Here is a 46530-nt window from a genome sequence, read left to right as displayed (position 1 = left end):
CGGCGTAGACCCGCTGGATCGTCGAGATCACCACCGACGAGGAATCCAGCATCCCGGCGCTGGTCAGCGCGTTGACATTGTAGATCTCGGTGAGCCGCCGACCATCGTCGGGGGTCGCGTAGTTCTGGAACTCCGCGAGCGTCTGCGAGCCCAGGTTGTTGCGGTCGACCAGGAACAGGATGCGGCGGAACCCGCCGTGCTTCAGCAGGCGGTAGCAGGTGGTGACGGCCGTGTAGGTCTTGCCGGCGCCGGTGGCCATCTGCACCAAGGACCGGCTGTACCTCTGCTCGGCCAGCGACCGCTCGATGCCCTCGATGGCGGTGATCTGCGCCGGTCGGAGCCCCTCGGTGATCAGTGCCGGCATGGACCGGACCTTCGCCCGCCACGTGGCCGCGGCCGGGTCGGTCTCGGCGTCGCGAATGGTCCGGGCCAGCGTCTCGGGCCGCGGGAACGTGAAGATCCGGCGGGCCCGCGGCACGGGGTCGTAGCCGTTGGTGACGTGCACCTCGGACCCCGACGCCTCGAACACGAACGGCAGCCGGTCGTCGAGGGTGAGCGCCTTGAGCCGCACGTCGGGCGCCAGGCCGGTGGCGTAGCGCGCCGACTGCCACTCCACCCCGGACAGCGTCGTGCCCTCGGGCTTGGCCTCGATGACGCCGACGGCGCGCCTGTCGACGTAAAGGACGTAGTCGGCTCGCCCGTGCCCGCTGGCCATGATGACCTCGCGGACGGCGACACCGGGCAGCGTGAGATTGGCCCGTCCCTTGTCCTGCACCGCCCAACCGGCCGCAGTCAGCTGCCGGTCGATGAGCACGCGCGCACGCTGCTCAGCCGTGAGTTGGCTGTTATCCCCGATGTCCGTCATGCCGCCCGAGACGATAGGTCCTTCGCCGTCCCGTAACCAGCCGGCACACCCTGTGTCACCGGCCGAGGAGCCGAGCCAGCCCGTCCAGGACCTCCGCGTGCGGTTCGGGGACGTCGATGTCCAGGAGCACCCGTCCGGGCTCCTCGCGCACGACGAACCCGAAGAAGGAGCAGCACTCCGACTCCCGGCGGGTCAGGTGGCGCACCTCGTCGGCCAGCCCGGGTGCCGGTTCCAGTTCAGCGGTCAGCCGCGTCGGCGAGTGCCGAACGCTGCTGCGCGTGACATCGGCCAGGCCCTGGAACTCCGCGATGCGCACAGGTCGCTCCACGGTGGGCAGCGTGCACGCGTCCGGTACCCAGGCCTCGGTCACGCTCCCAGCGTGCTCTCAGTCCTCGACCTGGTCCAGGAACCGGCGCATAGTCTCCAGGAAGATCTCCGGCTGCTCGGAGTGCACCCAGTGGCCCGCGTTCTTGATTCGCACCAGCCGCGTCAGCGGGAACAGCTCGTCCATGCGCGGGCGGTCCTCGTTCAGCACGTAGTGCGAGTTGGCCCCGGCCACCCACAGCACCGGACCGTCGTAGGTGGCACCGGGCGGCGGCTCCGGGAACCCGCGCAGCTCGCCGAGGTCACGGGCCAGCAGGTCGAGGTTGAGCCGCCAGCGCCAGGTCCCGTCCTCGCCCACGCCCTCGCGCACCAGGCTCTGCAGCAGGAACCCGCGGACCATCCGGCTCGGCACGGCCGCCTTGAGCGCGGCGTCGGCGTCCGCACGGGTCTTCAGCGACTCCAGGTCCACCGCGCGCATGGCCGCGATGAACTCCTCGAACGGGGAGGCCTCCTCGTCGTCGTCGTCCGTCCGGCCGCCCTGCAGGGGGTACTCGACCGGGGCGATGTCGACGACGACGAGCGCGCGCAGCAGCTCCGGCCGGCGCAGGGCCAGCTGCATCGCCACCTTGCCGCCCATCGAGTGCCCGACCAGGGTCGCCGGCTCGCCGAAGGACTCCAGCTCCTCGGCCACCAGCTCCGCCATGTCCAGGTAGTCGACGCGCTCGGTCCACGGCGAGTGGCCGTGGTTGGGCAGGTCGAGCAGCGTCACGCGGTGCCCGTCGGCCAGCCCCTTGGCGACCGTCGTCCAGTTCTTGCCCTGGCCGAACAGGCCGTGCACGAAGACGACGCGCGGCCCGGTCTCGCCCACGGTCCGTGCGGACAGGCGCTCGTCGGCGGTCGCCTCGTCCGTCGCCTCGTCGGTCATCCGGCGATTCCATCAGACGTCCTGTCCCTGCCGCCGCTTACCGTGCCGGGGAACGAGGGGGAGTACCGACGCATGCCACCACGCCGGCGGAGCACGAAGACCACCAGCCGCAGCACGACCGCCACCCGGACCCGCAGGGCCGCTCCACGGAAGCCCGCGGCGAAGAAGGCCGCACCCGAGCTGCCCACGGCCGGGCCGGGGGAGCGCGTCTGGGTGCTCGCCGTGCCGTTCCGCGCCCCGGCGCCGGGCGCCGTCTGGCACCCGGGCCTGCAGGCGCACGTCTTCGTCGGCCGTGCCCTGCCACCGGAGCTGGTCCCGTACGACCCGCCGCCGTACAGCCTGGAGCGGTTCCTCGAGGACGAGCTGAACGAGACGCCGCGGCCGCTGCCGGTCACCCCGGCGATGGTGCCCCGGGCGCCGCAGGAGGCCGGCGCCGAGGTGGTGGCCGCGCACGCCGCCGCCGGCGGCCGGGTGTTCCTGCTCGGTGACGACCCGGGCGTGGGCAAGACCGGGACGGCGATCCTGGCGGTGCACGAGATCGCCGCCCAGCGCCCCGTACGCACGGTGCTGGTCATCGCCGACCGGCCGGCCGCGATCACCATCCCGCACTGGGCCCGCTCGATCGCCGGCTTCGGCGACGGCGGGCTGCGCTGGTGCGTGACCACGTGGGACCGGCTGGGCAAGGTGAGCAAGCTGCGCTTCGACGTCGTCGTCGCCGACGAGGCGCACATGGTCCGGCACACGACCACCCAGCGCTGGAAGCACTGGAAGGCCGTCTCGGGCGCCGCCCGGGTCAAGGACACCCCCTACGTGCTGGCCGCGACGGCGACCCCGGCGCACACGCCCCTGGAGCTGCCCTACCTGGCGCCGGAGTTCGCCGCCCGCCACGGCGAGTCGATCAAGGAGTGGGCCGACCTGCCCAAGGCGCTGGAGCGGCACAGGTTCCACGTGGAACGTGGGCGCTACGGCTGGCAGTGGACCGAGGACGCCGACGCCCGCCGCGCCGACCTCGCCCGGCTGCAGTCCTGGCTGGCCGACGCCGATCCCCGGGCCACCCTGCACCGCCCGGCGCCCTGGGGGCCGGTGTCGGTGACCGGCACGCCGGTGCTGCTCACCCCGGCCGAGCGGGCGTCGTACGAGGCCGAGTGGTCGGAGTTCCGGGCCGAGATGCAGCTGGCCCGGCGGGGCCGGCAGACCGCCCGCGGTCGCGCGGCGCTGCTCCGGTTCCGGCAGAAAGCCGGCCTCATCCGGGTGCAGGCCACCGTCGACTGGATCAAGGCGCAGGTCGAGGCGGAGCGGCAGGTGGCCGTGTCGGTCGAGTTCGTGGAGACGGCGGCCGACCCGATCCGCGAGGCACTGCTCGACGCCGGCATCCCGGTGGCCGGCATCTACGGGCGCGACCGGTTCGACGTGGAGGCCGAGCGGCTGCGGTTCCAGCGCGGCGACGCCATGGTCTGCGTCTTCACCGTCACCGCCTCGATCAGCCTGCACGCCGGGGAGCTGCTGCCCGGCGGTTCCACGGCCTCGGAGACGCCGCGGGTGGGGCTGTTCCACCAGCCGCGCTTCTCCGGCATCCAGGCCCGCCAGGTCACCGGCCGCACCCACCGCGACGGCAAGACCTCGCCGTGGCGGATCGCCTTCGCCGCGGACACCGTGGAGGAGCAGGTGGCCAAGGTGATGGTGGAGCGGCTGGCGGTCAGCGGCTCCACCGCCGGCGCGGACACCGCCTCGCTGCAGGAGATCGCCGAACTGCTCGACGCCGACTGGCTGCCCGCCGCGGCGCTCACGGAGGAGTGAGGGTCACTCCCGGGTCCGGCCGTCGACGGACTCCCGGAGCAGGTCGGCGTGGCCGTTGTGCCGCGCGTACTCCTCGATCATGTGGACCAGCACCCAGCGCAGCGTCGGCCGGGTGTCGTCGTCCCACGGCGGCACGGTGCAGCGGGTGTCGAGGCCGCCGTCGGCCAGCGCCTCGGCGACCAGCTCCCGGGAGCGCTCGACCGCGCCCTCCCAGCGGGCCCTGAGCTCCGCGGGGGAGTCGTCGGCCGCCGAGTGCCAGGCCCAGTCGGGGTCGGCGTCCCGGTCGACGGGCTCCCAGACCTTCCCCGGGCTCCGGCCGCGCAGCCGCAGGGCGAACCAGAGTCCCTCGACGAGCGTCAGGTGCTCGAGCAGCAGCCCGCCCAGCGTCATCGTCGAGGCGCGCCCACCGTGGCACGGAGGCCGTCGGCGTCCGGGCCGCGCGTCTTCCACTCCAGCGTGGCGCGGTGGTGGTCCAGGAAGCCGAGCAGCGTGGCCACCCGGCGCCCTCCACCGGCGGATGGGGCCGGCCCCTCCTCGTCGAGCTCCGTCACGCTGCGGAACGCAACGGTGCCGCTCCCGGTCCACCAGCCATCGGCGTCCCTCTCAGAGAGCGTCCACCCGGGCGAGGAGCTGCTCCGCTCGCGCCATGCGGCCGGAGGACCAGCGCACCGGGACGACGACGAAGCCGGCGAGCGCGGCCGCGAGCAGCCCCACGAGCGGGTCACCGAGCACGACGGCTGCGGCAGCCACGAGCACCGCGAGCAGCAGTCCGATCCCCGGGACGACCCAGCGGTCCTGGGCCGCCGCGTCGATCTCCCCCTGCAGGCGGACCCGCCACGCCGCGGGCTCTCCGTCGGGAGGCAGCTCGCCGGTGGCCAGCGCACGGCGCACGATCGCCCGTGCGGCGGCCTCCTCCTCCGGCACGAACCACCCGGCCCGCTGTGCGGCGAAGACGAGCACCATGGCGACCGCCCACCCCCCGGCCCGCAGGAGCGCGACCGGCCAGCTCCACCCCTCGTTCCACTGGACGAGAGCGTGCAGGGCCTCCTGCCCGGCGCCGACGTAGGCCGCCCCCACCGGGACGATGGCGCCCACCCGGCGCCAGGACGGCCACCGGGGCTCGCCGTCCACAGGGCTCAGGCGCCGGAGCCGTTGCGGGAGACGCTGTCGCCGTCGGCGCTGATCGGGATGCTGGTCCCGGCGTCGGCCGCGGCGGAGCCGCTGAGCCGGCGCAGCAGCGCGCCGACGTCGATGCCGGTCAGGTCACCCGACAGCTGCAGCCCCTGCGCGACGTTGGCCGCCACCGACCTGCCCAGCGAGCCGGCGCCGTCGGTCGAGATGACCGTCATCTTGTCCACGCTCGACAGCGGCGCCGCCGCGGCGCCGACGACGTCGGGCAGCACCTTGACCAGCATCTCCAGGATCGCGGCCTCGCCGTACTTGGCGAAGGCGTCCGAGCGGGCATCGAGGGCCTCGGCCTCGGCCTGACCGCGGGCGAGGATCGCCGCGGCCTCCGCCGCGCCCTCGCGCTCGACGGCGTCGGCGATGGCCTGGCGGCGCAGCTTCTCGGCCTCACCGCGCTTGGCGCCCTCGATCGCCTCCGCCTCGGCCAGCGCCGAGCGGCGGGCCCGCTCGCCCTCACCGGAGAGCCGGGCCTGCTCGGCGGCGGCCTGGGCTGCGGCGATCGTGGCCTGGCGCTGGGCCTCCGCAGTGAGGATCGCGGAGTTCTTGCGGCCCTCGGCCTCCTGCTCCACCTTGTACCGCTCGGCGTCGGCGGGACGGCGCACCTCGGTGTCCAGCTGACGCTCGGTGAGCGCCGCGGTCCGCTCGGCGACCTTTTCCTGCTCCATGAGGATCGCCTGGTCCTGCGCGGCCTGCGCCAGCGGTCCGGCGGCCGCTGCACGCGCCTTGGCGGCGTCGGTCTCGGCGGTGATCTCGGCCTGCTTGAGCGCCAGCTGCCGCTGGGAGATCGCGATCGCCTCGTCGGCCAGCAGCTGCTCCTGCTGCGCGGCCTGCCGGGCGCGCGCCTCGGCGATGCTGGCCTCCTTGAGCACCCGCGCGGCCTCGGGGCGGCCGAGGTCGGCCAGGTAGGAGCCCTCCGCCTGGATGTCCTGCAGCTGGAAGGTGTCCAGCACCAGGCCCTGCCCGGTCAGCGAGGACTCGGCCTCCTCGGCGACGGCGGAGGCGAACGCGGCCCGGTCGCGGATGATCTCCTCGATCGTCAGCCGGCCGACGATCGAGCGCAGGGCGCCGGCGAGCACCTCGGAGGTGAAGGTGTCGATGCCCTCCTGCTGGTTGAGGAAGCGCTGGGCGGCGGCGCGGATGGAGTCCTCGGTGCCACCCACCTTGACGATCGCCACGCCCTCGAGGTCGCACTTCACGCCCTGCTTGGAGACCGCGCCGCGGATGCCGACCGGGATCCGGCGGCTGGACAGGTCCATCGTGTGCAGCTTCTGCACGACCGGCAGCACGAAGACGCTCGCGCCCATGACCACCTTCTGGCCGGACGAGTCGCGGGAGACGACGCCGGCCTCGCTGGTGACCTGGCGGCCCTGCCGGCCGGTGACGAGGAACGCCTGGTTGGGGCCGGCGACCTTGATGCGGCTCAGGACGAGCAGGATCAGCAGGAGGACCAGGACGGCGATGCCGCCGATGGCGTAGAGCAGCGTCACGGGGATTCGCCTCCGGGCAGGGGATGGGTGCTGTCGGGCGCGGTCGAGACGACCTCGACCGCGGTGTCGCTGAGCGCCTCGACGACGTAGACCGGCGTCCCGGTGAGCAGCGGCGCGTCGCTGCGGGCGGAGAACTTCAGCTGCTGGCCGGCGACCGTCAGGCGCACCTCGCCGTAGCCGGGGCTCGGCACCGTCGAGACGACGACGCCCTGCGCACCCACCAGGTGGTGGCGGGTCAGCGTCGGCTGGGTCGGCATGTCCTTGAGCGCCCGGGACAGCCGGACCGCGCCCCAGGCCAGCGGAACGGCGACGGCGACGCCCACGGCCAGCGCGAGCAGGGCCCGGACGACGTCGGGGAGAGTCTCGGGCAGCAGGCTGGTGGCCGCGGCACCGCCGAACCCGATGCCGCCGAGCAGCGCCGCGATGGCCGGCACCGAGAACGGCCCGTCGGTGTCGACGTCGCCGATCCCGAGGTCACCGAGCTCGCCGACGAACAGCGACAGCAGGAGCACGACCACGCCGAGGCCACCGAGCACGAGGAACACCGAAGCCATGCCCTTGCGCCCTCCTCGTCGACCGGGAGATCCAGCCTCGCAGTTGCGGGACGACGCGGGCAAGGAAGTCCCTCCGCCGGGTGGACGCGGACAATGGAGGGGTGAGGGACCGGTCGTGAGGGGAGCCGCGAGCATCCTGCACCTGGACCTCGACGCCTTCTTCGCCGCGGTCGAGCAGCGGGACAAGCCGTCGCTGCGCGGCCGGCCGGTCGTCGTCGGCGGGGTGGGCGGCCGGGGCGTCGTCGCCACCGCCTCCTACGAGGCCCGCGCCTACGGCGCCCGGTCGGCCATGTCGACAGCGGAGGCACGGCGACGCTGCCCCGCCGGGACGGCGTTCCTCGGCGGCCGGTTCGCCGCCTACCGGCGCACCTCCGACGTCGTCATGGGCCTGCTGCGCGAGCTGTCGCCGCTGGTGGAACCGGTCTCCATCGACGAGGCCTACGTCGACCTCGCCGCCGGCGGGGAGCACGACCTCTCCGTCGACGGCGTGACGGCGCTGGCCCAGGAGCTCAAGGAGCGCATCGAGGCGGCGACCGGGGGAGTGACCGGCTCGGTGGGCATCGGCACGTCGAAGCTGATGGCGAAGATCGGCTCGGACCTGCAGAAGCCCGACGGCCTGGTGGTCGTCGCCCCGGGGCAGGAGCTCGAGGTGCTGCACCCGCTGCCGGTGACCCGGCTGGGCGGCGTCGGACCCGCGACGGCCGAACGGCTGCACCAGGTGGGCGTGAAGACTGTGGGGGACCTGGCCGCGCGCTCGCTGCCGGACCTGGTCGCGCTGGCCGGGCGCGCCCACGGCGCCGGGCTGCACGCGCTGGCCCGCGCGGACGACGAGCGCGCCGTGGTGCCCGACCGCGAGGTGAAGTCGGTGTCGCACGAGGAGACCTTCGAGCGGGACCTCACCGACGTCGGCGTGCTGGCCCGGGAGATCGACTCCATGGCGGCGCGGGTGGGGGAGCGGCTGCGGAAGTCGGCCTTCTCCGGGCGCACCGTGACGCTGAAGCTGCGCCGCTACGACTTCACCACGCTCACCCGCTCCCAGACGCTCCCCCAGCCGACCGACGACCCGCGGCTGATCGCCTCCACCGCCCGTCGGCTGCTGACCGAGGCGGGCACCGCCGGGGGGCTGCGGCTGCTCGGCGTCGGCGTCTCGGGGCTGTCGGTCTACGCCCAGGGCGACCTGTTCGCCGACTCCGACGAGCCGCAGGAGGCAGCCGTGGCCGCGCCGGACGCCGCGGCGACCGAGGCGGAGCCCGACCTGCCCGCCGACAAGCGCTGGTGGCCGGGGCAGGACGTGCGGCACGACGAGCTCGGCGCCGGCTGGGTCTGGGGGCGCGGCCTGGGCCGGGTGACCGTGCGCTTCGAGGGTCCGCTCACGCCCCCGGGACCGGTCCGCACGCTCACCGCCGACGACCCCGCCCTCCAGCCGGCCGAGCCGCCGGACTGGAGGCCGCCCGGGTGACGCGCTCCCCGGGGCACCGGCCCACCCCGTGTAGAACGGCGTCATGACCGAACCCAGCATGTGGACGCGCCTGACGGAGGAGAACCCGGAGCACTCGGCCGCCTACATCCAGCGCTTCCGGGACCTCGCCGAGGCCGGGCACGACCTCGTGGGCGAGGCCCGGCTGGTCGACGCGATGCTCCCGCGGCGCGCGCGGGTCCTCGACGCGGGTTCGGGCACCGGGCGGATCGGCGGGTTCCTCGCCGCGGCCGGGCACCAGGTGGTCGGCGTCGACGGCGACCCGGTGCTGGTGGCCGAGGCGCGGGAGCAGCACCCGGCCGCCCGGTGGCTGGTCGGCGACCTCGCCGAGCTGGACCTCCCGGCAGCGGGGGAGGCCGAACCGTTCGACGCGATCGTCTGCGCCGGCAACGTGGTGACCTTCCTGGCCGAGTCGACACGGGTCGAGGTGCTCCGCCGGATGCGGGCGCACGTGTCCCGCGAGGGGCGGGTGGCGATCGGCTTCGGAGCGGGCCGCGGCTACGAGTTCGACCAGTTCCTCGCCGACGCCCGGACCGCCGGCTGGGAACCGGACCTGCTGCTGTCCACCTGGGACCTGCGGCCGTTCAGTCCGGACTCCGATTTCCTCGTCGCGCTCCTGCGCCCGGCCTGACCTCCCGGGGTCAGAGGCGGGCGTTGGCCCAGAGCAGCGAGAGCGCCTCCACAGTTCGGTGGCCCCGCCACTCCAGGGTGGCCGCCGGTGAGTAACTGACGAAATCCACCGGCCACCCCCCGTCGTCCTGCTGGGCGTCCGCGAGCCGGTCGAGCTCCGCGTCGACCACCCCCGGTGCGAAGAGCGACCGCCCCGGCCCCCCGGGCAGCGGTGCGAAGTCCAGCGGGCGCATGTACTCGTCCGGGGCCCCGCCGGCCACGTGCAGCAGGCCGTCGGCGGGGACCAGGTCGCGCAGCCGCTCCACCCGCGCGACCGCATCGGGCCAGGTGGCCGCCGCCGCGTCGAGGAAGCGCACCGCGAACGCCAGCTCCATCGCGTGCGCCCCCGCGGCGAGCCGGTCGATCGCCGCCAGGCAGCAGTCGGTGGCCCGGGCCAGCCACGGGTGCTCGCCCACGCCGGGGACGACGGCCGCCACCCGGTAGGCCGTCGCGGCCACCACCGCGGTGATCTGCAGCGAGGAGCGGTCGGTGTCCGCCGATGCCCAGAACGGCGCGCACGCCGCCGGGTCGGGCACGGGCAACGCGAACGGCAGCCCGCCGTCGGGCAGCGTCACGGCGGCCAGCCAGTCGCACAGCTGCCGCGCCCGGTCCGCGGCCGCCGCCCCGGTCTCGGCGAACACCTCGAGCGCGTGCAGCGCCCCGCCGGGCTGGCTGGTCGTCGACCGGAGGTCGGGCTCCAGTCCCCAGCCGTAGCCACCGTCGGGATTCCGGTAGCCGTCGACCGCGGCGAGCACCGGCTCCGCCCCGCTCCCACCGAACAGCAGCTCGAACCGGCGGCGGTCCAGCACCCGGGCGGAACCGGCCAGGAAGTCCGCGGCCGCGGCCATGTCGACGCTCACGGCGTCACTGTGCCGCAGGGGTCCGACGCGGTCAGCCCCTGTCGTCGCCGGCCGGGCCCGGGGGCGGCGCCACCCCCAGGGCCACGGTCAGCTCCAGGACGGTGGCCGGGTCCTCCAGGCGGGCGCCGTAGAGCTGCCGCAGCTGCGTCATCCGGTACCGGACCGTCTGCGGGTGCACGAACAGCTCCGCGGCGATCCGGTCGCGCCGGCCGTGGTGCAGCAGCCAGGAGCGCAGCGTCTCGGTGAGCTTCTCCCGGGCGCTGTCGCCGACGTCGGCCAAAGGCGCGAGCACGCGGGCCCGCAGGTCGGCCAGCGCGTCCTCGTCGGCCCGCAGGACCAAGTCGGCCAGCCGGGCGTCGGTGTCCAGCGACGCCCGCTCCCCCGGCCGCATGCCCAGCCGGAGCGCGCGCAGCACGCGCCCGTAGGAGGTGTGCGCCTCCGCCCACGGCCGGTCCGGCCCCACGATCGCCTCGCGGCCCTCCAGCGAGCGCAGCAGGGCCGGACGCGCGGCGCCCTCGGCGTCCGGGACCAGCAGGACGGTGAGGTCGGGCATCCCCTCGACGTCGGGCACGTCCTCGGGCGACCGGAGCGTGCGGGCGTCCAGCGAGACCATCGCCCCCTGCGCCCGGGCCTCCGGGAGGACGACGACGGTCAGGGTCCGCGGCGGCACCCACTCCGCGCGCTGCGCGGCCTCGACCAGCTCGGCGTGCGGGCTCCCGGCCAGCAGGCCCTGCGCGAGCCGCTCCAGCATCCGTTCCCGCGCGCGGCCGCTGGAGGCCAGCTCGTCGGCGTGACCGGCGACGCTGGCCGCCGACAACCGGTCGATGTAGGCGAACACCAGCTCGGCGAAGCGGGCTGTCGACTCCGGCCCGAGACCGGCGGCCACGGCGGTGGCGCTCATGTCCCGCCAGGACACCCGCGCACCCACCCGGTAGGCGGCCAGCAGCGCGTCCATCGACCGCCCGCTGCGGGCCTCGCCCCGGCCCAGGGCGTAGGCGGCCTCGACCACCGGGCCGCCCGGGGTGCCGGCGTCCGCCGTCCCCCCCGCGGCCGCCAGCTGCAGGAACCCGCGCAGCGTGAGCTCGACGGCGCCGGAGATCTTGCGGCCCATCGGGCCCTGGAAGGCGTCGGCGTAGCCCGGGACGGCGACGATGATCGCCTCGACGGCCCGCTCGGCCACCCTGGGCAGTTCCGCGCGCATGGCGTCAGCGACCGCCTCCGGAAAGCTACGCGCCTCCGACGTCATTCCGCCTCCTTGTTCGCAGGGAACAGAAGCTACCCCCGGATTCACATCCTCGGCACAGGTATTTGATGCGTGGAGTGGGAAAGCATGAGTACATGACAGCGACCGCTCCGCGCCCCACCGCGGCCCGAACGCCGGCGCGGCCCGCGCTGCGCGACCGGGTGCTCAAGTTCGCCGAGCTGGTGACGACCCCGCTGCTGCCCGTCGACTACCTCGACCTGTTCGACCCGCTCCGCTCCGGAGCGGCGCTGCGCGGCCGCATCGAGGCCGTGCACAAGGAGACGCGCGACGCGGCGAGCATCGTGATCCGCCCCGGCCGGGACTGGCTGCCGCACGTCCCGGGCCAGTACGTCCGCATCGGCATCGACATCGACGGCGTCCGCCAGTGGCGCGCCTACTCGATCACCTCGGTGCTCGACCGCGCCGACGGCTGCTTCACCATCACGGTGAAGGCCATCCCGGACGGCAAGGTCAGCAACCACCTGGTGCACCGCGTGCAGCCGGGCACGATCATCCAGCTCGACCAGGCGACCGGGGAGTTCTGCCTGCCCGAGGAGACCCCCGCCAAGTCGCTCTTCGTGACCGCCGGCTCCGGGATCACGCCGGTCATGGGCATCCTGCGCAACCACGCCCACCAGCTCACCGACACGGTGCTCGTGCACTCGGCGCCCACCGCGGACGACGTCGTCTTCGGCGCCGAGCTGCGGCAGATGGCCGCCGAGGGCCGGATGCACCTGGTCGAGCAGCACACCGACACCGCGGGGCTGCTCGACGCCCGCTCCATCGCCGAGCTGGTCCCGGACCTGCACGAGCGCGCCACCTGGGCCTGCGGCCCGGTCGGCATGCTCGAGGCGCTGGAGGAGCACTGGGCGTCCGTCGGCATCGCCGACCGGCTCTACACCGAGCGCTTCCGCCCCCGCGTCCTGGCCGGCGCCGGCGAGGGCGGCGCGGTCACGTTCGAGAAGAACGGCACGACCATCGAGGTCGAGGGCACCACGCCGATCCTCGACGCCGCCGAGGAGGCCGGCGTGCTCATGCCGAGCGGGTGCCGCATGGGCATCTGCTACGGCTGCGTCCTGCCCCTGCGCGAGGGCGCCGTCCGCGACCTGCGCAACGGCGAGATCACCTCCGCCGACGACGTCGGGGACGGCGTCCTCGTCCAGACCTGCATCAGCGCGCCCGCCGGCGCCTGCTCCATCGACCACTGACCGTCCGAGCCCGAGGAGTCGCACCGTGACCGTCATCCAGAAGAAGCCCGAGAACCCGATCGCCCACCTGTCCGCCGAGGACATCGAGCTCATCGGCAAGGAGCTCGACACCATCCGCCAGGAGATCCGCGACAGCCTGGGCGAGGACGACGCCAAGTACATCCGGACCGTCATCGACGTCCAGCGCAAGCTCGAGCTCGGCAGCCGCGCCGTGCTGCTGTTCTCCAAGTTCCCGCCGGCCTGGCTGCTCGGCACCGCCGGCCTCTCGGTCGCCAAGATCCTCGAGAACATGGAGATCGGGCACAACATCCTGCACGGCCAGTGGGACTGGATGCGCGACCCGAAGATCCACTCCACGACGTGGGAGTGGGACATGGCCAGCCCGGCCGAGCAGTGGAAGCACTCGCACAACGAGCTGCACCACACGTACACGAACGTGATCGGCAAGGACAACGACCTCGGCTACGGCATCATGCGCGTCGACGAGGACCAGAAGTGGCACCCGATGTACCTGGCGCAGCCGCTGTGGAACTTCATCAACGCCTGCTTCTTCGAGTACGGCATCGCCGCCTACGACCTCGAGCTGGGCAAGAACCTGGCCACCAAGAGGCGCCGCAACGACCCCAAGTTCCGCGCCGCCACCAAGCAGGTCCTGAAGAAGATCCGCAACCAGGCCGCCAAGGACTACGTCGTCCACCCGCTGCTGTCGGGCCCGTCGTTCGTGCCGACCCTGGCCGCCAACTTCACCGCCAACGTGGTGCGCAACCTGTGGTCGCACTCGGTCATCATGTGCGGCCACTTCCCCGAGGGCGTCGAGACCTTCGAGAAGACGTCGATCGACGGCGAGAGCCGCGGTGAGTGGTACGTCCGGCAGATGCTCGGCTCGGCCAACATCTCCGGCAGCAAGGCCATGCACCTCATGACCGGGAACCTGTCGCACCAGGTGGAGCACCACCTGTTCCCCGACATCCCCAGCAACCGGTACGCCGAGATCGCCCCGCGGGTGAAGGACATCTTCGACCGCTACGGCCTGACCTACCACTCCGCCCCGCTGTACAAGCAGGTCGCGAGCGCCTGGCACAAGGTCATCCGGCTGTCGCTGCCCAACGGCTGGCTGGCCGAGACCACGCCGAAGAGCGCCCCGGCGCAGGTCGCCAAGCTCTACAAGATGACCGTCGGGGGGCCCAAGGTCCGCCGCGCCCTGCAGGCGAAGGCCGCCGCCTGATCCACCGCTGAACGCAGAGGGGCCCGGAACCACACAGGTTCCGGGCCCCTCGTGCTTTCGGGTGGGTCAGTACACCCGGCCGTTGCGCACCCGGAGGGTCCCGCCCTGGAAGCGCTGGGAGAACGACCCGTCGGACAGCACCGAGGTGCCCATCACCGGATAACCCAGGTACCCGTTCTCCCAGCCCCGGGCCGCCCAGGCGTCGCGGACGGCCCTGAGGACCACGGAGGCCGGCGTCCCACGCCATCCGGTCACCGGGCCGGCCGCGTAGACGGATCCGCCCTCGAAGTGCTGTCCGCAGCCGCCGCTGCGCAGACCGCAGAAGGTGTCGCTGGTCGGCAGGCCGAGCGCGCCGTGCTCCCAGCCCTGCTGGGCCCATGCTGTCTTGATCGAACCGAGGACGGTGAAGGTGCCCGTCCGCGTCCGGTAGATCGAACCCCAGTCGAAGTGCTGCCCGCACGCGCCGTCGCGCAGGCCGCAGAAGGTGTCCGACGTCGGGTTCCCGATGCTTCCGCGCTCCCAGCCCTGCGCCCCCCACCGGTCGCGGATGGAGCCGAGGACGAGGAACGTGCCGGCCCGGGTCTGGTACACGGACCCGCCCTGGAAGTGCTGCCCGCGGCCCCCGTTCCAGTCCGCCGTGGCGAACGGCTCGGACGTCGGAAAGCCGAGCGCACCGTTCTCCCAACCCTGACCGGCCCAGCGGCCGACGACCTCGGGCGCGAGGACCCTCGCCCCCGACGACGGCGCCCAGTAGACCGAACCGCCCTGGAAGTGCTGCCCGCAGCCGCCGTCGCGCAGGCCGCAGAAGGTGGACGTCGTGGGGTAGCCGAGCGCCCCGTTCTCCCAGCCCTGCCCCGCCCACCGGTCCTTGACAGGCCCGCTCACGGTCCGGGAGCCGGTGGACGGGCTCCAGTAGACGGAGCCCCGCTGGAAGTGCTGCCCGCAGCCGCCGCCGGGCAGGCCGCAGAAGGTGTCCGTCGTGGGGTAGCCGACCACCCCGCGCTCCCAGCCCTCCGCCGCCCAGCCCGTCCGGATGTCCGGGTCGACGCGCACCGCTGCGGTCGTCGCCGACCGGTAGATGGACCCGTGCTGGAAGTGCTGCCCGCAGCCGCCGCCGGGCAGGCCGCAGAAGGTGTCCGACGTCGGCTCCCCGATGCCCCCGGGGACGGGGACCGCACCGAAGCCGCCGCCGAAGCTCTGCCACGCGTCGAAGACGTCGAGGTCGGTGAATGCGTATGCCGCGGACGGGACAGAGGCCGACCAGGACACGATGCCGTGCTCGAAGTCCTGCCAGCAGGCGGACAGGCCGCTGCAGGTCTTGGACCCCATGGCGGCCCCCAGCACCCCGCTCGGTCCGCCGAGTGCGGCGTACTTCGCCTCGATGCGGTCCCCGTCGACGCCCGGCAGGGCCGCTGCCACCGACGCCGGTCCCTCCGCGAGCGCCTGGTCGGGAGCGAGCAGCGCTCCCGCAAGCGCGAGGCCGGCCACCGCGCCGGCCAGCAGGCGCCGAGCGCCCCACACCTGTGTCGTCATGCTCCGCGCTCCCCGCTCCCGTCCCGCGCGTCAGCACGCGGTCGCCGCAACGTACGGACGCCGCTCAGCGCAGTGGGGCGCGACACTCCGGAGTCGACTGGCCACCGGACCGATGAGTTCGGTCAGCTGTTCGTGCGGGTCGACATCGGGATGACCCCTCATTCGTTTCCCGTGAAACAGCAAGAACGCACGAGGGCCCGGAACCGTCTCGGTTCCGGGCCCTCGCCGTTCGCTGCCCCCTACGGGCGCAGCGCCGGCTGCGGGTAGTTCAGCGGGAGGAGCAGCGCCGGGTCACTGATCGGCACCTCCCAGACGTTGCCGGCTCCGTCCGGGTCGATGGTCTCCCCGCCCTTGAGGAACGTCGCGATCTGCGCCTGCCCCGCGGCGGCCGCCGCCGGCGGCCCGGTCAGCAGGAAGCTGTGCGGGTTGTTGGCCGCGTTCCCCGTCCGGTCGTTGCGGTACACGCTCGTGCGCGACCACAGGTTCCCGGCATCGACCAGCGTGTACGACGTCGGGTTCGGCACGGTCTGGTCCCCGAACGCGACCTGGACCAGCACCCGCTCCGGGTCGATCAGCGGCGCGAACGTCTCGGGGCTCCCCGGCCGGCTCAGCCAGGTCGACCGCGCCAGGTAGTCCTGGATCTCGACGGCACCCTCGACCGTGGCCGTCACGGGACCCTCGCCCCGCAGCGGCATCTGCTCCTGGAAGTCCTGAGCAGTCCCGCCCGAACCGTTGTGCAAGCCGGCCGCCGTCAGGGAAGCCGCCGTCAGCCCCCGGAACGACGTCGAGAGCCGCGCGATCTCGGTGACCGGCCCACCCGGCACGTTGAGCACCGAGCGGGTGACCTCGGGGTCGACACCGGTCAGCATGGTTCCGTAGATGCCGCCGAAGCTCTGCCCGAAGTAGGTCACGTCCTTGCCGGACAGATCGACCGACCCGTTCTTGTCGACGTCGGTGCCGCCCAGCGACCGCATCAGCGTCATGATGTCGGCGCTCGTCTGCCGCAGAGCGTCGCGAGACGACTGCGCGCTCGCGGCGCCGGTGGCCGAGGAGCCCTCGGTGCTGTCGATCCGGGCATTGCCGTCCTGGTCGACACCACGCCCGTAGAAGGGCAAGTCGGTCACCTTGGGGCCCTGGACGACGCGGATCGCACCGTCGGGCCCGAAACCGTGGCCCACCACGTTGGTGCCGATCGTGGCGATACCGCGCTGCATGTTCGTGCTGGCTGCGGTGATGACGTTGGTGGCGTTGCCCGTGAAGCCGTGCCCGAACACGGCAACCGGCCAGCCACCCGCGGGTGCCGGCCCCGGAGGCAGGACCGCGACGAAGGGCAGCCGGACGGAGCCCGGCGCCTTCGGTCCTGCGTCGCGGGTGGGCGTCTGCTGGATGGTCACGTCGGGTCGGAGCCAGTTCGGGGCCAGGTAGGTCCCGAAGACGTAGGTCCCCTGGTTCGTGGTGAACCCTGCATTCCTTGCTGCCGTGTCCGGGGCCTCGGGCGTCACATCGGCGACCAGCTGGACGAGGGTGCCCGCGGTCGGGAAGACGCCGTCGATCATCAGGCCGGGAGCGGTGATCCCGGCGTCCTTGAACGCCTGCCCGCTGTCGATCTGCTTGCGCAGGTCCAGGAGACCGTCGGTGGCGCTCATGGTGGTGAAGGTGTCCTGCAGCGACTTGTTCGCCGGGCCACCCTGGACGCGCAGCTTGTAGGTCGTGCCCGGCGCCAGCTGCTTCGCCGGGTGGGCGTAGAGCGTGGTCGTCGCCGGGTCCCAGACCATGCGGTCGACCCCGGTGCGCCAGCCCCCGTGGGCTTCCTGCAGCGTGATCCGCGCGGCCGCCTCGGCCGGGTCGACCGGGCCGCTGAACCGGATGGCGATGCGCGGGTCGAGGTCGAAGCCGTCGAGCTGGTTCAGCTGCTGCGTGAGGCCGCAGCTGATAGGGGCACCACAGCCTTCGAGGGGCAGGTTCACCCGGCGGCCGGTCAGCTGCCCCTTGTCGGCGACGGTGAGGCTGTCGGAGGGGAACGCGGAGATCGGGTCGGCCTTGCCGGGCTTGGCCAGGGCCGGTGTCGCGGTGGCCGTGACGGCGAACGTCACAGCCAGGGTGCCGACGACCGACGCGGTCGTGCGACGCCATGAGCGAGAGGACACGGGGGCTCCAATACTGAGGGGACCTCGTTCCTAGCTGACAGTGACGTGGCGCACAACCGTTCCCGGTCAGAAATCGATCTTGATCGCGCTGCTGTCGGCGGAACGACGGCCGCCCGCCACCCGGAGCACCGGGTGACGGGCGGGCGTTCGAGGCGTGCCTAGTTGGCCATGTCCACGAAGCGGCTGTAGTGGCCCTGGAAGGCGACCGTGACGTTGGCCGTCGGGCCGTTGCGGTGCTTGACCAGCATGATGTCGGCCTCGCCGGCGCGCGGGGACTCCTTCTCGTACATGTCCTCGCGGTGGATCATCATGACCATGTCGGCGTCCTGCTCGATCGAGCCGGACTCACGGAGGTCGGACAGCATCGGCTTCTTGTCCTGACGCTGCTCCGAGCCACGGTTGAGCTGCGACATTGCGATGACCGGGAGCTCGAGCTCCTTGGCCAGCAGCTTCAGCGCACGGGAGAACTCCGAGACCTCCTGCTGGCGGCTCTCGACCTTCTTGCCCGAGGTCATCAGCTGCAGGTAGTCGATGACGATGAGCTTGAGGTCGTTGCGCTGCTTGAGCCGCCGCGCCTTGGCCCGGATCTCCATCATGGTCATGTTCGGCGAGTCGTCGATGTAGAGCGGTGCGTCGGCCACCTCGCCCATGCGGCGAGCCAGCTTCGCCCAGTCCTCGTCGGACAGCGTGCCGGCGCGCATGTGGTGCAGCGGCACCTTCGCCTCCGCCGACAGCAGACGCATGGTGATCTCGTGCTTGCTCATCTCCAGCGAGAAGATGCAGGCCGGCATGCCGTGCTTCACCGTCGCCGAGCGGGCGATGTCCAGCCCGAGGGTGCTCTTGCCGACACCGGGACGGGCCGCGATCACGACCATCTGCCCGGCCTGCAGACCGTTGGTCAGCTCGTCGAGGTCGCGGATCCCGGTGGGGACGCCCCGCGCCGTGCCGCCCCGTGAGGCGATGGCGTCGAGCTCGTCCATCGTCGGCTGCAGGACGTCCTCGAGGCGCGAGTAGTCCTCGCTCATCCGCTTCTCGGTGACGTCGTAGATCTCCTGCTGTGCGCGGTCGACGATGTCGTCGACGTCGCCGTTGCCGCCGGCGGCGCCGTAGCCCAGCTGGACCACACGGGTGCCGGCCTCGACGAGGCGGCGCAGCACGGCCTGCTCGGCGACGATGGCCGCGTAGTAGCCGGCGTTGGCCGCCGTCGGCGTCGAGGCGATCAGCGTGTGCAGGTAGACCGCGCCACCCATCTTCGACAGCTGGTCGGTGCGGTTGAGCTCGGCGGCGACCGTGATCGCGTCGGCCGGCTCACCACGGCCGTAGAGGTCGATGATGCAGTCGAAGATCACCTGGTGCGCCGGACGGTAGAAGTCGTTGCCGTGCAGCACCTCGACGACGTCGGCGATCGCGTCCTTGCTCAGCAGCATTCCGCCGAGCACCGACTGCTCCGCCGCGACGTCCTGCGGCGGCTGCCGGTCGTAGGCCGGTGCCGTCGCCGACGGACGGCTGAACTCGTCGGCCACCGCCACGGGGGTACCTCCATCTCCTTGCGGGCGCGCCCACGACACCACTGCGCGCAGGGGAAGTACGCGAGCTCGGCGGACTGCGCCGGACCGAACGTGTGTTCGGTGCCTGCCTACCGCAGGGGACTGACAGTCCCGTGTCCCGGTGGCTGGGGAGGACGTTAGGGAAGGCGGGCGGCCGGAGTCCACCACCGGTGTGCACGCCGATCTGCACAACTTGTGGACAAGTCGGTGGACGGACGCCTGTCGACATGTGGACGAACCGGGGGACAACCGGTGTGCCGGACCGGTCGTCCCCGCTCCGACCTGCGACGACGGCGACCCGGAGCTGTGGACCCGAAATTGTCGCCGACATTTTTTCCCGACACGCACCACGAGTCACACGGGTGCGTCCAGGCCGCCCGCGCGGTCCCGGGGCGCCCGGGCGACCCCCGGCCGGCGCGCCCCCGCACGTGGCGCCCGGCAGCTCCCCAGGGACGCGCGCCAGACCCCTGGAACGCCACGAGGGGCGCCGGACCGGAGTCCGGCGCCCCTCGGGACGCATCGCGCGCCCTGGGCGCGCACAGCGACGATCAGCCGGCGACGACGTCGATCGTCAGCTGAGCGGCGACCTCGGTGTGCACCCGCACGGTGACGGTGTGCTGGCCCGTGGTCTTGATGCTGCTGGGCAGCTCGATCCGGCGACGGTCGAGCTCCGGGCCACCGGCGGCGGTGACCGCAGCGGCGACGTCGGCGGTGGTGACCCGGCCGAACAGACGGCCGCCGTCACCGGCGCGAGCCGGCACCCGGACGGTCATGCCGTTGAGGCGACCGGCCAGGGCCTGCGCCTCCTCGAGGGACCGCACGTCGCGGGCGGCACGCGCCCGGCGCAGGGACTCGATCTGCTTCTCGGCACCACGGGTGGCCTGGATGGCCAGCCCGCGGGGCAGGAGGTAGTTGCGGCCGTAGCCGCCCTTGACCTCGACGGTGTCGCCGGAGGACCCGAGACCGGTGACCTCGGCGGTGAGGATCAGCTTCATCGTGCTCATGATCAGCGCGCCGTCGAGGTGTAGGGCAGCAGGGCCATCTCACGGCTGTTCTTCACGGCCGTGGCGACGTCACGCTGGTGCTGGCTGCAGTTGCCGCTGACGCGGCGGGCACGGATCTTGCCGCGGTCGGAGATGAACTTCCGCAGCAGGGTCGTGTCCTTGTAGTCGATGTAGGTCGCCTTGTCCTTGCAGAACTGGCAGACCTTCTTCTTGGGCTTGCGAACAGGGGGCTTGGGCACCTGGTTCTCCAGAGAGATTCAGAAAGTGAGGGAGTGGAACGGCCCACTCGCAGGGACCCGGGTCGAGCGGAGCGAGACCTGGGGGGCGAGGGGGTCCTTCGTCAGAACGGCGGTTCGTCGGACGGACCGGCGGGCGTCGACCAGGGGTCGCTCGCACCGCCCCCGCCGCCACCGCCGCCGCCGGAGAAGCCGCCGCCGCCGCCACCGAAGCCGCCACCGCCACCCTCACCGCGGGAGGCCTTGGTGACCTTCGCGGTGGCGTAGCGCAGCGAGGGGCCGATCTCGTCGACCTCGAGCTCGATGACGGTTCGCTTCTCGCCTTCCTTCGTGTCGAAGGAACGCTGCTTCAGGCGACCGCTGACGATCACGCGGGAACCACGGGTCAGCGACTCGGCCACGTTCTCCGCGGCCTGGCGCCAGACGTTGCACCGGAGGAACAGCGCCTCGCCGTCCTTCCACTCCTGCGACTGACGGTCGAAGGTGCGGGGGGTCGAGGCCACGGTGAAGTTGGCGACGGCAGCGCCCGACGGCGTGAAGCGCAGCTCCGGATCGGCGGTCAGGTTGCCGATGACGGTGATGACGGTTTCGCCGGCCATGGTCAGTGGACCTCGGGGCGCATCAGCTTCGTGCGGAGCACCGACTCGTTCAGGTTCAGCTGGCGGTCCAGCTCCTGGACGGCGGCCGGCTCGGCCTGGATGTCGATGATGGCGTAGATGCCCTCGACCTGCTTGTTGATCTCGTAAGCCATCCGGCGACGGCCCCAGATCTCGGTCTTGACGGTGCCACCGGAGTTGGTGACGACGGTCAGGAACCGGTCGAGCGAGGGCGCGATCGTGCGCTCCTCGAGATCGGGGTCGAGGATGACCATCAGTTCGTAATTGCGCACGGAGAACCCCACCTCCTCTGGTCTCAGCGGCTGCAGGGGATCTGCAGCAGGAGGGTCGTACATGCGTCGCGCGCCCCGGCTGCTGCCGGAACGCGCGGACCCAGGCTACCAGCGCGGCGGATCGGGCCTCCTGCCGCCGTCCACGAGAGCCCCCGGGACGACCGCGGCCGCCGCCCCCCGAGGGGGACGGCGGCCGTGGACAGGCGGTGCGCCGGTGGGTCAGCGGTCCTCGCGGGCCGCCTGGTGCGTGCGCACCAGCGCCGCGGTGACGGCGGCCAGCGCGACGACGGCGGCCAGCGCCGCGGCCGGCAGGGTGACCGGCCGGGCCTCGGAGGCGCTGACGGTCTCGGCGCTCTCCTCGTCGAGCGTGGTCCCGTCCAGCCCGGCCAGCTGGCCGAACACCGGCACCGACGCGCCGTCGTAGGAACCGGCCACGCCACCGGAGCCGGAGCCCGTGCCGGCACCGGCCCGGTCGGCGGCGGCGAAACCGCCGCTGGCGGCGCCGAAGCGGGCGGGGTCGAAGGCGGCGATCGCCGACCGCAGGCCGGGGCCCATCTCCAGGCCGCCGCCGAGCGGGTACTCGTAGGCGTTGCCCACGTCCGCGACGTCCGGAGCCGGGCCCTCCTCGGGCGCGGGGGCCGGGGCGGGGCCGTCGGTCGGCGGCACGACCGGGTCACGCGGGTCGATGGGGTTCGTCAACTGCGGCACCGGGACGTTGACCTGCGGCAGCTGCGGCACGCCGACGCTGGGCAGGTTCGGCAGGTCCGGTGCGATCGTCTGGACGATGTAGGGCGTCGGGGCGGGCAGCGCCGGCAGCGACCCCAGCACGCGGTCGACCACCTGCTGGAGGCTGACCCCGAGGGGCAGCTGGGCCTGCGGCACGACGCGGTACGTGTACGTGATCATGCCGGTGGTGGCCGGGGCGGTGAACTTCCAGGAGGCGCTCTGCTCGGGCTGCAGGTTCCGCTGCTGCCCGAAGAAGCTCAGGGACACGTCGGTGTAGACCGTGGCCCCCACCGAGATGGTGCCCAGGGGCAGCGGGATGGAGATCCCGCCCCGGTTCTCCGCCGGGATCTTGTTCACGAAGGTGACCGTGCCGCCGGAGTCGACGCTGGCGACCGGCGGGGTCACGTTCCTGATCTCGATCGTCGCGGTGGGGGCGGCCGCGGCGCCGGGCGCCAGGAGGATCGAGGATGCCGCCACTCCCAGCCAGGCGACGAGCGCCAGACCGAGGCCCCGACGGGCTGTGCGACGGATGCGACCCGTTGCCATGTTCTCCTACCTCCACGTCACGTCACACCACTACCGGCGAGTAACCCCCGTCACGCCTTCAACGATGATGTGACGCGGGCGATACGGGTAAACCTCGAACTGCTCGCGGATGGGGCATCTTGCATGGCAACGCACTCGATCGGCGTACACGTGGGGCCGGGGCTGACCGACGACGGCGAACCCGACCGGGGCGGCCCCGTCGCCCGGGCGGCCGAGATGGACGCCGACGGGGTCCAGGTCTTCCTCGCCGATCCGCAGGGCTGGAAGACGCCGAAGCCGCGGCCGGACGCCGAGCAGCTGCGCACCGCGGGGCTGGACGTGCACGTGCACGCGCCCTACGTCCTGAACGTGGCGACGACGAACAACCGCATCCGGATCCCCAGCCGCAAGCTGCTGGGCGCGCACGCCCGGGCCGCGGCGGACGTGGGCGCCCGCGGCCTGGTGGTCCACGGCGGTCACGTCCTCGCCGCGGACGACCCCGCCGCCGGGGTCGACAACTGGCGCAAGACGTTCGCCCGTCAGGCCGACGAGGGCGGCTTCCCGGTCCCCGTGCTGATCGAGAACACCGCCGGTGGCGGGAACGCGATGGCCCGGGACCTCGACGCCCTGGCCCGGCTGTGGGACGCGATCGGCGAGTTCGGTGCCGGGTTCGTGCTGGACACCTGCCACGCCTGGGCGGCCGGCTGGGACCTCGCCACCGCGGTCGCCGACGTGCGGGCGATCACCGGACGGATCGACCTGGTGCACCTGAACAACAGCCGGGACGCCGCCGGCTCCAGCCGCGACCGGCACGCGCCGCTCGCCGCCGGCGAGATCCCGGTCGAGCTGCTGGTGGAGGTCGCCCGGGCCGCCGACTGCCCCGTGGTGCTGGAGACCCCCGGCGACGTCGCCGACCACGCCGGGGAGATCGGGCTGCTGCGCGCCGCCCTGTCCTGACCGGCTCCGGCGTCAGCGCGTCCCCAGCCGGGTTCCACGTGGAACGACGAGCCGGTCGGGGGCCCGGTCGAGCACCCCGCCGGCCGGGTCGTCCACGCCCGGCCAGCTGGTCCGGACGACGTCCCGGTCGGGATCGAGCACGTCCCGCACGACCAGCGCCATGAGGACCACGACGGCGACGTCGCGGAGCCCCACCCCGAGGAAGAACCACTCGACGCCGATGCCGCGGTTCGCCGTGCCGAGGTAGTGCAGCATCGTGACCACCCAGACCAGCACCTCGGCGGCCTGCCACAGCAGCAGCGACCGCCACCGGGGCCGCGCGAGCACGGCGAGCGGCAGGAGCCACAGCGAGAACTGCGGGCTCCACACCTTGTTCAGCAGCAGGAAGCCGGCCACGAGCAGGAAGGCGATCTGCGGCACCCGCGGCCGCAGCGGCGCGGCCAGGGTCAGCCAGGCGACGCCGAGGCCGAAGACGACCAGCGACGCCGTCGCCACGGCGTTGAGCACCGCGGGCGCCTCACCGGCGGCGAGCGGCCCGTCGAAGAGCTCGCCCCCGGCCGCCTGCGTCGCCATGTTCCAGATCGACTCCGGATTGGCCCCGCGCAGGCGGCTGAAGACGAAGAACCAGGACCAGTTCTCCGGCGCCGCGAGGGCCACCGGCAGGTTCACCGCCGTCCACGCCACCGCGGCCGCGCCCGCCGTCGCGCACCAGCTGCGCAGCCGGCCGGCCCGCAGGCACAGCAGGAACAGCGCCCCGAGCAGCAGCAGCGGGTAGAACTTGGCCGCGATGCCGAGCCCGAACAGGACGCCGGCGAGCACCGGCCGCGACCGGGCCCAGGCCAGCATCGCGAAGGCCGCCAGGGTGACCGCCAGCAGGTCCCAGTTCGTGAAGGCGTGGAACAGCAGCAGCGGGGAGAGCCCCACCATCGCCGCATCCCACGGCCGGCGGCCGGCCAGCCCCAGCACCGCACGCACGAGCAGCAGCCCCAGCAGGGCCAGCAGCAGGCACGTGAGGGCGTAGTAGCTCGCGACCGGCGGCACGTCGGGCAGCAGCCCGACGGCGGCGGCCGCGCCGTCGTAGCCGCGGGCGCCCGCGGCGGCCAGCGCCATGAGCCCGCCGGTCAGCACGGGGTACTCGACCCGCGCGTCCAGGTAGGGCTGCGCGCCGGTGTCCAGGCCGTAGGAGCCGAACAGCGGGACGGCGTCGGAGTAGCAGAGGTGCGTGTACTGCCGCTGCCCTGCCCAGTTCCCGTCCGCGCACGGCGCCTGCTTGATCCACGCCAGCGCCAGCACCAGCGTGGCGAAGAGCAGGCACACGCGCAGCGGCGTCCAGAACAGCGCCCGCCCGACGACGCCGTGCCGGCCCCAGGGGCCGCCCACCGCCTCGCTGGCCTGCGCGACCACGGGGTCGGTCCGCGAGGGGAGCACCCGGTCGGGACGGTCGTCCGGCGCAGACGCCACGGGCCCGTCCGCGGCGGCGGACGGGCCCGGGGGAGCGCTGCTCATGGGAGCAGTGTGCGGGACGGATCAGTTGCGGGGCGGCGGGAGGATCGGCCCCGGCTCGCCCTGACCGTTCCCGCGACCGGGGATCGTCGGGTCGTTCGGCGCCGGATCCCGGTCGTCGGTCACCCCGTCCCCGTCGCTGTCCACCGGCGCGGCGGGCCGGGTGGAGATCGACGGGTCGTTCGGAGCGAAGTCCCGGTCGTCGGGGACGCCGTCGCCGTCGGTGTCGACGGGCTTCGGCGCGCTCGAGGTCGACGGCGTCGGGACCGGGGCCGCCGTGGTGACCGGCGCCTGGGTGGTCACCGGAGCCGGCTCGGGCGTCGGCGTCGGCGTCGGCTCGGGCACGCCCTGACCGCTGTCGCCCCTGATCAGCGCCTTGTCCGGCAGGTCCTCCTCGGGGGTGTCGGCCAGCACCGCGTCCATGAACTGCTGCCAGATGGCCCCGGGCAGGTTGGCGCCGTAGATGATCCGCCCGCGCGAGTCGACGATCGGGTCGCTCGGCGAGTCGTTGCCCATCCAGACGGCGGTGGCGATGGACGGCGTGTAGCCGACCATCCAGGCATCGGAGTTGTTCTCGCCCTGCCCCTGCGTACCCGTCTTGCTGGCGACCTCGCGGCCACCGTCGAGCGCCCGGCGGGAGTACGAGGCGACCTCCTTCAGGGCGACGGTCACGTCGTTGACGGTGTCGGCCGGGAGGACCTGCTCGCCCGGCAGGGCGGCCTGCTCGAAGAGCACCGTGCCCTCGCTGTCGGTCACCTTCGCGACGAAGTGCGCATCGCGCCGGATGCCGCCGGCCGCGAGCGTCGCGAAGCCCTGGGCCTGGTCGATCGGCCGCATCTCGTACTCGCCGATGCCGATCGACGAGCCCGTCGCGCCACCGGGGGCGGCGAGCACGCGGTCACCCGCGAGGTTCCCGTCCTGCCAGGTGTCGGGCAGCCCGGTCGCGGCCAGGATGGTGTCCCGGACGTTCTCCGGGCCGACCTCGTAGGCCAGGCTGTAGAAGGTGGTGTTCAGCGAGCGCGTGATGGCCTCGGTCAGCGTGCAGGCCGCGCAGCCGACGCCGCCGGAGTTGGTCACCGGCTGGCCGGGGCGGTCGGGGAACGTCTGGTCGTCGCTGCCGTCGCGCCGGGCCTGGATGCCGATGCCCTGGTCCAGCGCGGTGGCCAGGACGTAGGGCTTGACCGACGAGCCAGGCTGCCGCTGCGCCTGCGCGTAGTCGGTGCCGACGCCGTTCTCGCCGCCGTAGTAGGCGACGACCCCACCGGTCCGGGGGTCGATGGCGACGAGCGCCTCCCTGAGCTCCTGCGGCTCCGGGGGTGCGGTGACCTCGCGGACGGCGGCGACGGCGGCGTCCTGCGCCGGCTTGCTGATGGTCGTGGTGACCCGCAGGCCACCGGCGTTGATCTGCTGCTCGTCGTACCCGCGGGCCTCCAGCTCCTGCTTGACCTGGGTGACGATGTGGCCCTCCGGCCCCTCCGGCATGCCGAGCGTCGAGCCACCCTTGGGCAGCACCGCCGGGTACACCGCGGCGGCGCGCTCGGCGTCGGTGAGCCAGCCCTCCTCGACCATGGCGTCGAGCACCAGGCCCCAGCGGTCCTGCGCGCCCTCGGGGTTGGTCTCCGGGTCGTAGCTGGACGGGCTGCGGACCAGGACGGCCATCACGGCGCCCTGCTCGGCGGTGAGCTGGGCGGCCGGGATGCCGAAGTAGGTGTTCGCCGCGGCCTCGATGCCGTAGGCGCCGCGCCCGTAGTAGATGGTGTTGAGGTAGTTCTCGAGGATCTGCTCCTTCGAGAAGTTGTTGTCCAGCTTGATCGCCAGGAACAGCTCCTGGAACTTGCGGCTGAACGTCTGCTCCGAGGTCAGGAACGCGTTCTTCACGTACTGCTGGGTGATGGTCGACCCACCCTGGGTGGAGCCGCCGGTGAGGTTGTTCCACGCGGCCCGGACGATGCCGGTGAACGAGATGCCGGGGTCGGAGTAGAAGCTGCGGTTCTCCGCAGCCAGCACCGCCCGCTGCGCGGGCTCGCTGATCTCCCCCAGCGGCACGTTGGTGCGGTTCTCGTCGCCCAGCCGCGCCATCTCGGTGACGCCGTCGCCGTAGTAGAGGACCGTCGTCTGCTTGGTCGACACCGAGTCGGGGCTCGGCACCTCCGTGCTGGCGTACACGACGCCCACGAAGACGCACAGCAGCGCGAGCAGACCGCCCATGACGCCGCCGGCGATCTTCAGCCGGCGTCTGCGGCGCTGCTTCTTGTTGCCGGCCGCCTTGCCCTTCGTCGCCTTCTTGGCGGGGGGCCGGCCGGGGCCGCCGGAGCGGGCCGCCGTCGTGCCACCACGGGAGGCACTGGTGCCGCCACGCGAGGCGCTCGTGCCACCGCGGGAGGCGCTGGTGCCGCCACGGGCGGCACCGGTGCCGCCGCCGGGGCGCCGGGGCGGGACCGGTGGGCGGCCACCGCCGCCTCCCGTGCTGCGTGTGCGGGTGGGCGACGGTCGGCGCACGGAGCCGGCCCGCGGCGCGACGGGCGAGGTCTCGTCGTGGCTGGGCACGAGCACACCCCTTCCTGAACTGTCATGGTCGGCGCCGGGCACCTGCCCGGTCGCGGCGGAGCGTCTTCAGCTGTGGGGGCGGACCGGGCCCGCGACATCGGGGGCCCCGGGTCCATGCGTGGGGCGACGGACGGCCGTCACTGCTCCGTCGCCGCACGGCGACGCCCCCGGCGGGGCTGCCGCCCGGGAACCGGTTCGATCCCGAGGACGTACGAGCAGTCGAGGTGGTTCCACCCGCAGCTGCGGCACACCTCGACCTGGTACACGGAGAACTCGTCCTGCGCGTTGTCCATGCGGGCGAGCTCGACCTCGGTCTTGGCCTGGCCGGCCACCGGCCCGAGGTGGTCGCCGTACACGTAGTTCACCAGCGTGAGCCGGTCCCTGCGGCACACCGGGCAGGGCACGTCGGTCGGCTGCCCGTGGTACTTCGCGGCCCGGGAGAGGTACGGGCTGGCGTCGCAGACCTCGAACAGACCTGTGCGCCCGGCGTGCACGTCGGCGAGGACGGCTCGCCGCTGCAGCGAGTAGTCCACGACGGATCGGCGTCCGGGCACGGCCGCCAATGTACGCACCGGGGCCCTGCGAGGGGGGCTCCGTGAGCGGCGACACCCGAGGTCGGGGCGCAGGTGACCCCTGGGACCGGGGTTGATCGAACTCGCGGGCCGATGTATCGTGGCGATACATCGATCGAGGAGACAGGGGGCGGCGCGTGCTCGAGTTCGCCATCCTCGGTCTGCTGCACCAGTCCCCGATGCACGGCTACGAGCTGCGCAAGCAGCTGGCGCAGGTGCTCGGCGGGCTGCGCAGCATCTCCTACGGCTCGCTGTACCCCGCGCTTCGGCGGATGCAGGCGGCCGGGCTGATCAGCACCGACGAGCCCGCGCCGCGGTCCCTGCTGCCCGCCGACGCACCTCCGCTGACCGGGCGCCGCGGGAAGGTGGTCTACACGATCACCGCCGACGGCAAGGAACGGTTCCACGAGCTCGTCGGCCAGACCGGCCCCGAGGCCTACGACGACGGCGGTTCGTTCGGCGTCCGGCTGGCCTTCTTCCGGCACACCGCGCGGGACGTGCGGCTGCGGATCCTCGAGGGCCGCCGTCGCACGGTCGAGCGCCAGCGGGAGGGTCTGCGCACGTCGTTGAGCCGGACCCGCGAGCGGCTCGACCGCTACACGCTCGAACTGCAGCGGCACGGCCTGGAGTCGGTGGACCGGGAGGTCCGCTGGCTCGCCGAGCTGATCGACAAGGAACTCGTCGACGGCGAACGGGCGGAGCCCCCGGGCGACCGCCCGGCCGCCCCCGGTCCAGGGAAGCGGCCGGACACCGACTAGCACGACGGCGGGGCACCGCCCCGCCGGCAGCCAGCACCGGACCGCACCTGGTCCGGCGTCCACGGGACCACCAGGTCCAGGAGAAGGAGAGTCATGGGGTCAGTCAAGGTCGCCATCGTCGGCGTCGGTAACTGCGCCGCCTCGCTCGTGCAGGGCGTCCACTACTACCGCGACGCCGACGAGTCGGCATCCGTGCCGGGGCTGATGCACGTCCGGTTCGGCGAGTACCACGTCTCCGACATCGAGTTCGTCGCCGCGTTCGACGTCGACGCCAAGAAGGTCGGCCGCGACCTCTCCGAGGCCATCGTCGCCAGCGAGAACAACACCATCGCGATCTGCGACGTCCCGCCGCTTGGCGTGACCGTCCAGCGCGGCACCACCCTGGACGGTCTCGGCAAGTACTACCGCGAGATGGTCGAGGAGTCCGACGAGCAGCCGGTCGACGTGGTCGCCGCCCTGCGGGCCTCCGGCGCGGACGTCCTGGTCTGCTACCTGCCCGTCGGGTCGCAGCAGGCCGCCGAGTTCTACGCCCAGGCCGCCCTGGACGCCGGCGTTGCCTTCGTCAACGCCCTCCCGGTCTTCATCGCCGGCACCAAGGAGTGGGCCGACAAGTTCACCGCCGCCGGCGTGCCGATCGTCGGCGACGACATCAAGAGCCAGGTCGGGGCCACCATCACCCACCGGGTGCTGGCCAAGCTGTTCGAGGACCGCGGCGTGCAGCTGGACCGCACGATGCAGCTCAACGTCGGCGGCAACATGGACTTCAAGAACATGCTCGAGCGGGAGCGCCTGGAGTCCAAGAAGATCTCCAAGACCCAGGCCGTCACCAGCCAGATCGAGCGGGACATGGGCGCCGGCAACGTGCACATCGGCCCGTCGGACCACGTGCCGTGGCTGTCGGACCGCAAGTGGGCCTACGTCCGCCTCGAGGGCCGTGCGTTCGGCGACGTCCCGCTGAGCCTGGAGTACAAGCTCGAGGTCTGGGACTCCCCGAACTCGGCCGGCATCATCATCGACGCCGTCCGCGCAGCGAAGATCGCCAAGGACCGGGGGATCGGTGGCCCGATCCTGTCCGCGTCGGCGTACTTCATGAAGAGCCCGCCGGTGCAGTACCGGGACAGCGAGGCCCGCGACATGGTCGAGGCCTTCATCAAGGGTGACGTCGAGCGCTGATCGACGACCGACGCCCCGGGCGTCACCAGGGCCCGCATCTCCGCCGGAGATGCGGGCCCTGCGCGTTCCTCCCGGGCTGAGCGTCCCGGGCTCCCTACGCTTCGCACCATGCCCGTCCGCCGCCCGCCCGCCGCGCGGCTCTGCGCGGCCGCGCTGGCCGCCCTCCTGCTCGCCGGCTGCTCGAACGGGGAGCGCCGGCCCGGTGAGCCGGTCACCGAGGACGAGGCCGCGGTGCTGGCCGAGCTGCTGCACCGCAACCACGAGGAGGGCGGGGCCGACTTCGTCGTTACCGTGCCCTTCGCCGAGGACGCCGTGCTCACCCTCACCGGCGAGATCGACTTCCGGCGGTCGGAGGGCAGGGCCGAGGCGGTCACGGTCGTGGACGGCGAGGAGCGCGACACCCGGACGCTGTTCTTCGACCGGGACGAGCTCTGGTTCGGCGACGTACCGGGGCTGACCGAGGCGCTCGACGGCGACGGCGCCGCCGCGGCCGCCTACCTGCGCCGGCCGCTGGAGGCCGACCCGGCGGACCCCCAGCTGCTCGACGTGCTGGTCCGGGTGCTGCTCAACCTCTCGGCGCGCACGGCCGACGACCCGGAGCTCTTCCTCGACGGCCCCTACCGCTGGCACGCCCGGCAGAGCGTCGACGGCCGGCCGACCGTGGTCTACCGGCTGCGGGAGGACCGCACCGTGGCGGTGGACGACGGCGACCAGACGCTGGTCCAGTACCGCGCCACGCTCCCGCAGGGGGACCTGGAGCTGACCGTCACGCTCGGCGAGCACGGCCCGCGCCGGGTGGCGCTGCCTGGCGCGGAGGAGACCGCCGACGTGGCCGACCACCCCCGGGTCGCGGCGTCCTTCGGCGTCTGACACGCAGAAGGCCCGCTCCGAGTGCGGAGCGGGCCCGAAGACAGTGGCAGGGGGCGGCCTCTTCCCCAGACCGCCCCCTGCCGACGTCATTCCTACCAGATCCCCGCCGTTCGCGCTGCCCCTGAGGGACGCGTCGCGGGATCAGTTCGCGGCAGGGTCGGCCGGAGCGGTGGACAGCACCGCCAGGCGGCCGCTCTGCCGGCCCATGACCTGCCGCCACAGCTGCGGGCCGGACAGCTCGCTGAGCACGTCCCCCGGCCGGCTGGGCACGCAGGCCCAGGCGCCCTCGGCGATCTCGCCGGCCAGCTGGCCCGGCGACCAGCCCGCATAACCGGCGAACACGCGCAGCCCGGTGAGGCGCCCCACGAGCTCCACCGGGTCCCCGTCGAGGTCCACCAGGTACACCTCGTCGGCCACCGGCCGCAGCCCCGGCACGGGCTCGGCGCCACTCGCCGTGGCCAGGCAGAGCGCGGTGTCGGTCTCGCAGGGGCCGCCGACGTGGAACACCCCGGGGGACACGGCGAGATCGCACCAGCCGGGGAGCACGTCGCGGATCTCCACCTGGCTGGGCCGGCCCAGCACCACGCCGAGCGTGCCGGTGTCGGAGTGGTCCAGCACGTAGACGACGGTCCCGGCGAACGTGGGATCGGTGAGCGAGGGCATGGCCACCAGGAGCGTGCCGGCGCTCACGTCGTCCAGGCAGCCGATCGACAGCGCCGGGACCGCGGACGCGCGTCGGCGTCCGGTCACTGGCCGCACGGGCGGACCGGACTCGGGATCGGGCGACGCGGGCACCGAGGACATCCTCCCCAGTGTGCCCCACTCCGGGGCCGTGGGCCGTGCCGCGCCTCCCGCCACGAAGCCGCCGATGGCGGGGAGGACGGGCGGCCCCCCGCAGGGTCCCGACGCGAGCCTGCGAATGGTGGGGAGGACGGGGTCCTTCTCCTAGGGTGGCCGCGTGGCCGAGGCGGGGACGACGGTGCGCGGCCTGCTCGCGCGCCGCGACTTCCGCCGGTTGCTCGGCACCCGGCTGCTGTCGCAGTTCGGCGACGGCGTCTTCCAGGCCGCGCTGGCCGGCACGGTGCTGTTCAACCCGCAGCGGGCGGCCGACCCGGTCGACGTGGCCGCGGGCTTCGCGGTCCTGCTCCTCCCGTACTCGCTGGTCGGCCCGTTCGCCGGCGTGTGGCTGGACCGCTGGAGCCGCCGGCAGGTGCTGCTGCGGGCCAACGTGGTCCGCGCCGGCCTGGTGGCCGTGGTGGCGGGGCTGATCCTGGCCGGCGTGCAGGGACCGGGCTTCTACGCCGCCGGGCTCGCCGTCTTCTCGGTCAACCGCTTCGTCCTCGCCGCGCTGTCGGCCGGCCTGCCGCACACGACGGACGAACCCTCCCTGGTGTCGGCGAACGCTGTGTCGACGACGTCGGGCGCCGTCGCCACCGTGATCGGCGGGAGCGTCGCCCTGGCGCTGCTCCCGCTGACGGGGTCCGGCGACGCCGGCTACTCCGCCGTGGCGCTCTCGGCCGCCCTGCCCTACCTCGCGGCGGCCGGCGTCGTCGCCGGCTTCACCCGCACCCACCTCGGCCCCGACCACATGTCGCGCAGCGCCGTCCTCAGCGCCCGGCAGGTCCTGGCCGGCATGGTCTCCGGCGCCCGCCACGCCTGGCGGGACCGGGCAGCCGCCGCCGCGCTGACGGCGATCAGCCTGCACCGCTTCTGGTACGGCCTGCTGACCCTGATGGCCCTGCTGCTCTACCGGAACACGTTCACCGAGGGCACGGCGTGGTTCCCGGGCGGTCTGGTGGGTCTGGGCGAGGTGGTGGCGGCCGGGGCCGTGGGCACCCTGGTCGCGGCGGCGCTCACGCCCGCGGCGGTGTCCCGGATCGGCAAGGAGCGCTGGATCGCCGGCCTCCTGGTCGGGGGCGGCCTGGCCCAGCTCGGTCTCGGCCTGCTCGTGCAGCCACCGGCCGCGGTCGCGGCCGGCTTCCTGCTCGGGCTCATGGGCCAGGGCGTGAAGATCTGCGTCGACAGCACGCTGCAGGAGTGCATCGACGACGACCACCGCGGCCGGGTCTTCTCCGTCTACGACACCCTGTTCAACGTCGGGTACGTCGCCGCGCTCATGGTGGCCGCGGTGCTGCTGCCCGCCTCCGGGGTGTCGCGGCCCACGCTGGCCGTGGTGGGCGTCGGGTACCTGCTCACCGCGGCGCTGTACGTCCGCATGTCGCGCCGCTGAGCCCTCGGGTCGTCAGCCGGAGCGCTCGGCCCACCAGCTGCGCAGCGCTGCCTCGGCCTCCTCGGGCTCCAGCGGCCCGCGCTCCAGCCGGAGCTCCTTGAGGAAGCGCCACGCGGCTCCCACCTCCGGGCCCGGGCCCAGACCCAGGATCTCCATGATCGCGTTGCCGTCGAGGTCCGGCCGGACCCGTGCCAGGTCCTCCTGGGCGGCCAGCTCGGAGATCCGCTTCTCCAGGGAGTCGTAGGTCGCCGCCAGCGCCGCGGCCCGCTTCCGGTTGCGCGTGGTGGAGTCCGAGCGCACGAGCTTGTGCAGGCGGGGGAGCAGGTCACCGGCGTCGGTCACGTAGCGGCGGACGGCGGAGTCGGTCCACTCGCCGCGGCCGTAGCCGTGGAAGCGCAGGTGCAGGAAGGTGAGCCGGGACACCGCCTCGACGACGTCCTTCGGGTAGCGCAGCGCGAGGAGGCGCTTGCGGACCAGCTTGGCGCCGACCACCTCGTGGTGGTGGAAGGAGACCCGCCCGCGCGGCTCGTGCCGGCGGGTGGCCGGCTTGCCGATGTCGTGGAGGAGGGCGGCGAGCCGGAGGACCAGGTCGGGGGACCCGGACCCGGGATCGGCCCTCTCCAGCTCGATCGCCTGGTCCAGCACGGTCAGCGAGTGGGTGTAGACGTCCTTGTGCTGGTGGTGCTCGTCGATCTCCATGCGCAGCGCCGGCAGCTCGGGTAGGACGACGTCGGCCAGGCCGGTGGACACGAACAGCTCGAGGGCGGCCCGCGGGGAGTCCTGCAGCAGCGTCTTGGACAGCTCGGTCTGCACCCGCTCCGGCGTGATCCGGGCCAGCTCCCCGCTCAGCGACGTCATCGCCGCGACCACGTCGTCGTCGGGGGTGAGCCCCAGCTGGGCGACGAACCGGACGGCGCGCAGCATCCGCAGCGGGTCGTCGGCGAAGGACTCCACCGCGGCGCCGGGGGTGCGCAGTCGGCGGGCGAGCAGGTCGCCGAGACCGCCGAACGGGTCGGTGACGGTGCGATCGGGCCCCAGGCTGACCGCCATCGCGTTCACCGTGAAGTCCCGGCGGACGAGGTCGTCGACGAGCGAGTCGCCCCACGCCACCTCGGGGTTGCGCGACTCGCGGTCGTACCGGTCCGCCCGGTACGTGGTGATCTCGACCCGCGTGCCGCCGACGTCGGCGCCGACCGTGCCGAAGGCGATGCCGGTGTTCCACGTGGAACGCGCCCACCCGCGCAGCAGCCCCAGGACCTGCTCGGGGCGGGCGTCGGTGGTGACGTCGAGGTCGCCCGGGACGCGGGACCCGCCGGCGCCCGCGGCGAGCAGGGCGTCGCGGACCGATCCACCGACCAGGTGCGCCTCGAAGCCCGCGGCCGCGAACCGCTGCCCGAGCTCGGTGAGCACGGGGGAGAGCTCCACCAGGTTGCGGACGGTCTCCTGGACAGCCGGGGGCACCGGCTGGGGCTCGGCGGGGCTCGAGGGGGTGGCGGACACGACGAGCCAGACTAGTGCGGCCGCCGTCCGGCGATGCCCACTCCCTGCCCGCAGGTGCCCGGGACGCGATTGCTCCCGGAGCTCCGCAGGGAGTCGCGCTACCCTCCTGACATGGCTGGGACGGGCGGGCGAGGGCGCCCGGGCCGCCGGCTGCGCCGGGTCGACGAGACCTCCGCCGGGGGCCTGGTGGTGGCCGACGACGGCGTGACCGGGCCCCGCGCCGCCCTCATCGGGCGCACCGACCGTCGCGGGCGCCTGCTCTGGTCGCTGCCCAAGGGGCACATCGAGGCCGGTGAGACCCCGGAGGACACCGCCGTCCGCGAGGTCGCCGAGGAGACCGGGATCATCGGCGAGGTCGTCGCCCCGCTGGGCATCATCGACTTCTGGTTCGTCGCCGAGGGGCGGCGGGTGCACAAGACCGTGCACCACTTCCTGCTCCGCGCGATCGGTGGGGCGCTGTCCGACGCCGACGTCGAGGTCACCGAGGTGGCCTGGGTGCCGCTGGAGGAGCTCAGCACCCGGCTGGCCTACGCCGACGAGCGGGCGCTGGTGGAGCGCGCGCCCGGACTCCTGGCCGACAGCGCGTGACGCGGCCGGCTGCCGCCCGCGCCGGCGGCCGCCCCGCCGCCGACGCCTCCGCCCGGACGCGTGCCGCCCGGCGGGCCGCCGCGCTCGTCCCGCTGCTGGCCGGCACGCTGGCGCTGACCGCACCCCCCGTGCTCCCGGCGCACGCCGCGCCGGTCCTCGCGGCGCCCAGCTCCCCGGACGACGCGGTCCGCGCCGACCGGCCGGTCCGCATCGACGTCGCGCGGTTCGAGCCGCGGATCGTGACCCCGGGATCACTGATCACCGTGACCGGGACGCTCACGAACACCGGCCCGGAGACCATCACCGACCTGTCGGTCCGCCTCCAGCGGGGCGTCGTGCGCACCAACAGGGCGCAACTGGCCGAGGCCGTGGTGGACCCCGATCCGGCCACCGCCCTGCTCGGGCCGTTCGCGACGGTCCCCGAGGAGCTCGCCCCCGGGGCCACCATCCCGTTCACCTACTCCGTGCCGTCGGACGACCTGCAGCTGGACCGCGACGGCGTGTACCCGACGCTGCTGAACGTCAACGGCATCGTCGCCGGCGACGAGCAGCGCGTGGGCGAGCTGTCCACCTTCCTGGTGCGGCAGGCGGAGCAGCCCGCGGCCCGCACGGCCGTGGCCTGGCTGTGGCCGCTCTCCGAGCGCACCCACCGGGCGCCCTCCGGCGCCTTCGCCGACGACGAGCTGGCCGAGTCGATCTCCGCGGGCGGGCGCCTCGACCGCGCCCTGGCCGTGATCGAGCGGCTGCCGCGGAACTCCGGGCCGGGCGACGCCGCCTCGACCCCCTCGCTCCCGGTCACCCTCGCCATCGACCCGGCGCTGGTCGAGGCGCTGGCGCTCATGGCCGAGGGCCCCTACGCCGTCGCGGGCGAGGAGGACGCCGGCACCGGCACCGAGGCGGCGGTGGCCTACCTGGACCGGCTGCGCGCGCTGGCCGACAGCCATCCCGTGGTGGCGCTGCCCTACGGCGACGTGGACGCCGACACCCTCCAGACGACGGGCATGCAGGCCGTGGTCACGCGCAGCCTCCCGGGCTCCCCCGAGGGCACCGCCCAGGACCCGCCGGGCGCACCGCCGGAGCCCGCGCTGCCGACGGGGGACGGCGAGGCACCCGCCGCGGAGCCGCCGCGCACCACCGGGGCCGGGGCCGAGATCCTGATCGAGGAGCTGGACGTCACGCCCGCGACCGACCTCGCCTGGGCGTCGGACGGCTCCTTCGAGGCGGCCACGCTCGACACCCTGCGCGACGGCGGCATCGACCGGGTCGTGCTGGGCGGCGACGCGCTCTCCGACGGCTGGTCGGCGGTGGGCGCCGACGGCTCCGACGCCGTCGCGCACACCACCGTGCCCCTCGGTGACCGCCCGCTCGACGTCCTCGTCGCCGACCCGGTCCTCAGCGCCGTCGTCGGGGCCGCCGAGGACGTCCCCGGTGGCCCACGGATGGCCGAGCAGCGCTACCTCGCCGAGCTGGCGGCCCTCTCGCAGCAGACCCCGCCGACCGCGGAACCCACCGTCCTGGTCGCCCCGCCGCGGGACGTCGTCGCCGGCGTCGAGGGCGCCGGCGCGATGATGGCCGACACGGTGGGACTCCCCTGGCTGCGGGCCGAGACCGTGGAGGGGCTCGGGAACCTGCCGCCCGCCCCCGCCGGGGAGCTGGTCGTCCCGCCCGACGAGCAGCGCCTGGACGTGGCCGGTACCGCCGCCCTGGCCGAGGCGGTGGCCATCCGGAACGATCTCGCCGGTGCCGTCGTCGGCGACGCGGGGGTGGCGCTCCAGGAGCACGACGCCGCCATCGCCCGGAGCGCATCGGTGCTGTGGACAGGTGACCCGGCGGCCTACCTCGACTCCGCCGAGGCCGTGCGGACGTGGATGGACCGGCTGCGCCAGCGGATCACCGTCGTCGCCCCGGCGGACGGCACCTACACGCTGGCCTCCAGCGACGCCCCCCTGGTGCTGACCATCGACAACGCCCTCCCCTTCCCCGTCCAGGTGCTGCTGCAGGTCCGCACCCGCGGGAGCCGTGGCCTGTCCATCGGGGACATCGGTCCCCAGACCCTCGCGCCGGGCCAGCGCACCACCCTGCAGGTGCCCACCGAGGTCCGCCGGGCCGGTGGCTTCGCCGTCACCGCCGGGGTCACGACGCCCTCGGGCAGCCCGTTGGGCCAGCTGGTGGACATGCAGGTGAAGAGCACCGCCTACGGGTCGATCTCGCTGTCGATCACCATCGGCGCCGCCTCGCTGCTCGGGCTGCTCTTCCTGCGCCGGTTCGTGAACCTCGTCCGGCGGCGCCGTGCTGCGGCCGCCGCCCCGGCCGAGGGTCCGGTGACCGGCCTGCCGGTGCCCCCGACCAGGAGCCCGGTGTGAGCGATCGACCCGACGCCTCCGAGCAGGCCGGGACCGAGGGTTCCGACCCGGCCGCGCCCGCCCACGACGAGGACCGCCGCCCCCGGGTGCTCCGCATGCCTCCCCCGCCGCCGGCCCGGCCGGCGCCCCCGCGACGCAACGGCACGCCCGGCCTGCCCCCGGCGCCGTACCTGGCGACGCCGCCCCGGGATGCCGCCGTCGCCGCGCACCCGCACGTCGACGAGCACGCCGTCGGCCCGGACGGCCGTCCGGCCGGGAGCGCGGCGCGCCGCCGGCCGTCGCCGCCCACGCCGCCGCCCCCGCCGCCGGCCCGGCGCGAGCCACCGGTCGCCGCCGCGCCGCGCCGCGCCCCCCGTCCGGCCGCGCCGCTGCCGCCCCTGCCCCCGCTGCGGCACCGCTGGGTCCCGGCGGCGGACGAGACCCAGGTCTTCCCCATGCCGGTGCTGCCGCCGGTACCGCGGTCGGCCTCCGACACCGACGAGGACGTCGAGCAGCGCGAGGGCAGCCCGGGTGCCAGCGGGGGCATCCTGCGCGCCGCCGGGACCATGGCGGTCGCCACGCTCGTCTCCCGGATCACCGGCCTGCTCCGCACGATGGTCCTGGCCGCGGCCCTCGGCGTCGGGCTGGTGGCCAACGCCTACGTCGTCGTCAACACGCTGCCGAACATCATCTACGAGCTGCTGCTCGGCGGCGTCCTGACCTCGGTGATCGTGCCGCTGCTCGTCCATGCCCAGGAACGCGACCGGGACGGCGGCGTGGGCTACGCCCAGCGGCTGGCGACCGTCGCCATGGCCGGCCTGACCGTCATGACCGTCGTCGCCGTGCTCGCCGCGCCCCTGCTGACCGCGCTGTACGGGCTCGACGAGGATCCCGAGCAGTACCGGCTGGCCAACTGGCTGGCCCGCATGCTGCTGGTGGAGATCGTCTTCTACGGGTTCGGCGCCTTCGCCCAGGCGGTGCTCAACAGCCGCGGCGTCTTCGGGCCGCCGGCCTGGGCGCCGGTGCTCAACAACGTCGTGGTGATCGCCACCGGCCTGGTCTTCCTCGCCGCGGCCGGACCCGGCTCGCTGGAGCCGGAGACCATCGCTCCCGGCCTGGTGTGGCTGCTCGGGATCGGCACGGTGCTGGGCATCGCCGTGCAGGCGCTCGTGCTGGTGCCCTCGCTGCGCCGGGTCGGGGTTCCCCTCCGGCCCCGGTGGGGTCTCCGGGACACCGGGCTGCGGGAGGCGGGCGCCCTGGGGCTGTGGGTGATCGCCTACGTGGCGGTGAGTCAGATCGGCGTGCTGGTCGCCACCCGCATCGCCAACGACGCCGCGCTCGCCGGAGGCCTGGGACCGGCGGCGTTCTCCTACACCAGCCTGCTGTTCCAGATGCCGTACGGGATCATCGGTGTCGCGCTGCTGACCGCGCTGGTCCCCCGCATGAGCCGGGCGGCCTCCCGGTCCGACGTCCACGGCGTGGTCCAGGACCTCTCGCTCGGTACCCGGCTCTCGGCCCTGGGCCTGCTGCCGGTCACGGCCGCCCTGACCGTGCTGGGCCCGCCGCTGGCCGTGCTGGTCTTCGGCCGCGGCAACACCTCGGTGGACGAGGCGCAGGCGATCGGCGCCGCTCTCGCCGTCGGGGCCTTCGGGCTGCTGCCGATGGCGATCACCCTCCTGCAGCTGCGGGTCTTCTACGCCATGAAGGACGCCCGCACCCCCACGCTCATCCAGGTCGGCATGGTGGCCGTCCGGGTGCCGCTGCTGCTGCTGGTCCCCGCGGTCGTCGAGCCCGAGCACGTGGTGGCCGGCCTGATGCTGGCCACGAGCATCACCTACGTCGCGGGGTGGGTGATCGGCGACCTCGCGCTGCGTCGTCGGCTCGGCGGCCTGCGCACCCGCGAGACGTTCGGCCCGGTGCTCCGGGTCGCCCTCGTGGCCCTCGCGGCGGGCCTCGCCGGCTGGCTTGTCCGGATCGTGACCTCCGACCTGGGCGGACAGTCCACCGCAGGGTCGCTCCTGCAGGTGCTGGTCGGTACCGTGGTCATCGGCGGCGTCGCGGTGGTGGGACTCGTGATGGCCCGTGTTCCGGAGCTCCGGGAGCCCCTGGCTGCGGTCAGGGCCCGGCTGGGACGGGGTCGGTCATGAGTCGTCCCGCGGAGCCGGACGTGCCGGGGCAGCAGCCTCGGCGGCCGGAGCAGCACAGGGAGTCGACAGTGTCGATGGCGTCAACGACCACCGGCCTCCCGGACCGTTACCGCCCGCTGGACCAGATCGGCCCCGACGAGACCACCCCGACCGGCGTCATCCAGTGCTGGCGGGCGAAGGACCGGGTGCTCAACCGCGACGTCGCGATCCGGGTGCACACGCCCGCCGGTCCGGCCGCGCACGCCTGGATCACCCGCGCGCTGACCGCCGGCGGCCTGGCCACCCCGGCGCTGGCGATGGTCTACGACGCGTCGGAGGGCAGCGGCGACCCGCAGGCGCCCGGCGGCGCGGCCTACGTCGTCAACGAGTGGATCGACGGCGAGACGCTGGCCTACCGGTTGCGCTCCGGCCCCATGCCCGAGCGGGAGGTGCGGCTGATGGTGCGCCGACTGGCCGAGGGCGTCGCCGAGGCCCACCGGGTGGGGCTCGCCGTGGGCGGGCTGACGCTGGACAACGTGGTGCTGCGGCCCAACGGGCTGGTGGGCCTGCGGGCCGTGCCGGCGGCCGCGGGCACCGTCGACGGCGACATCCTGGCCCTGGGCGAGCTGCTCGAGGCCTGCCTGACCGGTGTCGGCCCGGGCGCCCGCGACGCCTCCGGCCCGTCGGACCTCATCGCCCTGGCCCGCCGTGCCCGCTCCACCGAGCCGGGCCAGCGGCTGTCCAGCGTGGCCGCCATGGCCGCGCTGCTGGCCGAGCGCCCGCGCACCGGACCGCAGTCGGCCGGCCGGGGCCGGGACGGCGACGAGGACGGCGGCCGGCGGCGCTGGTCCCGCGACCGGCGCCCCGAGGGCGACGCCGCCGTCCGGCTGGAACCCGGCACGCTGCCCCCCGTGCCCCCGGTGCGCCCGGTGACGCAGGGCCCGCCGGTGTCCGCCGCCGCCCTCGGCGCGAACACCGTGGCCGCCGGCTCCCTCGACCGCTCCGGGCTCACCCCGCCGCCCCCGGCGGGCCGACCCGTCGGTACGAACGACGACGAGCCCTTCGGCGTGCTGCACGACGACCGCGCCGACGACGGGTTCGACGACAGCTACGACTCCGACGACGACGAGGACGGCGCCCGGCGGCACCGGCTGGTGGTCATCGGCCTCCCGCTGCTCGCGCTGGCCGTGGTGATCGCGTTGGCCTGGTGGTTCGGCGCCAGCGTGCTGTCCGTCGCCGGCTCCGTCGACGACGACCAGGCATCGTCGCCGTCGACGAGCGCCCCCGCCGGCGGGACCGAGGAGGAGCCGGCCGGCGAGGCCGGTCCCGCCGCCGCCATCGCCGCGGCCGACGTCTTCGACCCCTTCGGCGACGGCGAGCCCGAGAACACCGGCCGGGTCCCGCTCTCCTACGACGGTGACCCCGCGACCGCCTGGTCGACGCTGAACTACCGGGGCTCCCCGGCCTTCGGCAACTTGAAGCCGGGCGTCGGGGTCCTGTACGACCTGGGGGACGCCCAGCAGCTCTCCGGCCTCTCCCTCACCTCTCCCTCGGACGGCGCGACGGTGGAGATCCGCACCGGCGAGGCCGCCGGTACGGCGCTGGAGGACTTCACCGTCGCCGCCGACGGCACCCTCGGGGACAGCACGGAGCTCGAGTTCGCCGAGCCGGTGACCGCGCGCTACGTGCTGGTGTGGATCACCGGGCTGGTGGACGCCGGGGACGGCTTTGCCGCGGAGCTCGCCGAGGTCGAGGTCCGCGCCGCCGGCTGAGGACGCCGGATGTCCGTTCCCCGAGCGGCCCGGCCGGGCGACGTCCGGAATGCCGCCCCTACCATCCTGGTTGTGCCGCCCGTGAGTGATTTCCCGACGCCTGGTCCCGCCGTGACAACGGAGGAGATCGTGAACCCCGTCATCCCCCCGGCCGAGCACGACGGCATCCGCGACCTGATCATCATCGGCTCGGGGCCGGCCGGCTACACGGCCGCCACCTACGCGGCCCGGGCCAACCTGCACCCGCTGGTGCTCGAGGGCTCGCAGTTCGGCGGGGCGCTGATGACCACCACCGGGGTGGAGAACTTCCCCGGTTTCCCGGAGGGCATCCAGGGCCCGCAGCTCATGGACGACATGCGCACCCAGGCCGAGAAGTTCGGCGCCGAGCTGGTGCCCTCGGACGTGACCGAGGTCGACCTCACCGCGAACCCGAAGATCGTCAAGGTCGGCGACACCGTGCACCGCGCGCACGCCGTCATCGTCGCCACCGGCTCCAAGTACCGGTACCTCGGCCTGGACAACGAGCAGCGCCTGCTCGGACGCGGCGTCTCCGCCTGCGCCACCTGCGACGGGTTCTTCTTCCGCGACCAGGACATCGTCGTGGTCGGTGGTGGTGACTCCGCGATGGAGGAGGCCACCTTCCTCACCCGCTTCGCGAAGAGCGTCACCGTCGTCCACCGGCGGGAGGAGCTGCGCGCCTCCAAGATCATGGTCAAGCGGGCGCAGGACAACGAGAAGATCCGCTGGGCCCTGGGCAAGCAGGTCACCGACGTGCTCGGCGACAGCACCGTCTCCGGCGTCCAGCTGACCGACGTCGGCAGCGGCACGACCGAGACCGTGCCGGTCAGCGGCCTCTTCATCGCCATCGGGCACGACCCGCGCAGCGAGCTCTTCGCCGGCCAGCTGAAGCTGGACGAGGAGGGCTACATCCAGGTGGAGCACCCGACCACCCGCACCAGCATCGACGGCGTCTTCGCCTGCGGTGACGTCGTCGACCACATCTACCGCCAGGCGATCACGTCGGCCGGCACCGGTGCCGCTGCCGCCATCGACGCCGAGCGGTGGCTCGCCGACACCTTCGACGAGCGCTGATCCGGGCATAACCGGCGCCGCGCGCCGGTTGTCCCGGGCAGGCAATCTCGTCCGGACCCCTGACGAGCCAGTCGACCGAGAGGGAGAACGACCATGGCAGGCAACACCGTGACGGTCACCGACGCCAGCTTCGCCAACGACGTGCTGGGCAGCGACAAGCCCGTGCTCGTCGACTTCTGGGCGGAGTGGTGCGGCCCGTGCAAGATGGTCGCCCCCGTGCTGGAGGAGATCGCGTCCGAGCACGGCGACAGGCTCACCATCGCCAAGCTCAACATCGACGAGAACCCGCAGATCGCGCGTGACTACCAGGTCATGTCGATCCCCACGATGACGGTGTTCCAGGGTGGAAAGCCGGTGAAGAGCATCATCGGCGCGAAGCCGAAGGGCGCCATCCTCAACGACCTCGCCGACTACCTCTGAGCCAGGGGAATCGTCCCCGGTAGGGGATGACGGTGACGCTCCGTACGACCGAGGCCCCACCCGTCCACCGGACGAGTGGGGCCTTCGTCGTGACCGGGGGAGTGTTCCGGCCCCGGGTGGGCCGCTCCGGGTCCGAGGGACCACAATCGGTGACACGATGGGAACCGACAGCCGCATGCAGATCCTGAGGCGAGGAGACCGTGGACCGGCGGTGGCCGACGTCCACGCCGCTCTGCGCAGCCTGGGGCTCCTGCCCCAGGACACGTCCCTGGACGGGGCCGACCAGCCGCTGGACTCCGCCGAGTACGACGACGCCACCGAGCTCGCGGTACGCCACTTCCAGCAGGTGCGTGGGCTGTCCGTCGACGGCCGGGTCGGCGAGGAGACCTACCGGGCGCTGAGCGAGGCACGCTGGTCCCTCGGTGACCGGCTGCTGCGGTACGACCCCGAGCGCCCCATGCGCGGTGACGACGTCACCAACCTGCAGGAGCGGCTGCTGGAGCTCGGCTACGACGCCGGCCGGGCGGACGGGATCCTCGGCCCGGAGACCGAGACGGGTCTGCGGGCGTTCCAGCGCGACTACGGCCTGACCTCCGACGGCACCTGCGGCCCCGCCACGCTGCGCGCGCTGCGCCAGCTCGGCCGGAAGGTCACCGGCGGCCGACCGCAGCTGCTGCGGCAGAGCGCCTCCTTCGTGGAGAGCGGCCCGCACCTGATCGGCCGCCGGATCGTCGTCGACCCGGGGCACGGCGGCAGCGACACCGGGTTCACCGAGGGGGAGACGACCGAGTCCGACCTCGTCTTCGACCTCGCCTCCCGGATCGAGGGCCGGCTGGCCGCGGCCGGGGCCACCGTCTACCTCACCCGGGGCCGGTCGCAGAACCCCGAGCCGGCCGAGCGGACCGCGTTCGCCAACGACGCCCGGGCCGACCTCTTCATCTCGCTGCACATGGACGCGCACGACTCCGAGCACGCGCGCGGGGTCGCGAGCTACTACTACGGCACCGGCTCCGGCGCGTCCTCGACGGTGGGGGAGGAGTTCGCCCAGCTCGTCCGTCGCGAGGTGGTGGCGCGCACCGGCCTCCTCGACCTCGGCTCGCACCCCAAGACGTGGGACGCGCTGCGCATGACGCGCATGCCCGCCGTGCGGCTGGACTGCGGCTACCTCTCGCACCCGGTCGACCGGCTGCTGCTGCTGGACGCCCGCGTGCGCAGCGCCATCGCGCACGCCGTCCTGGCCGCCGTGCAGCGTCTCTACCTACCCGCCGAGGCCGATCCCCCGACGGGCACGTTCCAGCTCCCCACGCACGCCTGAGCGGGCTGTGACATCGCGGTCCTCCGGACCGCACCGCGATGACACCGTCGTCCTCCGGACGACACCGCGGCCAACGGCCGTTCCCCTGCGCCGGTGAGCCGTTGCGTCGTCCCTGCGCGGGACCCTCCGGGCCCCACTCGGGACGACGGTGCTGCCCACCTCTCGCGGGGCCGCTCACGTCCCCTCATGGCTCCCCGTGGCCGGGCATAGACTCCTCAAGGTGGCCACCCTCCCGCCCGGCTCGCCCGCCGGTCCCGGTCAGCCGGGGACGCACCTGACCACCGGTGCGCATCCCCACGTCGTCCCGCGCCATCCGCGGCTGGACCCCCTGGCCGACCGGTACGCAGCACGCACCCACGGGATGAAGACCTCCGAGATCCGTGCGCTCTTCTCCGTGGTCAGCCGGCCGGAGGTCGTCTCGCTGGCGGGAGGCATGCCCGCGGTCACCGCGCTGCCGCTGGACGCCGTCGGCTCCATGATCGGCGAGCTGGTGTCGGGGATGGGCGCGCAGACGCTGCAGTACGGCTCGGGTCAGGGTGACCCGCGGCTGCGCGAGCGGATCTGCGACGTCATGGCCCTGGAGGGCATCACCGACGCCTCCCCGAGCGAGGTCGTCGTCACCGTCGGCTCCCAGCAGGGGCTGGACCTGGTCACCCGGGTCTTCGTCGACCCCGGTGACGTCATCCTCGCCGAGGGCCCGTCCTACGTGGGCGCGCTCGGTGTCTTCCAGGCGGCCCAGGCGCGGGTGCGGCACGTCGCGATGGACGACCACGGGCTGATCCCCGAGGCGCTCGAGGAGGCGCTGATCGACTGCCGCGCCGCCGGGGACCGGGTGAAGTTCCTCTACACGGTGCCCAACTTCCACAACCCGGCCGGCGTCACGCTGTCCGAGCCGCGGCGCGAGGCGATCATGGCCCTCGCCGAGCGGTACGACCTGCTCGTCATCGAGGACAACCCCTACGGCCTGCTGGGCTTCGAGCACGAGCCGATGCGTGCCCTGCGGGCCCGCAACAACCAGCGGGTCATCTACCTCGGCTCGTTCTCCAAGACGTTCTCCCCGGGGCTGCGCGTGGGCTGGGTCCTGGCCCCGCTCGCCGTCCGGGAGAAGCTGGTGCTGGCCACGGAGGCACAGGTGCTCTGCCCGCCGTCGCTCACCCAGTACGCCGTGGCCCGCTACCTGGACACCCAGCCGTGGCGCGAGCAGATCAAGACGTTCACCGAGCTCTACCGGGAACGGCGCGACGCCACGCTGGAGTCGCTGGCCGCGCTCATGCCGGCCGGCACCGCCTGGACGAAGCCCGAGGGCGGCTTCTACGTGTGGCTGAAGCTGCCGCACGGGCTGGACTCCAAGCTCATGCAGCCCCGCGCGGTCGCCGCGCACGTGGCCTACGTGCCGGGCATCGGCTTCTTCGCCGACGGCAACGGCCAGGAGTACATGCGGCTGTCCTACTGCTACCCCGAGCCCGACCAGATCCGCGAGGGGGTGCGCCGCCTGGCCCGCGTCATCGAGGCCGAGCTGGACCTGCACTCCACCTTCGACAAGGTCGACACCGGCACCTTCCGCGCCATCCCGCCGGTCCCCGGGCACGAGGCGGAGACGATGGTGGGCCCGGCCAACAGCGACACCTACGAGGACGGGCGATGAGCGAGCAGGCACCGGCCCCCGAGCGCGCCGACGCAACCTCGGCGCACCCGCTGCGCGCCGTCGTCCTGGCCGGGGGGCTCACCTTCGAACGCGAGGTCAGCCTCTCCTCGGGCACCCAGGTGGTCGAGGAGCTGACCCGCCGCGGGCTGGACGCCGAGCTGCGCGACGCCGACGCCGAGCTGCTGCCCGGGCTGGCCGCCGCCCCGGCCGACGCGGTGTTCATCGCGCTGCACGGCGCAACGGGGGAGGACGGCGCCCTGCGCGCGGTGCTCGACCTCGCCGGGGTCCCCTACGTCGGCTCGCGCGCCTCGGCCTGCCGGCTGGCGTGGGACAAGCCGGCGGCGAAGTCCGTGGTCGCCTCCGCCGGCGTGGCCACCCCCGACTGGGTGGCCCTGCCGCACAGCACCTTCCGCGAGCTCGGTGCCGGTGCGGTCCTGGACCTCATGGTGGCCCGGCTCGGGCTGCCGCTGATGGTCAAGCCGGCCTCCGGTGGGTCCGCCCTGGGCGTGCAGAAGGTCAGCCGGGTGGAGGACCTGCCGGCGGCCATGGTCAGCTGCTTCGCCTACGGCGACACCGTCATGGTGGAGCGCTACGTCGACGGCGTCGAGGTCGCCCTGGCCGTCGTCGACCTCGGGGACGGGCCGCAGGCCCTGCCGGCGGTGGAGATCGAACCGGAGTCCGGCGTCTTCGACTA

At 73.7% G+C, this 46530-nt stretch carries 42 protein-coding genes (1 of these 42 cut by a window edge); 19 read left to right on the top strand and 23 right to left on the bottom strand.

Annotated features, from left to right (window positions below):
- The 3 genes from GCU60_RS04125 to GCU60_RS04115 form a co-directional block, all read right to left on the bottom strand.
- On the bottom strand, positions 1-814 hold an 814-nt coding region (locus tag GCU60_RS04125), incomplete at its 3' end, for a DEAD/DEAH box helicase family protein (RefSeq protein ID WP_345770382.1).
- Positions 815-920: 106 nt separating this feature from the next.
- A complete protein-coding gene (locus tag GCU60_RS04120; protein WP_163202467.1) occupies positions 921-1235 on the bottom strand; it encodes a hypothetical protein in 315 nt (104 codons plus the stop codon).
- 15 nt (positions 1236-1250) lie between these two features.
- Complete coding sequence (locus GCU60_RS04115; protein ID WP_163202465.1) at positions 1251-2114, bottom strand: alpha/beta fold hydrolase; 864 nt, start codon at positions 2112-2114, stop codon at positions 1251-1253.
- A 72-nt stretch (positions 2115-2186) separates the two neighbouring features.
- Between GCU60_RS04115 and GCU60_RS04110 the strand changes: the two genes are divergently transcribed.
- Positions 2187-3911, top strand: coding sequence for a helicase (locus tag GCU60_RS04110; RefSeq protein ID WP_163202463.1), 1725 nt, complete (start codon positions 2187-2189; stop codon positions 3909-3911).
- A 3-nt stretch (positions 3912-3914) separates the two neighbouring features.
- Here GCU60_RS04110 and GCU60_RS04105 read toward each other — a convergent pair whose 3' ends face one another.
- The 5 genes from GCU60_RS04105 to GCU60_RS04090 are packed head-to-tail and all read right to left on the bottom strand — an operon-like array spanning position 3915 to position 7137.
- Positions 3915-4301 carry a DUF664 domain-containing protein gene (locus GCU60_RS04105; RefSeq protein WP_204261382.1) on the bottom strand — a complete coding sequence of 129 codons (387 nt, stop codon included), beginning with the start codon at positions 4299-4301 and terminating at the stop codon, positions 3915-3917.
- Positions 4298-4462 (bottom strand): hypothetical protein, encoded by a 165-nt coding sequence (locus GCU60_RS19790; protein WP_204261381.1) that lies wholly within the window; start codon positions 4460-4462, stop codon positions 4298-4300. The genes GCU60_RS04105 and GCU60_RS19790 overlap by 4 nt, the downstream gene beginning before the upstream one ends.
- 52 nt (positions 4463-4514) lie before the next feature.
- On the bottom strand, positions 4515-5042 hold the full coding sequence (locus GCU60_RS04100; RefSeq protein WP_163202461.1) for a hypothetical protein: 528 nt from the start codon (positions 5040-5042) through the stop codon (positions 4515-4517).
- Between the two features lie 5 nt (positions 5043-5047).
- The gene (locus tag GCU60_RS04095) at positions 5048-6583 is read right to left on the bottom strand and encodes an SPFH domain-containing protein (RefSeq protein ID WP_163202459.1); all 1536 of its coding nucleotides are present in this window, start codon (positions 6581-6583) and stop codon (positions 5048-5050) included.
- On the bottom strand, positions 6580-7137 hold the full coding sequence (locus tag GCU60_RS04090; protein WP_163202457.1) for a hypothetical protein: 558 nt from the start codon (positions 7135-7137) through the stop codon (positions 6580-6582). Before GCU60_RS04090 ends, GCU60_RS04095 begins: the two co-directional genes overlap by 4 nt.
- A 115-nt stretch (positions 7138-7252) precedes the next feature.
- Here GCU60_RS04090 and GCU60_RS04085 point away from each other — a divergent pair, with 115 nt between their 5' ends.
- Positions 7253-8596 carry a DNA polymerase IV gene (locus GCU60_RS04085; protein ID WP_345770381.1) on the top strand — a complete coding sequence of 448 codons (1344 nt, stop codon included), beginning with the start codon at positions 7253-7255 and terminating at the stop codon, positions 8594-8596.
- 43 nt (positions 8597-8639) lie between these two features.
- A complete protein-coding gene (locus GCU60_RS04080) occupies positions 8640-9245 on the top strand; it encodes a class I SAM-dependent methyltransferase (protein WP_163202453.1) in 606 nt (201 codons plus the stop codon).
- A gap of 10 nt (positions 9246-9255) precedes the next feature.
- On the opposite strand, the gene GCU60_RS04075 is transcribed toward GCU60_RS04080, so the two are convergent.
- Entirely contained in the window at positions 9256-10143 is an 888-nt protein-coding gene (locus tag GCU60_RS04075; RefSeq protein WP_163202451.1) for a hypothetical protein, read from the bottom strand.
- Positions 10144-10174: 31 nt separating this feature from the next.
- Entirely contained in the window at positions 10175-11344 is a 1170-nt protein-coding gene (locus tag GCU60_RS04070) for a PucR family transcriptional regulator (protein ID WP_239520384.1), read from the bottom strand.
- Positions 11345-11481: 137 nt separating this feature from the next.
- On the opposite strand from GCU60_RS04070, the gene GCU60_RS04065 reads away from it, so the two are divergent.
- Complete coding sequence (locus GCU60_RS04065; protein WP_163202447.1) at positions 11482-12594, top strand: ferredoxin reductase; 1113 nt, start codon at positions 11482-11484, stop codon at positions 12592-12594.
- A 25-nt stretch (positions 12595-12619) separates the two neighbouring features.
- On the top strand, positions 12620-13819 hold the full coding sequence (locus GCU60_RS04060; RefSeq protein WP_163202445.1) for a fatty acid desaturase: 1200 nt from the start codon (positions 12620-12622) through the stop codon (positions 13817-13819).
- Between the two features lie 66 nt (positions 13820-13885).
- Here the strand turns inward: GCU60_RS04060 and GCU60_RS04055 are convergent, their stop codons facing one another.
- The 8 genes from GCU60_RS04055 to GCU60_RS04020 all read right to left on the bottom strand — a co-directional run bounded on the left by GCU60_RS04055 (position 13886) and on the right by GCU60_RS04020 (position 22447).
- Positions 13886-15352, bottom strand: coding sequence for an LGFP repeat-containing protein (locus GCU60_RS04055; RefSeq protein WP_163202443.1), 1467 nt, complete (start codon positions 15350-15352; stop codon positions 13886-13888).
- 239 nt (positions 15353-15591) lie between these two features.
- On the bottom strand, positions 15592-17499 hold the full coding sequence (locus tag GCU60_RS04050) for a hypothetical protein (RefSeq protein WP_163202441.1): 1908 nt from the start codon (positions 17497-17499) through the stop codon (positions 15592-15594).
- Positions 17500-17657: 158 nt separating this feature from the next.
- Positions 17658-19028 carry a replicative DNA helicase gene (gene dnaB, locus GCU60_RS04045; protein WP_163202439.1) on the bottom strand — a complete coding sequence of 457 codons (1371 nt, stop codon included), beginning with the start codon at positions 19026-19028 and terminating at the stop codon, positions 17658-17660.
- A 566-nt stretch (positions 19029-19594) separates the two neighbouring features.
- Positions 19595-20050: a 50S ribosomal protein L9 gene (gene rplI, locus GCU60_RS04040; protein WP_275585407.1), complete on the bottom strand. Its 456-nt coding sequence runs from the start codon at positions 20048-20050 to the stop codon at positions 19595-19597.
- 2 nt (positions 20051-20052) lie between these two features.
- Positions 20053-20289, bottom strand: a complete 237-nt coding sequence (gene rpsR / locus GCU60_RS04035) for a 30S ribosomal protein S18 (protein ID WP_073422051.1) — start codon at positions 20287-20289, stop codon at positions 20053-20055.
- 101 nt (positions 20290-20390) lie between these two features.
- A complete protein-coding gene (locus tag GCU60_RS04030; RefSeq protein WP_163202437.1) occupies positions 20391-20885 on the bottom strand; it encodes a single-stranded DNA-binding protein in 495 nt (164 codons plus the stop codon).
- Positions 20886-20887: 2 nt separating this feature from the next.
- Positions 20888-21175 carry a 30S ribosomal protein S6 gene (gene rpsF / locus GCU60_RS04025; protein ID WP_163202435.1) on the bottom strand — a complete coding sequence of 96 codons (288 nt, stop codon included), beginning with the start codon at positions 21173-21175 and terminating at the stop codon, positions 20888-20890.
- A gap of 219 nt (positions 21176-21394) precedes the next feature.
- Positions 21395-22447, bottom strand: coding sequence for a hypothetical protein (locus GCU60_RS04020; protein WP_163202433.1), 1053 nt, complete (start codon positions 22445-22447; stop codon positions 21395-21397).
- 123 nt (positions 22448-22570) lie between these two features.
- Here GCU60_RS04020 and GCU60_RS04015 point away from each other — a divergent pair, with 123 nt between their 5' ends.
- Complete coding sequence (locus GCU60_RS04015; protein ID WP_163202431.1) at positions 22571-23383, top strand: deoxyribonuclease IV; 813 nt, start codon at positions 22571-22573, stop codon at positions 23381-23383.
- Positions 23384-23395: 12 nt separating this feature from the next.
- Here the strand turns inward: GCU60_RS04015 and GCU60_RS04010 are convergent, their stop codons facing one another.
- The 3 genes from GCU60_RS04010 to GCU60_RS04000 form a co-directional block, all read right to left on the bottom strand.
- Positions 23396-24889: a glycosyltransferase family 87 protein gene (locus GCU60_RS04010; RefSeq protein ID WP_163202429.1), complete on the bottom strand. Its 1494-nt coding sequence runs from the start codon at positions 24887-24889 to the stop codon at positions 23396-23398.
- Positions 24890-24910: 21 nt separating this feature from the next.
- Entirely contained in the window at positions 24911-27433 is a 2523-nt protein-coding gene (locus GCU60_RS04005) for a transglycosylase domain-containing protein (RefSeq protein WP_345770380.1), read from the bottom strand.
- 137 nt (positions 27434-27570) lie between these two features.
- Positions 27571-27987 (bottom strand): DUF5318 family protein, encoded by a 417-nt coding sequence (locus GCU60_RS04000; protein WP_163202427.1) that lies wholly within the window; start codon positions 27985-27987, stop codon positions 27571-27573.
- 155 nt (positions 27988-28142) lie between these two features.
- Here GCU60_RS04000 and GCU60_RS03995 point away from each other — a divergent pair, with 155 nt between their 5' ends.
- The 3 genes from GCU60_RS03995 to GCU60_RS03985 all read left to right on the top strand — a co-directional run bounded on the left by GCU60_RS03995 (position 28143) and on the right by GCU60_RS03985 (position 30806).
- A complete protein-coding gene (locus GCU60_RS03995) occupies positions 28143-28763 on the top strand; it encodes a PadR family transcriptional regulator (RefSeq protein WP_345770379.1) in 621 nt (206 codons plus the stop codon).
- A 93-nt stretch (positions 28764-28856) separates the two neighbouring features.
- Positions 28857-29936 (top strand): inositol-3-phosphate synthase, encoded by a 1080-nt coding sequence (locus tag GCU60_RS03990; protein ID WP_163202425.1) that lies wholly within the window; start codon positions 28857-28859, stop codon positions 29934-29936.
- Positions 29937-30044: 108 nt separating this feature from the next.
- The gene (locus tag GCU60_RS03985; protein ID WP_163202423.1) at positions 30045-30806 is read left to right on the top strand and encodes a hypothetical protein; all 762 of its coding nucleotides are present in this window, start codon (positions 30045-30047) and stop codon (positions 30804-30806) included.
- Positions 30807-30947: 141 nt separating this feature from the next.
- On the opposite strand, the gene GCU60_RS03980 is transcribed toward GCU60_RS03985, so the two are convergent.
- Positions 30948-31556, bottom strand: a complete 609-nt coding sequence (locus GCU60_RS03980) for a YqgE/AlgH family protein (RefSeq protein WP_345770378.1) — start codon at positions 31554-31556, stop codon at positions 30948-30950.
- A 208-nt stretch (positions 31557-31764) separates the two neighbouring features.
- Here GCU60_RS03980 and GCU60_RS03975 point away from each other — a divergent pair, with 208 nt between their 5' ends.
- Positions 31765-33036: an MFS transporter gene (locus GCU60_RS03975; RefSeq protein ID WP_163202419.1), complete on the top strand. Its 1272-nt coding sequence runs from the start codon at positions 31765-31767 to the stop codon at positions 33034-33036.
- A gap of 12 nt (positions 33037-33048) precedes the next feature.
- On the opposite strand, the gene GCU60_RS03970 is transcribed toward GCU60_RS03975, so the two are convergent.
- A complete protein-coding gene (locus tag GCU60_RS03970) occupies positions 33049-34536 on the bottom strand; it encodes a CCA tRNA nucleotidyltransferase (RefSeq protein WP_345770377.1) in 1488 nt (495 codons plus the stop codon).
- 111 nt (positions 34537-34647) lie between these two features.
- On the opposite strand from GCU60_RS03970, the gene GCU60_RS03965 reads away from it, so the two are divergent.
- From GCU60_RS03965 to GCU60_RS03925, 9 genes are all read left to right on the top strand, one after another.
- Positions 34648-35124: an NUDIX hydrolase gene (locus tag GCU60_RS03965; RefSeq protein ID WP_104526483.1), complete on the top strand. Its 477-nt coding sequence runs from the start codon at positions 34648-34650 to the stop codon at positions 35122-35124.
- Positions 35121-37487 carry a DUF6049 family protein gene (locus GCU60_RS03960; RefSeq protein ID WP_163202417.1) on the top strand — a complete coding sequence of 789 codons (2367 nt, stop codon included), beginning with the start codon at positions 35121-35123 and terminating at the stop codon, positions 37485-37487. The genes GCU60_RS03965 and GCU60_RS03960 overlap by 4 nt, the downstream gene beginning before the upstream one ends.
- Positions 37484-39613, top strand: a complete 2130-nt coding sequence (gene murJ, locus GCU60_RS03955; protein ID WP_345770376.1) for a murein biosynthesis integral membrane protein MurJ — start codon at positions 37484-37486, stop codon at positions 39611-39613. Before GCU60_RS03960 ends, murJ begins: the two co-directional genes overlap by 4 nt.
- Positions 39614-39687: 74 nt before the next feature.
- Entirely contained in the window at positions 39688-41364 is a 1677-nt protein-coding gene (locus GCU60_RS03950; RefSeq protein ID WP_204261378.1) for a hypothetical protein, read from the top strand.
- A 129-nt stretch (positions 41365-41493) separates the two neighbouring features.
- Positions 41494-42456 (top strand): thioredoxin-disulfide reductase, encoded by a 963-nt coding sequence (trxB, locus tag GCU60_RS03945; RefSeq protein ID WP_430537408.1) that lies wholly within the window; start codon positions 41494-41496, stop codon positions 42454-42456.
- A 93-nt stretch (positions 42457-42549) separates the two neighbouring features.
- Positions 42550-42876 carry a thioredoxin gene (trxA, locus tag GCU60_RS03940; protein WP_163202411.1) on the top strand — a complete coding sequence of 109 codons (327 nt, stop codon included), beginning with the start codon at positions 42550-42552 and terminating at the stop codon, positions 42874-42876.
- Between the two features lie 211 nt (positions 42877-43087).
- Positions 43088-44191, top strand: a complete 1104-nt coding sequence (locus tag GCU60_RS03935) for an N-acetylmuramoyl-L-alanine amidase (RefSeq protein WP_345770375.1) — start codon at positions 43088-43090, stop codon at positions 44189-44191.
- A gap of 220 nt (positions 44192-44411) precedes the next feature.
- Entirely contained in the window at positions 44412-45836 is a 1425-nt protein-coding gene (locus GCU60_RS03930; protein WP_345770374.1) for a PLP-dependent aminotransferase family protein, read from the top strand.
- Positions 45833-46530, top strand: the 5' portion of a protein-coding gene (locus GCU60_RS03925; RefSeq protein ID WP_163202409.1) for a D-alanine--D-alanine ligase family protein. 298 nt of this gene lie beyond the right edge of the window; the window shows 698 of its 996 coding nt (coding positions 1-698); its start codon is at positions 45833-45835; its stop codon lies beyond the right edge, outside the window. The genes GCU60_RS03930 and GCU60_RS03925 overlap by 4 nt, the downstream gene beginning before the upstream one ends.

The sequence above is a fragment of the Blastococcus saxobsidens genome (assembly GCF_010682065.1).
Lineage (GTDB): Bacteria > Actinomycetota > Actinomycetes > Mycobacteriales > Geodermatophilaceae > Blastococcus > Blastococcus saxobsidens_B.
The sequence above is the reverse complement of the archived record's forward strand: the minus strand, read 5'-3'. Positions and strand labels throughout refer to the sequence as shown.

What these genes read in the sequence shown, in the direction of transcription:
- GCU60_RS03965 (WP_104526483.1), top strand. Translation starts at nt 34,648, where the DNA reads ATGGCTGGGACGGGCGGGCGAGGGCGCCCGGGCCGCCGGCTGCGCCGG.
- GCU60_RS04065 (WP_163202447.1), top strand. Translation starts at nt 11,482, where the DNA reads ATGACAGCGACCGCTCCGCGCCCCACCGCGGCCCGAACGCCGGCGCGG.
- GCU60_RS03990 (WP_163202425.1), top strand. Translation starts at nt 28,857, where the DNA reads ATGGGGTCAGTCAAGGTCGCCATCGTCGGCGTCGGTAACTGCGCCGCC.
- GCU60_RS04110 (WP_163202463.1), top strand. Translation starts at nt 2,187, where the DNA reads ATGCCACCACGCCGGCGGAGCACGAAGACCACCAGCCGCAGCACGACC.
- GCU60_RS04030 (WP_163202437.1), bottom strand. Translation starts at nt 20,885, where the DNA reads ATGGCCGGCGAAACCGTCATCACCGTCATCGGCAACCTGACCGCCGAT.
- GCU60_RS04115 (WP_163202465.1), bottom strand. Translation starts at nt 2,114, where the DNA reads ATGACCGACGAGGCGACGGACGAGGCGACCGCCGACGAGCGCCTGTCC.
- trxA (WP_163202411.1), top strand. Translation starts at nt 42,550, where the DNA reads ATGGCAGGCAACACCGTGACGGTCACCGACGCCAGCTTCGCCAACGAC.
- GCU60_RS04010 (WP_163202429.1), bottom strand. Translation starts at nt 24,889, where the DNA reads ATGAGCAGCGCTCCCCCGGGCCCGTCCGCCGCCGCGGACGGGCCCGTG.
- GCU60_RS04070 (WP_239520384.1), bottom strand. Translation starts at nt 11,344, where the DNA reads ATGCGCGCGGAACTGCCCAGGGTGGCCGAGCGGGCCGTCGAGGCGATC.
- GCU60_RS04090 (WP_163202457.1), bottom strand. Translation starts at nt 7,137, where the DNA reads ATGGCTTCGGTGTTCCTCGTGCTCGGTGGCCTCGGCGTGGTCGTGCTC.
- GCU60_RS03985 (WP_163202423.1), top strand. Translation starts at nt 30,045, where the DNA reads ATGCCCGTCCGCCGCCCGCCCGCCGCGCGGCTCTGCGCGGCCGCGCTG.
- GCU60_RS04105 (WP_204261382.1), bottom strand. Translation starts at nt 4,301, where the DNA reads ATGACGCTGGGCGGGCTGCTGCTCGAGCACCTGACGCTCGTCGAGGGA.
- GCU60_RS03950 (WP_204261378.1), top strand. Translation starts at nt 39,688, where the DNA reads ATGGCGTCAACGACCACCGGCCTCCCGGACCGTTACCGCCCGCTGGAC.
- rplI (WP_275585407.1), bottom strand. Translation starts at nt 20,050, where the DNA reads ATGAGCACGATGAAGCTGATCCTCACCGCCGAGGTCACCGGTCTCGGG.
- GCU60_RS04080 (WP_163202453.1), top strand. Translation starts at nt 8,640, where the DNA reads ATGACCGAACCCAGCATGTGGACGCGCCTGACGGAGGAGAACCCGGAG.
- GCU60_RS04015 (WP_163202431.1), top strand. Translation starts at nt 22,571, where the DNA reads ATGGCAACGCACTCGATCGGCGTACACGTGGGGCCGGGGCTGACCGAC.
- GCU60_RS04055 (WP_163202443.1), bottom strand. Translation starts at nt 15,352, where the DNA reads ATGACGACACAGGTGTGGGGCGCTCGGCGCCTGCTGGCCGGCGCGGTG.
- GCU60_RS04020 (WP_163202433.1), bottom strand. Translation starts at nt 22,447, where the DNA reads ATGGCAACGGGTCGCATCCGTCGCACAGCCCGTCGGGGCCTCGGTCTG.